General features: G+C 67.9%; 52 protein-coding genes (1 of these 52 running past the window's edge). 26 read left to right on the top strand and 26 right to left on the bottom strand.

The window, feature by feature from the left end; all coding sequences use genetic code 11:
• A protein-coding gene (locus GRC12_RS04540; RefSeq protein ID WP_208777503.1) for a GntR family transcriptional regulator crosses the window boundary here: on the top strand, positions 1-142 show its 3' portion. The gene continues 536 nt to the left of window position 1, outside the view; the window shows 142 of its 678 coding nt (coding positions 537-678); the start codon falls outside the window, past its left edge; its stop codon occupies positions 140-142.
• A gap of 47 nt (positions 143-189) precedes the next feature.
• Positions 190-1566, top strand: coding sequence for an NADP-dependent succinic semialdehyde dehydrogenase (locus GRC12_RS04535; RefSeq protein WP_208777500.1), 1377 nt, complete (start codon positions 190-192; stop codon positions 1564-1566).
• Positions 1567-1729: 163 nt separating this feature from the next.
• On the opposite strand, the gene GRC12_RS04530 is transcribed toward GRC12_RS04535, so the two are convergent.
• The 3 genes from GRC12_RS04530 to GRC12_RS04520 form a co-directional block, all read right to left on the bottom strand.
• Complete coding sequence (locus tag GRC12_RS04530; RefSeq protein WP_208777498.1) at positions 1730-2989, bottom strand: 2-oxo acid dehydrogenase subunit E2; 1260 nt, start codon at positions 2987-2989, stop codon at positions 1730-1732.
• A complete protein-coding gene (locus tag GRC12_RS04525; protein ID WP_208777496.1) occupies positions 2989-5178 on the bottom strand; it encodes an alpha-ketoacid dehydrogenase subunit alpha/beta in 2190 nt (729 codons plus the stop codon). The genes GRC12_RS04530 and GRC12_RS04525 overlap by 1 nt, the downstream gene beginning before the upstream one ends.
• An 80-nt stretch (positions 5179-5258) precedes the next feature.
• A complete protein-coding gene (locus GRC12_RS04520; protein ID WP_208777494.1) occupies positions 5259-5846 on the bottom strand; it encodes a flavin reductase family protein in 588 nt (195 codons plus the stop codon).
• A 446-nt stretch (positions 5847-6292) separates the two neighbouring features.
• On the opposite strand from GRC12_RS04520, the gene GRC12_RS04515 reads away from it, so the two are divergent.
• A complete protein-coding gene (locus GRC12_RS04515; protein ID WP_208777492.1) occupies positions 6293-6772 on the top strand; it encodes a VOC family protein in 480 nt (159 codons plus the stop codon).
• Positions 6773-6869: 97 nt separating this feature from the next.
• Here GRC12_RS04515 and GRC12_RS04510 read toward each other — a convergent pair whose 3' ends face one another.
• Together GRC12_RS04510 and GRC12_RS04505 are read right to left on the bottom strand one after the other, a co-directional pair.
• Positions 6870-8246: an aminomethyltransferase family protein gene (locus tag GRC12_RS04510; RefSeq protein WP_208777491.1), complete on the bottom strand. Its 1377-nt coding sequence runs from the start codon at positions 8244-8246 to the stop codon at positions 6870-6872.
• Positions 8247-8392: 146 nt separating this feature from the next.
• Positions 8393-9631, bottom strand: coding sequence for an acyl-CoA dehydrogenase family protein (locus GRC12_RS04505; RefSeq protein WP_208777490.1), 1239 nt, complete (start codon positions 9629-9631; stop codon positions 8393-8395).
• Between the two features lie 225 nt (positions 9632-9856).
• Here GRC12_RS04505 and GRC12_RS04500 point away from each other — a divergent pair, with 225 nt between their 5' ends.
• The 10 genes from GRC12_RS04500 (at position 9857) to GRC12_RS04455 (ending at position 21736) form a co-directional block, all read left to right on the top strand.
• Positions 9857-11152 carry a PucR family transcriptional regulator gene (locus tag GRC12_RS04500; protein WP_208777489.1) on the top strand — a complete coding sequence of 432 codons (1296 nt, stop codon included), beginning with the start codon at positions 9857-9859 and terminating at the stop codon, positions 11150-11152.
• Positions 11153-11614: 462 nt separating this feature from the next.
• Positions 11615-12550 (top strand): NAD(P)-dependent oxidoreductase, encoded by a 936-nt coding sequence (locus tag GRC12_RS04495; protein WP_208777488.1) that lies wholly within the window; start codon positions 11615-11617, stop codon positions 12548-12550.
• On the top strand, positions 12547-13839 hold the full coding sequence (locus tag GRC12_RS46650) for a M24 family metallopeptidase (RefSeq protein ID WP_208777487.1): 1293 nt from the start codon (positions 12547-12549) through the stop codon (positions 13837-13839). Before GRC12_RS04495 ends, GRC12_RS46650 begins: the two co-directional genes overlap by 4 nt.
• 37 nt (positions 13840-13876) lie before the next feature.
• A complete protein-coding gene (locus GRC12_RS04485) occupies positions 13877-15100 on the top strand; it encodes an acyl-CoA dehydrogenase family protein (protein WP_208777486.1) in 1224 nt (407 codons plus the stop codon).
• Between the two features lie 317 nt (positions 15101-15417).
• Positions 15418-16605, top strand: coding sequence for an aminomethyl transferase family protein (locus GRC12_RS04480; protein WP_244372012.1), 1188 nt, complete (start codon positions 15418-15420; stop codon positions 16603-16605).
• A 33-nt stretch (positions 16606-16638) separates the two neighbouring features.
• Positions 16639-17544, top strand: a complete 906-nt coding sequence (gene purU / locus GRC12_RS04475; protein ID WP_208777484.1) for a formyltetrahydrofolate deformylase — start codon at positions 16639-16641, stop codon at positions 17542-17544.
• Entirely contained in the window at positions 17541-18404 is an 864-nt protein-coding gene (gene folD, locus GRC12_RS04470) for a bifunctional methylenetetrahydrofolate dehydrogenase/methenyltetrahydrofolate cyclohydrolase FolD (RefSeq protein ID WP_208777483.1), read from the top strand. Before purU ends, folD begins: the two co-directional genes overlap by 4 nt.
• Before the next feature lie 215 nt (positions 18405-18619).
• The gene (gene pabB, locus GRC12_RS04465; RefSeq protein ID WP_208777482.1) at positions 18620-19966 is read left to right on the top strand and encodes an aminodeoxychorismate synthase component I; all 1347 of its coding nucleotides are present in this window, start codon (positions 18620-18622) and stop codon (positions 19964-19966) included.
• A gap of 40 nt (positions 19967-20006) precedes the next feature.
• Positions 20007-20891 (top strand): dihydropteroate synthase, encoded by an 885-nt coding sequence (gene folP, locus GRC12_RS04460; RefSeq protein WP_308286470.1) that lies wholly within the window; start codon positions 20007-20009, stop codon positions 20889-20891.
• Complete coding sequence (locus GRC12_RS04455) at positions 20888-21736, top strand: alpha/beta fold hydrolase (RefSeq protein WP_208777480.1); 849 nt, start codon at positions 20888-20890, stop codon at positions 21734-21736. Before folP ends, GRC12_RS04455 begins: the two co-directional genes overlap by 4 nt.
• 135 nt (positions 21737-21871) lie before the next feature.
• Here the strand turns inward: GRC12_RS04455 and GRC12_RS04450 are convergent, their stop codons facing one another.
• Entirely contained in the window at positions 21872-22753 is an 882-nt protein-coding gene (locus GRC12_RS04450; RefSeq protein WP_208777479.1) for a dioxygenase family protein, read from the bottom strand.
• Positions 22754-22771: 18 nt separating this feature from the next.
• Complete coding sequence (locus GRC12_RS04445; RefSeq protein WP_208777478.1) at positions 22772-23257, bottom strand: MarR family winged helix-turn-helix transcriptional regulator; 486 nt, start codon at positions 23255-23257, stop codon at positions 22772-22774.
• A gap of 281 nt (positions 23258-23538) precedes the next feature.
• On the opposite strand from GRC12_RS04445, the gene GRC12_RS04440 reads away from it, so the two are divergent.
• The 5 genes from GRC12_RS04440 to GRC12_RS04420 all read left to right on the top strand — a co-directional run bounded on the left by GRC12_RS04440 (position 23539) and on the right by GRC12_RS04420 (position 28810).
• On the top strand, positions 23539-24330 hold the full coding sequence (locus tag GRC12_RS04440) for a nuclear transport factor 2 family protein (protein ID WP_244372010.1): 792 nt from the start codon (positions 23539-23541) through the stop codon (positions 24328-24330).
• A gap of 345 nt (positions 24331-24675) precedes the next feature.
• The gene (locus GRC12_RS04435; protein WP_208777477.1) at positions 24676-25527 is read left to right on the top strand and encodes an MBL fold metallo-hydrolase; all 852 of its coding nucleotides are present in this window, start codon (positions 24676-24678) and stop codon (positions 25525-25527) included.
• Positions 25528-26460: a hypothetical protein gene (locus GRC12_RS04430; protein WP_208777476.1), complete on the top strand. Its 933-nt coding sequence runs from the start codon at positions 25528-25530 to the stop codon at positions 26458-26460. It abuts the gene before it with no gap.
• The gene (locus GRC12_RS04425; protein ID WP_244372009.1) at positions 26453-27835 is read left to right on the top strand and encodes a pyridoxal phosphate-dependent decarboxylase family protein; all 1383 of its coding nucleotides are present in this window, start codon (positions 26453-26455) and stop codon (positions 27833-27835) included. Before GRC12_RS04430 ends, GRC12_RS04425 begins: the two co-directional genes overlap by 8 nt.
• A gap of 96 nt (positions 27836-27931) precedes the next feature.
• Entirely contained in the window at positions 27932-28810 is an 879-nt protein-coding gene (locus GRC12_RS04420; RefSeq protein WP_208777475.1) for an MBL fold metallo-hydrolase, read from the top strand.
• An 89-nt stretch (positions 28811-28899) separates the two neighbouring features.
• Here the strand turns inward: GRC12_RS04420 and araD are convergent, their stop codons facing one another.
• From araD to GRC12_RS04380, 8 genes are all read right to left on the bottom strand, one after another.
• A complete protein-coding gene (gene araD / locus GRC12_RS04415; protein ID WP_208777474.1) occupies positions 28900-29673 on the bottom strand; it encodes an L-ribulose-5-phosphate 4-epimerase AraD in 774 nt (257 codons plus the stop codon).
• A 28-nt stretch (positions 29674-29701) separates the two neighbouring features.
• On the bottom strand, positions 29702-31219 hold the full coding sequence (gene araA / locus GRC12_RS04410) for an L-arabinose isomerase (RefSeq protein WP_208777473.1): 1518 nt from the start codon (positions 31217-31219) through the stop codon (positions 29702-29704).
• A gap of 25 nt (positions 31220-31244) precedes the next feature.
• The gene (araB, locus tag GRC12_RS04405) at positions 31245-32933 is read right to left on the bottom strand and encodes a ribulokinase (RefSeq protein WP_208777472.1); all 1689 of its coding nucleotides are present in this window, start codon (positions 32931-32933) and stop codon (positions 31245-31247) included.
• Positions 32934-33045: 112 nt separating this feature from the next.
• Positions 33046-35586 carry a CBM35 domain-containing protein gene (locus GRC12_RS04400; protein WP_208777471.1) on the bottom strand — a complete coding sequence of 847 codons (2541 nt, stop codon included), beginning with the start codon at positions 35584-35586 and terminating at the stop codon, positions 33046-33048.
• Between the two features lie 116 nt (positions 35587-35702).
• A complete protein-coding gene (locus GRC12_RS04395; RefSeq protein WP_208777470.1) occupies positions 35703-36557 on the bottom strand; it encodes a carbohydrate ABC transporter permease in 855 nt (284 codons plus the stop codon).
• A complete protein-coding gene (locus GRC12_RS04390) occupies positions 36554-37510 on the bottom strand; it encodes a carbohydrate ABC transporter permease (RefSeq protein WP_208777469.1) in 957 nt (318 codons plus the stop codon). The genes GRC12_RS04395 and GRC12_RS04390 overlap by 4 nt, the downstream gene beginning before the upstream one ends.
• 77 nt (positions 37511-37587) lie before the next feature.
• Positions 37588-38898 (bottom strand): ABC transporter substrate-binding protein, encoded by a 1311-nt coding sequence (locus GRC12_RS04385; RefSeq protein WP_208777468.1) that lies wholly within the window; start codon positions 38896-38898, stop codon positions 37588-37590.
• A gap of 90 nt (positions 38899-38988) precedes the next feature.
• Positions 38989-40059 carry a LacI family DNA-binding transcriptional regulator gene (locus GRC12_RS04380; RefSeq protein WP_208777467.1) on the bottom strand — a complete coding sequence of 357 codons (1071 nt, stop codon included), beginning with the start codon at positions 40057-40059 and terminating at the stop codon, positions 38989-38991.
• A gap of 193 nt (positions 40060-40252) precedes the next feature.
• On the opposite strand from GRC12_RS04380, the gene GRC12_RS04375 reads away from it, so the two are divergent.
• The gene (locus GRC12_RS04375) at positions 40253-42385 is read left to right on the top strand and encodes a glycoside hydrolase family 36 protein (protein ID WP_244372008.1); all 2133 of its coding nucleotides are present in this window, start codon (positions 40253-40255) and stop codon (positions 42383-42385) included.
• Between the two features lie 820 nt (positions 42386-43205).
• Here the strand turns inward: GRC12_RS04375 and GRC12_RS04370 are convergent.
• From GRC12_RS04370 to GRC12_RS04345, 6 genes are all read right to left on the bottom strand, one after another.
• Positions 43206-44243, bottom strand: a complete 1038-nt coding sequence (locus GRC12_RS04370; RefSeq protein ID WP_208777466.1) for an alpha/beta hydrolase — start codon at positions 44241-44243, stop codon at positions 43206-43208.
• On the bottom strand, positions 44243-44674 hold the full coding sequence (locus GRC12_RS04365; protein ID WP_208777465.1) for a metal-sulfur cluster assembly factor: 432 nt from the start codon (positions 44672-44674) through the stop codon (positions 44243-44245). Before GRC12_RS04365 ends, GRC12_RS04370 begins: the two co-directional genes overlap by 1 nt.
• Positions 44674-45750: an amidohydrolase family protein gene (locus GRC12_RS04360; protein ID WP_208777464.1), complete on the bottom strand. Its 1077-nt coding sequence runs from the start codon at positions 45748-45750 to the stop codon at positions 44674-44676. The genes GRC12_RS04365 and GRC12_RS04360 overlap by 1 nt, the downstream gene beginning before the upstream one ends.
• A gap of 72 nt (positions 45751-45822) precedes the next feature.
• A complete protein-coding gene (locus GRC12_RS04355) occupies positions 45823-46224 on the bottom strand; it encodes a GlcG/HbpS family heme-binding protein (protein ID WP_208777463.1) in 402 nt (133 codons plus the stop codon).
• 121 nt (positions 46225-46345) lie between these two features.
• Complete coding sequence (locus GRC12_RS04350; protein WP_244372007.1) at positions 46346-47131, bottom strand: nuclear transport factor 2 family protein; 786 nt, start codon at positions 47129-47131, stop codon at positions 46346-46348.
• Positions 47132-47171: 40 nt separating this feature from the next.
• The gene (locus tag GRC12_RS04345) at positions 47172-47939 is read right to left on the bottom strand and encodes a nuclear transport factor 2 family protein (protein ID WP_280117414.1); all 768 of its coding nucleotides are present in this window, start codon (positions 47937-47939) and stop codon (positions 47172-47174) included.
• Between the two features lie 422 nt (positions 47940-48361).
• Between GRC12_RS04345 and GRC12_RS04340 the strand changes: the two genes are divergently transcribed.
• The 3 genes from GRC12_RS04340 (at position 48362) to GRC12_RS04330 (ending at position 50080) form a co-directional block, all read left to right on the top strand.
• Positions 48362-48760, top strand: a complete 399-nt coding sequence (locus tag GRC12_RS04340) for a winged helix-turn-helix transcriptional regulator (protein ID WP_208777461.1) — start codon at positions 48362-48364, stop codon at positions 48758-48760.
• 304 nt (positions 48761-49064) lie between these two features.
• Positions 49065-49772 carry an alpha/beta hydrolase gene (locus GRC12_RS04335; RefSeq protein ID WP_208777460.1) on the top strand — a complete coding sequence of 236 codons (708 nt, stop codon included), beginning with the start codon at positions 49065-49067 and terminating at the stop codon, positions 49770-49772.
• Between the two features lie 32 nt (positions 49773-49804).
• Positions 49805-50080 carry a muconolactone Delta-isomerase family protein gene (locus tag GRC12_RS04330; protein WP_208777459.1) on the top strand — a complete coding sequence of 92 codons (276 nt, stop codon included), beginning with the start codon at positions 49805-49807 and terminating at the stop codon, positions 50078-50080.
• Between the two features lie 159 nt (positions 50081-50239).
• On the opposite strand, the gene GRC12_RS04325 is transcribed toward GRC12_RS04330, so the two are convergent.
• From GRC12_RS04325 to GRC12_RS04310, 4 genes are all read right to left on the bottom strand, one after another.
• On the bottom strand, positions 50240-51097 hold the full coding sequence (locus tag GRC12_RS04325) for a class III extradiol dioxygenase subunit beta (RefSeq protein WP_208777458.1): 858 nt from the start codon (positions 51095-51097) through the stop codon (positions 50240-50242).
• The gene (locus GRC12_RS04320; protein ID WP_244372005.1) at positions 51090-51374 is read right to left on the bottom strand and encodes a protocatechuate 3,4-dioxygenase; all 285 of its coding nucleotides are present in this window, start codon (positions 51372-51374) and stop codon (positions 51090-51092) included. Before GRC12_RS04320 ends, GRC12_RS04325 begins: the two co-directional genes overlap by 8 nt.
• Positions 51375-51733: 359 nt before the next feature.
• Positions 51734-52381 (bottom strand): response regulator transcription factor, encoded by a 648-nt coding sequence (locus tag GRC12_RS04315; RefSeq protein ID WP_308286472.1) that lies wholly within the window; start codon positions 52379-52381, stop codon positions 51734-51736.
• Positions 52382-52425: 44 nt separating this feature from the next.
• A complete protein-coding gene (locus GRC12_RS04310; RefSeq protein WP_208777455.1) occupies positions 52426-54087 on the bottom strand; it encodes an ATP-binding protein in 1662 nt (553 codons plus the stop codon).
• Positions 54088-54775: 688 nt separating this feature from the next.
• On the opposite strand from GRC12_RS04310, the gene GRC12_RS04305 reads away from it, so the two are divergent.
• The 4 genes from GRC12_RS04305 to GRC12_RS04290 all read left to right on the top strand — a co-directional run bounded on the left by GRC12_RS04305 (position 54776) and on the right by GRC12_RS04290 (position 57254).
• Positions 54776-55525 (top strand): PIG-L deacetylase family protein, encoded by a 750-nt coding sequence (locus GRC12_RS04305; RefSeq protein ID WP_208777454.1) that lies wholly within the window; start codon positions 54776-54778, stop codon positions 55523-55525.
• Positions 55526-55717: 192 nt separating this feature from the next.
• Complete coding sequence (locus tag GRC12_RS04300; protein WP_208777453.1) at positions 55718-56407, top strand: 4-carboxy-4-hydroxy-2-oxoadipate aldolase/oxaloacetate decarboxylase; 690 nt, start codon at positions 55718-55720, stop codon at positions 56405-56407.
• Between the two features lie 20 nt (positions 56408-56427).
• Positions 56428-56709, top strand: coding sequence for a hypothetical protein (locus GRC12_RS04295; RefSeq protein WP_208777452.1), 282 nt, complete (start codon positions 56428-56430; stop codon positions 56707-56709).
• Positions 56706-57254: a hypothetical protein gene (locus tag GRC12_RS04290; RefSeq protein ID WP_208777451.1), complete on the top strand. Its 549-nt coding sequence runs from the start codon at positions 56706-56708 to the stop codon at positions 57252-57254. Before GRC12_RS04295 ends, GRC12_RS04290 begins: the two co-directional genes overlap by 4 nt.
• Positions 57255-57440: 186 nt before the next feature.
• On the opposite strand, the gene GRC12_RS04285 is transcribed toward GRC12_RS04290, so the two are convergent.
• Positions 57441-57671: hypothetical protein (locus GRC12_RS04285; RefSeq protein WP_208777450.1), on the bottom strand; the 231-nt coding region annotated here is incomplete at its 5' end.

Raw genomic sequence — 57671 nt, 5'->3', positions numbered from 1 at the left:
CAGCGTCCATTACGAGCACCATCTCATCGTCGCGGCCCTGCACCGGCGAGACGCCGAAGGCGCCGAGCGCGTGCTGGCCGGACACATCCGGCGCACGCGTCTGGAGCTTGCCAGGCACCCCGAGGTCTTCGACCTGGTGTGACCCCCGGATTTCGATGTGCCTTCCTGATCCTGAAAGAGAGCTGCCCCATGGCGATAGCCACCGTCAACCCCGCGACAGGCGAGACAGTCAAGGAGTTCGTGCCCGAGGAACCGGCCGATGTGGAGCGCAAGCTCGCCGCCGCCCAGGCCGCGTTCGAGGTGCTCGGAAAGACCACGTACGAGCAGCGCGCGAGCTGGATGCGCGCATCGGCGGACCTGCTGGAGAGCGAAGTCGAGGAACTCGCGAAGATCCTCGTCACGGAGATGGGCAAGCCGATCGCGCAGGCCCGCGCCGAGGTCCTGAAATCAGCGAAGGGCATGCGGTTCTACGCTGACAACGCCGAGAGGTTCCTTGCCGACGAGCCGCTGGAGGACCCGTCCCAGGTCGGCGCGTCCCGGGCCTACGCCCGCTACGAACCGCTCGGTGTCGTACTCGCGGTGATGCCGTGGAACTACCCGCTGTGGCAGGTCATCCGCTTCGCCGCGCCCGCGCTCATGGCCGGCAACACAGGAATCCTCAAGCACGCCTCGAACGTGCCCCAGTCGGCGCTGTATCTCGACACTCTCTTCGAACGCGGGGGCTTCCCGCAGGGTGCCTTCCACACGCTGCTGGTCGGCACGTCGGTGGTCGGTGAAGTCATCAAGGATCCTCGCATTAAGGCCGTCACCCTGACCGGGTCCGAGCCGGCCGGCCGGGCGGTGGCGTCCGCCGCTGCGGCCGAGGTGAAGAAGTCCGTGCTCGAACTCGGCGGCTCCGACCCGTTCATCGTCCTGCCCAGTGCCGATCTCGAAGCAGCCGCCGCCACGGCCGTGAAGGCCCGCATCAGCAACAACGGGCAGTCCTGCATCGCCGGGAAGCGCTTCATCGCCCACCGCGATGTCTATGACGAGTTCGCGCGGCTCTTCGCCGAGAAGATGGCCGCCCTGAAGGTCGGCGACCCGTTCGACGAATCCGTCGACGTGGGTCCGGTGGCGACCGCGGGCGGCCGGGACGAGCTGACGGAGCTGGTCGACGACGCCGTGTCCAACGGCGCGTCCGTGCTGGCCGGTGGGCACGCGCTCAACGGCCCTGGCTACTTCTTCGCACCGACGGTCCTCGCCGACCTCACCGATGACATGCGGATCGTGTATGAGGAGGCCTTCGGACCCGTCGCCTCGCTCTACCGGGCTGAGGACGCCGACGACGCCATCCGGATCGCCAACCAGACGACGTTCGGACTGAGTTCGTCCGTGTGGACGAACGATCCCGAAGAGGAGTCGTACTTCGTTCAGCACCTCGACGCCGGCGCCGTCTTCGTCAACGGCATGACCGTCTCCTACCCCGAGCTGCCTTTCGGAGGCATCAAGGCATCGGGCTTCGGACGCGAACTCGCGGCCGTGGGCATCAGGGAGTTCACCAACCTCAAGACGGTCTGGAAGGCCTGACCGCGTCGTCGGGGGAAAGCACTCGGGCACGTCCGCGACGGCGGACGTGCCCTTCCTCATACATCCGACGGGGTTTCCCGGTGAACGACGTCGGCGGGGCAGCCGGTGCATCCGGCTGCCCCGCCATGCGGAGTGCACTGCGTCCCCTGAGGCCTCAGTCCGTTCAGAGCAGGATCGAGAGCGGGTTCTCCAGCCGCCGTACGAGCGCTGCCATCCACTCGGCTGCCACGGCGCCGTCGATGACGCGGTGGTCGGCCGACAGCGTCACGGTCATCACCGAGCCGACGCCCAGCTCGCCGTCCTCCCCCACCACCGGCTGCCGCTTCGCCGCGGCGACAGCGAGGATACCGGCCTGCGGCGGGTTGAGGATCGCGGAGAACTCGTCCACTCCGTACATCCCGAGATTCGACACCGAGAAACTCCCGCCCTCCAACTCGTGCTGCTGCAGCCGACCTGCCCGGGCACGTTCCGCCAGATCGGCCAGACGCGCGCTCAGTTCCGTGACCGTGAGCGTGTGAACGCCGCGCACTACGGGCGTGAGCAGGCCGTCCGGCACCGCGACCGCGACCGCCACGTCGACGCCGTCGAAGCGCCGGATGGCGTCACCGTTCCAGACCGCGTTGGCGGCCGGCACCTCGACGAGCGCCGCGCCCACTGCCTTCACGACGATGTCGTTGACCGAGATCTTCCGCGAGGCGAGCACGTTGGCCTCCTGACGCAGCGCCAGCAGTTGGTCGACGCGGGCGTGGGCCGTGACGTAGAAGTGCGGGACCGTCGTCTTGCTCTCGGTAAGCCTCCGTGCGATCGCCCTGCGCATGCCGCTCAGCGGGACATCGGTGTGCCCTGTGGCGGCAGGCGCGACCTGGCCGGAGGCGGGCGGTGGTGGAGCGGATTCGACGGTCGGGGTGTAGGCGTCGAGGTCGCGACGGACGATGCGTCCGTGAGGTCCGGTGCCCCGCACGAGTGTGAGATCGATGCCGCGTTCCGTGGCGAGCCTGCGCACGAGGGGTGTCGTGAACAGCCGGCCACCGGGCTGCGTGCCGTTGGCGCCAGGTGGCGTCACGGGGGCGGCGAGTTCAGTCGTGGTCAGTGTGGCGCTGGCAGCGGTCTGCGGGGCGGGAGCAGGCTCGGGGCGCGACGGGGTGGGATCCGGTTCGTCGAATGTGACGGACGCGGCGTCCTCGCCTTCTTCCAGTACGACGGCGATCGGTGTGCCGACCGCCACGGTCGCGCCGGGCTCGGCGAGCAGCCGGCCGACGGTTCCCTCCACCTCGGCCGCGTACTCGACCAGTGCCTTCTCGGTCTCGATCTCCGCGATCGGATCGCCGAGCGAGACATGTGCGCCGACCGAGACGAGCCACTGCGCGACGATCGCCTCGGTCGCGTTGGCCACCACCGACGGCATCCGTACGACGTGAGCCATCACTGGCCTCCCAACGCGGCGCGGACCGCGAGCAGCCCGGAGACGACCTCCTCGGTACCGGCGATGGCGGCCCGCTCCAGCACCTTCGAGATGCTCGGACTCGCCTCGCCCCCGGTCACCCGGGCGACCGGGTGGTCCAGCCAGTCGAAGTAGCGCCGCTGGATCTCGTCCGCGAGCCAGCCGCCGTAGGAGGTGCCACGAGCACCCTGTTCGACGATCAGCACGGCGTTGGTCTTGCGGATGCTCGCGCCGATGGTGTCCCAGTCGATCGAGGCCTGGTCGAGCCAGCGCAGATCGACGAGTTCGGCATCGACGCCGGACTGCTCGATCGCCTCCATACAGCGCTGCACCATCGACAGGTACGCCAGCACCGTCACGTCGCTGCCCTGGCGCCGCACCACGGCGGTGCCGGGCGGGATGACGTAGTCGAGGTCGCCTTCGGGTACGCGGTCGGCCAGGCCGTACAGGTCGATGTGCTCAATGACGAGCACCGGGTCCTCCAGGGCGAGCGCCGCGTTCATGAGCCCGACGTAGTCCGCCGCGTTGGACGGGGCGACGATCCGCCAGCCGGGCGCCGTGGCGAAGACGCCGGCGGGGTCCATCAGGTGCTGCGAGCCGTAGCCCGAGCCCATCGCCACCTTCGTCCGCAGCACGAACGGCATCGGGTTGGTTCCGCCGAACATGTGGCGGGCCTTGCCGATCTGGTTGAACACCTGGTCGGCGGCGACCCACAGGAAGTCGGGATACATGAACTCGACGACCGGCCGGAAGCGGCCGTCGAGAGCGATGCCGCCGCCCAGACCCGTGAAGGCGTTCTCACTGATGGGGGTGCCGATCACGCGGTGCGGACCGTACTTCTTCACCAGGCCCTTCGTGGCGCCGTTGGTGCCGCCGCCCAGGCGGTGGACATCCTCGCCGAGCACGATGACGCGTGGATCCTGCTCCATGCGACGGTCCATCACGGCGGCCACCGCGTCGACGAAGCGCGAATCGCGCCACTCGCCGCCGTAGGAGGCAGGTTCCAGCACCTCCAGGGCGTCCAGCTCGCTCGCGTCACCACGGATGCCCACGTCCACGAATCCGGGGTCGGGCCACAGGTCCGGCTTGATCCGCCGGGTGCCAGGAGCCTGTGGATCCTCCTCGACGAGAGCGTGTGCCGCTTCCCGCATCGCCGCCTGGGCGGCCTCGCGCAGCGCGCGCTCGCCCTCGTCGTCGAGCAGCCGCAGGCTCTTCAGCTCGGTTGCGACACGTACGAGCGGGTCACGCTCACGCCACTCGCTCTCCTCCTGCTTGGTCCGGTAGCCGAAGGCGCTGCCAGGATAGGAGCCGTTCTGGTGAAAGAAGCGGTAGACATCGGCCTCGATCACCGCGGGCCCGTCACCGGCCCGCATCCGGGCGACCGCCTCCTGCGTCGCGAGATGGACCGCCAGCGGGTCCATGCCGTCGACCTTCCACGAAGGGATGCCGAATCCCTGGCCCCGCACGGAGAGCCGGGGGTCGGCCGCGATCTCCTCGACGTTCGTGGAGACGGCGTACAGGTTGTTCTCGATGAAGAAGGCGACGGGCAGTTGCCACGCCGCGGCGAGGTTGAGGCTCTCCAGCACCGAGCCGATCTGAGCGGAGCCGTCACCGAAGTAGGCGATCGTCGCGTCATCGGTTCCCGCATGCCGCTGTGCCCAGGCGTTGCCGGCGGCGAACGGGACGCCACCGCCGACGATCGCGTTCGTGCCCAGGGCACCGGCCTCCAGCCACTGCAGGTGCATCGAGCCGCCGCGGCCGCCGGAATAGCCCTGCGCGAGTCCCAGGATCTCCGCCAGCGTGCGCCGGAGCACTTGCCCCACCGCGGCCGATACGGGCTCGTCGAGGCTCAGCCCCTCGGGGGCGACATGCCCGAGTGCCTTCGCGAGGAACTGGTGATGGCCGCGGTGGGATCCGGTGACGCCGTCGCTCGAGCGCAGCCCGATGATGGATCCGACCGCGCCGCCCTCCTGGCCGATGCTTGAGTGGGCGGGACCGTGCACGAGGTTCTCACCCGCGAGTTCCAGCACCGTCTCCTCGAACGCACGGATGAGGTGCAGTTGCACCAGCATTCCGGTCAGGAGCTTCGGGTCGGCATTCCTCCAGTCGTCCCGCGTCGTCGTCAGCTGTATCCAGGGCACCCCGGTTTTGAGTGCTCGTCGTTGAGGCATTCTGTCATTCCTTGGCCGTTTCCGGCTTTTCCGGCAGGTCCTGTTGCGGACCGGCGAGGCGGCGTGGTGGCAGGGCGATATCAGATCTTCGAATGGTCGCCCAGGTGGTGCCAGGTACGTGCGTGATAGACGAGGGGATTCGCACCTGCCCCGCCGATCTCCTGCCCGGTGGACGAGCTGGAAGTCTCTACGACGTGCACGACACAAAGGACGGAGTTTCCCGCCTCTATGCGTTGAACGATCTTCCCCCGCAACCAAGCGTAGGCGGCGGGGAAAACAGGCTCGCCGGTCGGCAGGCGCGTCCAGGAGGACGTGTCGGCGAAGCGGTCGATGCCGCTCGTGGCACCGAGCCGGGCCAGCCACAGCTGTTCGGTGCCCACCATGTGCACCACCACGCTCTCGGCACGTTCGAACGCCGGGCTGCTGGATGAGATCGCCGACACGGAGAACACGAGCAGAGGTGGTTCCGTGCTGACCGACGAGAGCGAACTCACGGTCATGGCGACGGGGCCGTCACCCGGGTCCGCGGTGACGACGGCCACTCCCGAAGGATGCAGCCGGAACGCCGATTTGAAGGACTCGGCCGAGACCGAGTCGGCGGCCTCCTCATCCGTGATCGGTACGATGGTGCGCCGTATGGAATTCATGTCTGTCATGAGGGCGGCCATTCCTTTTCCTTTCGCGTCGACGAGTCGGATCGGCTTCCGTGGCCGGAGAGGCTTCAACACGTCATCGCAGAAGAAAGCCCCATCGACCTCGACTGGGCTCGGATCAACTATGAGTACCTGAACAACGAGCCGCTATCCGCTCTCGACCACAGAACATCCGCCGCGCGAAACCGGCTTTGACGCCGTGGCGAAGCGGTCGGCGGTGCGAGCCTCTCCGCGACGGTCCGGCAGCGAGGCTGCCACCGGATTTGCACCGACGAGCCAAGAACATCGCGATCCATTGGGTCGACGAGGCAAGCGGACCGGGCCGAGACCACGGGAAACTCGGCGAGCAACGTCCACGACAACGCAGCGAAGGGTTTCGTCATGACGTCGATCGATTGCCATTCACCTTCAGCAGGTCGCGCTCGGCGACTCGGTCACCGCTCTGTCGGACGGGGGGCGCGATGACCAGCCGGGCTCAGCATCTGACCATCCGTGTCTCGGACGCCGAGCGCTCGGTCGCCTTTTACCAGGCGCTGGGCGCCAAGAAGGCGCTGCGTCCTTACGTGACCGATAAGCAGTTCACGGAATATCTCTTCAACCTGACCGATACCGAGTACATCATGCAGTACCTCGAGTTGCCGGACGGCTTTGGCCTTGAGCTGATCCAGTTCATCCCGTCGCCGAACGACACCTTCAGCCGTCCGCAGGCGGAGAGCGGGTTCATGCACTTCGCCATCCAGGTGGACGACTACGCCGAGACGGTCGCCCGTCTCGAGGCGGCTGGGTTCGAGCCCCCGGCCAACGCCGGCCATTTCGGCAGCCTGTCTGCGACCTTCACCTATGTCCGGGATCCCGACGGCCACGCGATCGAACTCAACGACGCCACCTGGGAGGAGATCGTCGAAGCCACTGCCGAACTCCATCCCGAGGCCGCGCTGTAGAAGCCTGCGGTGAGAACGGCGAGGGAGCCAGAGCGCGATGCTCCGGCTCCCTCGCCGTTTTCGGTACCCGGTAATCCTTGCCCCAGGTCTGTCGGGGTCAGTGGGTGGCGCTCACGACGCCGGAGGCGACGGTGCTCAGGTCGTAGTCGCGGTTGCTGGGCAGGTCGAGGTAGGGGAAGCGCTCCACCGTCGCGCGAATCCGCTTGATGCGTTCACCGTGGTTGCCCCAGTGCACCTCGACTTCGGTGCCGATCTCGCCGTGCGCGATGTCGATCGTGCACTGCGAGATCATGCGGCGGTAGTAGTACGAGTACACGGCGACGGAAGATATGCCCACGGCCTCACCGTCGACGGTGACCAGGTCGGCGTGACCGCCCGCCGGCGAGGCGGGCGTCGTCGGGAACTCGAAGTTCCGGTATTCGCTGCCGGGTTGGAACTGTGAGGCGAACACGTCGACCACGTCCTCCGGGTTCCACACGAGCGTCACGGTCTTGCGCGTCGGGTTCTGCGAGGTGGCGAGGACGGCGTCTCGGCCGATGAAGTCATGGTCGAAGTGCGCCATCCATCCCCAGTTGACCTCTTGCGGAGTCCGGAGGCGCGCGATGACATCGGTCGGTGCGATGCTCCCTGTGAACAGGCCGGCGGCGACCGAGGGGTCCATGGGTTCGTCGCCCGCGGCGCCGTACTCGGCGTCTGCTGCGAAGCCGGGATCGCCGTTCGACGACGGGAAGAAGGTGCACCCCATCTGCGGGAAGCCGCCCTCGGTGTGGTTGACGACGTAAGTGCGCCATCCCAGGCGCTTGATGCCGAACTCCTTGCCGGCACGGTAGACGACGTCGTAGACCGCTGGTCCGTGCTCAAGCGGCCCACGGAGCTCGTACGCGAGTGTCTGTGCCATGCCGATGCGGGAGAGTTCGATCTCCACTGATGCATCGATGCCCGGGATATGTACGTTCGTGATCCCGAGGAAGGCGAGATCACGCAGGTCCCGCCCGATGACACGCTCCAGGATCTGGAGCGACGCGGGGCCCGCGACCTGGTAGATGAAGACCTCGCGGAACGAGATGTCCACATCGAGCCCCAGCGCCTTGGACTGGTAGGCCGGCCATGAGCCGGACGCCATCTGACGGAAGGAGTCCTCCGCGTCGCGGACCACGAGTCCGTGGTTCGCGATGAAACCGTGCTGGTCCGGCATGACGAGATGCTTCGACTTGCCGATCGGCCACTTGTGGACGTTGTTGATGCTGACCCGGGAGAGCAGCTCCTGGGCGTCGGGTCCCGAGAAGGTGATCTCGGGCATGGCACTGAGGTTCGATGCGATGTACGCGCCGGTCTTCCACGACATCGACTCGGCTTTCCAGCCGTCGCCCTCCCAGATGTGCAGTTCCCCGAGGACTTCGGCGTACGTGTGGATGTCCGGATACACCGGCACGTCGCGTACGGCAGGGTTGCTGCGGCCATCGCGTGCACTCATCGCCGTTCCGCCAATCTGTCGTCGTTGTCAGATGGCGCTGAGGTTACGATCGGCCCAACGGGTGTCTCTATCCGGCTTGGGTCGGACAATCTCCGATTCGCGCAACGAAGGCACAGCGCGACCAGCGAGACGCAGCAGGGCCCTGACTACGCTTCGAGGCCGAAGCGGGCCTTGGCGAGCGATGTGTAGAAGAAGGGTTTGTTCTCCTCGGCCTGCGTCTTCTGCATCTGGGTGGCGAGGAAGTAGTCCTGCAGGGGCACACCCTTGCGGGTCACGGAGGAACCGACGGAGCGGAACAGGAGTTCCGTCGCCTCGTGGGACAGCCGGATCGCGGTGTACAGCATGGTGCCGAGCGCGAGCCATTCCTCCAGAGCAGGGATGTCACCGCTCATCCAGCGTGCGCCGAGGGCCTCATAGGCCTTCGCGGCCGAGTAGACGACGGCTTCCGCCGCGTCGATCGTCGACCGGGCCTCTCCGTAGACAAGTTGCGAGTCGGGGTGCTTGTACCGTTCGATCTGCGGAGGGAAGATCCGCTTCTTGGTGAGGATCGTCTGCTCGAACTCATCGAGAGCGGCGCGCGCCGCGCCCACCTGGATGCAGGCGAGGGTGCCCGCGTAGAGCGGTGCGATGTGACCCAGGTACAGCGGATTGCCGGTGGACCGGAGGCCGATCGTGCCGTCGGGAAAGTTCGTCGACTGCCAGTCGAACGGCACGGCGCGCTCGTAGGGGACGAACGTGTCGTCGACCACGACCGTCTGCGATCCGCTCGCGCCGAGCGCCATCGTGACACCGGAGTTCCAGTCGTCCTGGATCGCGTAGTCCTGCCGGGGCAGCAGCGCCACGATGGGCACGGGCTCTCCTTTCTCGGACGGGGCGATGGCGGTCACCATCGCGTGTGTCGAGTGCGCGACGCCCGACGAGTACGTCCACCGGCCGGAGACGATGTAGCCGCCGTCGGCCGGCTTGGCCGTACCTCGGGGGCTGGCGGAGTGGGAAGAGATGAAGAGACCGTTCGCGCCGAAGGCCTCGCGCACGACGTGCTCCGGGAAGTGCGCGACGAGCGGGATGGTGTGAGCCGTGCCGAGCGTCAGGCACCAGCCGATGCCGGGGTCACCGCGCGAGATCTCGACCATGACGCGGTACTGCGTCTCGAGGCCGAATTCGTAGCCGCCGTATTTCCGCGGCTGCACCAGGCGGTAGAAGCCCGCTTTGTCGAAGGCCTCGTGGATCTCCGCGGAGTAGGAGCCCTCCTCCGCGGCCTTCAGCCGGTTCTGCCGCAGCATCGTGCGCATGGCGATCGCCCGCGTGATGACCTCCTCCGAAGTCAGGTCCGGTTCCGGGGCCTGCAGGTCGCCCATCAGAGCAGTGGTCTCGTGTGACGGCATCGTCGTTTCCCTTCGTCCCTGGTTCCCGTGCCATGCCTGTGCGGCGCGGGAGCGACAGACCGAGTCAACTTCCGCAGGGCCGAACGGCGCTTGCCCCCGGTGGCAAAATCCGCCTCGGCGTATTGGCTCCATGGACAAAGGGGGACGTCCCCGGGGAGGGCGTAACGGGTACCGTGCTGGCAATGCGTCCGGACCGCTCGGGCGCTCGTGTCGAAGGGGACGCGGATGTCCGGTGCCGGCTCTTGGGTACGACGGCTACGCCCCACGGCGCCGCTCGAGGATCTGGAGCCGACCTGTCTGCCGGAGACCTGGCATCGGACGGTCGCCGCGATCGGGCTCGAGCCCGCTCTGTGGGCGGTGGAACTCTCTCAGGAGCATGCGCTGCTGGGCGTGGAACCCGACCTGCGTGGAGCCCTGCGGAAGGAGGCCGCGCGCCGACTTCAGCCGGCCACCGAGTCGGTGAACATGCGCGCCCTGGTCGTGCTCGCCCATGCACTTCCCACGCCCACCACGGCCACGCCGGAGATGGTGCAACAGATCGAAAACGCCGTGCGGCGGCGTGTACCGCTGGATCTCGTCCTCGCGCGTGGCCACGCCTCTCACGCCGCTTTCGGCGATGCGCTGATCGAGCAGTTCCGCCGTCTCGTACCCGCCGACGAGCAGATGCAGGGCCTGTCTGAGCTCTCGCGTTACCTCGTCGAGCACGTCAGCGCGTTCGCGCTCGCCTGCAACGCCGCGTACACCACCGAGGAACAGGCGTGGCTGGGAAGTATCGAGGGCGTGCGGGGTGAAGTCGTGCGAACCTTGCTGGCAGGCGAGGTGCCGGACGTCGACCCCACCCACACGCTGCGTTACGAGCTCGCGAACCGGACCCACATCGGCCTCGTTCTGCGCCGGCCGGAACGGGGCGCCGGTGCTTCGGAACGCCTCGATCGGAGGGCGACGGAGCTGCTGGCGCAGATCGGCGCCGTCGGACACCTCGCGGTTCCCACCGACGAGCACGAGGTCTGGGCGTGGGGTGCGTTCGTCGAACCCAGCTTGGCGAGACCCCGCTCGATGCCGGCGGTTCCGGACCTGCTCGTCGCCGTTGGTCGTCCGGCGCCGGGCCTGGAGGGCTTTCGCACGACGCACGACGAGGCGGTGACCGCGGCCCGGCTCGCGCGCCTCACGCCTGCGGGACCCGCGCCAGGCAGGACCGTCTTCTTCGAGGACGTGAGGCTCGCGGCGCTGCTCACGTCGGACCCCGAACGGGCGGCGAGCTTCGTGCGGGACGAACTCGGGCCACTCGGTGGCGCCCGCGAGGCTGTCCTGCGCGAAACCGTGCGCGTCTACCTCGAGTGCAACTGCAGCCCCAGGAATGCTGCGGCGCAGTTGAACGTGGTGAAGAACACCGTCGTGTACCGCGTCCAGCGTGCCGAGGAACTGCTCGGGCGTAGCGTGAAGGAACAGCAGGGCATTCTGTGGGCGGCCCTGCACCTGGCTCATGTCATCGATCTGGCTGAGATGACGTCTTCGGCATGATCGTCGCCGCCCGTCCGACACGTTGTGGGCCCGACTCGGCCGGTTCCGCGGTTGACGGCCTTGGCCAGGGCACCGTGATCCCCGCCGACAGCTGACCTCCCAGGAGACTCCTCCCCCGTCCTACGTCCCTGGCCCGTGCTGGACAGACCATCCACGGCCCGGTGGCCGGCCCGGCAGGTGGTGGGCGGTGGCCCGTCCACAGCGCGGCGTACCCCGGGCGACCGGTGGTCAGTGGCGGGATGAACCTGCCTGCTCGGCGTGCTCGGCAGTCCGTGTCCAGCGCGGCCACAGAAGGATTCCGCCGCGGGTTTTCCGGAGTTTTCGCAACTCGGATTGCCCCGGTCGGCATATGGATCGCGCAGCTCGGTCCGGATCCCAAGACTGGACGGGCGAGCGTCGGGACGCCTGCCTCGACTTTCAGGTTCGGCGCCCCGAGTAGCACACCCACATTTAGGAGCGAGCATGTCGGAGAAGCCCACTGTCGGCTGGATCGGGACGGGCAGGATGGGCGCGCAGCTCGTGCTGCGGCTGCTGAAGGCGGGCTATGACGTCACGGTCTACAACCGTACGGCGGCGAAGGCGCAGCCCCTCGTGGACCAGGGCGCCAAGTTCGTGCCTCGCCCGGTGGACCTGTCCGACCGCGACGTGGTGTGCGTCATGGTGTCGACCTCCAGCGACCTCGCCCAGGTGACCACCGGCGAGAACGGGCTGCTGACCGACCCCGCTGCGGCTCCGGGCATCATCGTGGACTCGTCGACCGTGTCCACCCAGGCCAGTGAGGTGCTGCGTGCCGCGGCGGACGAACGCGGGACCTCGCTGCTCGCCGCGCCGGTGAGCGGGAACCCGAAGGTCATCGCCGCGAACAAGCTGACCGCCGCGGTCTCCGGTCCCCGGGAGGCCTTCGAGGCCGTCAAGGACCTGCTGGCGCAGTACGGCCGCGGAGTCACCTACGTCGGCGAGGGCGAGGTCGCCAGGCTGGTGAAGATCGCGCACAACCTGTTCCTCGGCGTGGTGACCCAGTCCCTGGCGGAGATCACGGTGCTCGCCGAGAAGGGTGGGGTCAGGCGCGCCGACTTCCTGGCCTTCCTCAACGACTCGGTGATGGGCTCGACGTTCACGCGCTACAAGTCGCCGGCCCTGGTCAACCTGGACTTCACGACCACCTTTACCAACGTCCTGCTGCAGAAGGACTTCGACCTCGGCCTGGACGCCGGGCACGAACTGGGCGTCCCGATGCCCCTCGCGTCCGCCACCCGCCAGATCGTCGCCCAGGAGGTCGGGGCCGGCAATACGGAACTGGACTTCGCCACCCTCATCCTCACCGTCGCGAAGGGGGCGGGGATTTCCCTGGAGGCGGAAAACGTCCCGGTCGACGACGGACTGGAGACGCAGCGGTGAGCGGGCGTGACGAGCGCGCCTTCCAACGCCCGTCCCAGCGGCCGCCGGACGTGCGCCCGCTGAGCGCACCTGGGCAGAACGGCGTGGACTACGAGCACCGGGTCGACTTCGACCGGCTGCGCCGTTACCGCCTCTCCCGGGCCAAGGCCGCGCTGGAGGCCAGCGACTGCGGCGCGTTCCTGCTCTTCGACTTCTACAACATCCGCTACACGACCCAGACCTGGATCGGCGGCGCCCTGGGCGACAAGATGATCCGCTACGCCCTTCTCATGCGCGGACACGATCCCATCCTGTGGGACTTCGGTTCCGCCGTGCGCCACCACAAGCTGTACTCGGACTGGGTGCCTGAGGACCACTACCGCGCCGGTTTCCTCGGGTTTCGTGGAGCGGTGGCCCCGGACGGGGCAGGGCTGATGGTCGACGCCGTGGCGGAGATCAAGTCGCTGCTCGCCGGCGCGGGCCTGGCCGACAGCCCGCTCGGCGTGGACATCGTGGAGCCGCCCTTCCTGTTCGAGCTGCAGCGGCAGGGCATCGCGGTCGCCGACGCCCAGCAGCACATGCTGGACGCACGCGTGATCAAATCGCCCGACGAGATCATGTTGCTCAACCAGGCCGCCGCCATGGTCGACGGGGTGTACCAGGACATCGTCGGCGCTCTGAAGCCCGGAGCGCGGGAGAACGAGATCGTCGCTCTGGCCAACAAGCGGCTCTACGAGTACGGGTCCGACCAGGTCGAGGCGATCAACGCCATCTCCGGGGAGCGTTGCAATCCGCACCCGCACAACTTCACCGATCGCATCATCCGCCCCGGCGACCAGGCCTTCTTCGACATCATCCACTCGTTCAACGGCTACCGGACCTGCTACTACCGCACCTTCGGGGTCGGCTGGGCGACCAACAGCCAGCGCGACGCCTACCAGCAGGCCCGCGAGTGGATGGACAGCGCGCTGGACGCCATCAAACCGGGCGTCGGCAGCGACGAGGTCGCAGCGGTCCTGCCGAGAGCACAGGACTTCGGCTTCGACGACGAACTGTCCGCCTTCGGCCTGCAATTCGCCCACGGCCTGGGTCTGGGCCTGCACGAGCGACCCATCATTTCGCGGCTGAACTCCATGAAGGACCCGGTCGAACTCAAGGCGGGCATGGTCTTCGCGATGGAGACCTACTGCCCCGCATCCGACGGCACCTCCGCGGCCCGGATCGAGGAGGAAGTCGTCGTGACCGACTACGGCACCGAAATCCTGACCCGATTCCCGGCACAGGAACTGTTCGTCGCCAGTGCCTACTAAAGCCGCTGACAACGACGTCACGCGAGGAAGGACTTCCATGACCACCATCGACACCACCGTCCAGTCCGCTCTTGCCGAGCAGGCACAAACGCGTGCTCAGCTGGTTGCGACCGCGCACGAGCTCATTCCGTTGTTGCGCAAGAACGGCGAGCAGTCCGAGCGCGACCGGCGGCTCGTGGACGAGCCGGCCCTGGCCATGCGTTCCGCAGGACTGCTCCAGGCGTGCGGTCCTCGCCGGGCCGGCGGCTCCGGAGGCAACGCGCAGACCCTGATCGAGGTCGTTTCGGAGCTTTCCCGGGGTGACGGATCGGCCGGATGGGTCGCGATGATCGCCAACATGACCGCCTGGACGATGGGTCTGCTTCCCGACGATGCGCGGGAAGCGGTCTACGGCGACGACCCGCACACCGTCTCCATCAGCCAGTTCGGCGCCGGGGGGACCGGTGTGCCCACGAAGGACGGGTACCGGATCAGCGGCAAGTGGCCGTTCGCGTCCGGCTGTTACCAGGCACAATGGACGATCAGCGGCTTCCTGGTAGTGGACGACGCCGGGAATCCGCAGGGGATCCGATGGGCGCTCATGCCCATCGCGGAGATGGAGATCAAGGACAGCTGGTACGTGGCCGGTATGGCCGGCACAGGCAGCAACACGCTCGTCGCTCACGATCTGGTCGTACCGAAACACTGGACCATCGACGCCGACACGTTCCTGGGCCGCACCTTCCCCCGCTGGCACAGCGATGAGACGGCATATCGGTCCTCGGTGAGCGCCATAGCGTGCCTCGGCCTCGGCGCTCCGCTCTTGGGAATGGCCGAAGCCGTCTGGGACATCACCGTCGAGGTCATGAACGGTGGCCGGGCGATCTCGAACTGGAACTACGACGACGCCCGTGAGTCGCCGGGGTGGCGCTCGGCGCTCGCCGAAGCACGGACCGCCATCGACACCGGTCGGCTTCATCTGCTGCGCGGCGCCCAGGACATGGATCGCGCGGCCCAGGAGGACCGTGTGCTCAGCCTCGACGAAAGGGCACGGCTCAAGAGCGACCAGGCGATCGCGACGACCAATCTGCGAACGGCCGTCGATCTCCTCCTGGACATCAACGGCACGAGAAGCTTCGCGCTGTCGAACCCGCTGCAGAGGTTCTGGCGCGATTTCGGCACCGCCAGCCGGCACGGACTCAACAACGGGCCCCTGAACCGCGAGGCGTACGCACTCAGTCTGACCGGGCTCGACATGTCGCGTTACGCGATGTTCCTGTGAGTGGCACTGGCTCCCTATAAGTCACACCTGGACGCGGCCTGTTTCGTGAAGCGGATGTGCGGGCTTCTGGACCGGATAGCTGGTCGCCCGCACCGAACATACCCTCCTGAAAAGCCCATCAATGGCGAGGAAATGAGCGACGAATGAGCGATGAAGGCGGACCCGGGCTGTTGACGGTCAAAGACGTTCCGGCCTATCCGGATGTGCCGACGTACTTCAACATCGGAGGGACGCTCGCTGTCTGGGAGGGAGACGACTGGAAGTCGACCTCGCTCTCATGGAAAACGGGCTGTTATATCGCCTCGAATCTCAGTTTCATGCCCGAGGTGACCTTCAGCGGCCCGGACGCGCAGGAACTTCTTTCCCGGGTGAGCATCAACAACGTCCACACCTGGTCGATCGGCAAGTCCAAGCATCTGGTGATGCCCGACGAGAACGGACTCATCGCCAACCATGCGCTGACCGTCCGCGACAGCGAGGACTCGTTCCGGCAGCTTGCCTCGCCGGTGCCGTGGGCCGCCCACAAGGCGCAGTCCCTCGGTCTCGACGTGCGGATCAGCACACGCGACATCTTCGTCTTCCAGGTGGCCGGTCCCACGTCACTGCAGGTCCTGGAGCGGCTGATCGGCGAGCAATTGCGCGATGTCGCCTTTCTCGCGACCAAGAAGGTCGCCATCGCCGGTGTCGACACGGAGGTGGACATCGAGCTGTCCCGCATCGGCATGGCCGGCACGCTCGCCTACGAACTGCGCGGACCCATCGAAAACGGGCCCGCCGTGTTCGACGCCGTTTACCAGGCGGGCCAGGGTCTTGGGATCAAGCGGCTGGGCTGGCGCACCTACGTCGTGAACCACACCGAGGGCGGTTTCCCCCAACAGGGCTGCACGTTCCTGCCCTCGGCCTACTTCGACGCCGGTTTCCTCTCCGACCCCGCGTTCGGTGCGACGGTTCCCCCACTGCGCGAGGGAGCGGGCCTGACAGGCAGCGCCGATCCCACCGACCACCGTGCCCGCCTGCGGACACCGCACGAGGTGAACTGGGGCTGGATGGCGAAGTTCGACCACGACTTCTTCGGCCGTGAGGCGATCGAGGCCGAAGCCGCCGTCCGGCGCCGCAACACCGTGACTCTCCGCTGGAACAAGGAGGACATCCTGGATGTCTTCGCTTCGCAGTTCGAGCCGGGCGAGGAGTTCAAGCACTTCGAGTTCCCGACCACACCACAGTCTCCGGCGGGCGGCCACGCCGACCTCGTCACCAAGGGCGGCCAGGTCGTGGGCGTCTCCTCCCTCGCCGTGTACTCGTACTACTACCGCCGGATGCTCTCCCACTGCGCCATCGACGTGGACCAGGCGGAGATCGGCAACGAGGTAGTCGTCCAGTGGGGCGACCACGGCGGGCGCCTGAAGCCGGTCCGCGCCGTCGTCGAGCGGTTCCCGTACCTCGATCTGCCCCGCAACGAGGCCGTGGACCTCAGCTCCATTCCCTCTGGTGTGGCGGCCGCCTGACATCCGGCGCTTCATGGTGAAAGGAAAGCGACAGTGACTAGTACCCAGACCGCTCCCCCGAAGACCGGCACCGGACGGGAGACACAGGAAGGACGGCTGATCGTGCAGGGCGAGGACCGGCCCGGCGTCGTCGCGGCCGTCTCCTCCGTACTCGCCCAGGCCGGAGCGAACATCGTCTCCCTGGACCAGCACTCCACGGACCCGGTCGGCGGACGGTTCTACCAGCGCACCGTCTTCCGCCTCGCTGGACTGGGCGCCGCGCGGCCCCAGTTGGAGAAGGCCCTGGACCGCGAAATACGTGACAAGCTCGGTCTGGAATGGCGGCTTTCGGAGGCGGGCAGGCGCAAGCGGGTGGCGATCTTCGCCTCGAAGACCGATCACTGTCTGCTGGACCTGCTGTGGCGTCAGCAGCGCGGGGAACTGAACGTCAAGGTCGAGATGGTCGTGTCGAACCACCCCGACCTGGCCGATCAGGTGCGGCGGTTCGACATCCCCTACTTCTACGTGCCGGTGATCGACGGGGACAAGAAGACGGCCGAGCAGGAACATCTCAGACTGCTTCAGGGCAACGTCGACTTCGTCGTCCTGGCGCGCTACATGCAGATCATCTCCGGTGACTTCATCCGGGACGTGGCCGTGCCGATCATCAACATCCACCACTCCTTCCTGCCCGCGTTCATCGGCGCCGGCCCGTATCAGAAGGCGAAGGACCGCGGGGTGAAGCTGATCGGCGCGACCGCGCACTACGTGACCGAGGACCTCGACGAGGGACCCATCATCGAGCAGGACGTCGTGCGGGTCTCCCACGCGGACACGACCCGTGACCTGGTGCGACGCGGCGCGGACGTCGAACGCCTGGTCCTCGCCCGCGCGGTCGCCTGGCACGCCGAGGACCGGGTCCTTCGCGAGGGCAACTCGACCATTGTGTTCGCGTCATGACCGCCACGATCATCGACGGCACCGCACTCGCCGCGGAAAGCCGCAAGGAGACCGCCGAACGCGTCACCGCATTCACGCGCGCATACGGCTGGGCGCCAGGGCTGGCCACGGTCCTGATCGGCGACGACCCCGCCAGCGAGGTGTACGTCCGCCGCAAGCGGAAGGCGGCAGCGGAAGCAGGGCTGGAGGACTTCCACCACCACCTGCCCGCCGACGCGAGCCACCCGCAGGTGGCCGCGCTGATCGGCGAGCTCGCCGAAGACCCGCGGGTCAGCGGCATCCTCCTCCAACTCCCCCTGCCGGCTGGCCTGGACCGCTACGCCCTCGTGGACCTCATCCCGGTGGAGAAGGACGTCGACGGACTCACCACAGCAAGCCAAGGCCTGCTGGCCCGAGGCCTGCCGGGACTTCGGCCCTGCACCCCGAGCGGGGTCATTCGGATGCTCGACTCCGCAGGAGTCCGGCTGGACGGCGCCGAGGCAGTGGTCATCGGCCGCTCCGAACTGGTCGGACATCCGGCCGCCGAACTCCTTCTGCGCCGCGGTGCGACCGTGACCATCGCCCACTCGCGTACACGTGCGCTGGCGGAGGTGACGCGGCGGGCCGAGGTACTCATCGCCGCCGCCGGCATTCCCGGCCTCGTCACCGCCGAACACGTACGTCCCGGCGCGGCCGTCATCGACGTCGGCATCCACCGCACCGACAGCGGCCTGACCGGCGACGTGCGCTTCGCCGAGGTCTCCCGCACAGCGGGGTGGATCACGCCGGTCCCCGGCGGGGTCGGCCCGATGACCATCGCCATGCTGCTGGCCAACACGATCACCGCCGCCGAGAACGCGGCCTACGCGGCCATACGCTGATGCGAGCAAGGTCAACTCAGCAGAAAGAGATCACGGGGGGTGGGGCAGTCACCCCGGATACATGAGCGGGGCCGAGCACACCGTCGGAGGACGACATGCCAGCACAGGCGCGCACTCCTGCGCCAAGCGGCAGCAGAGCAAGGCGGGAAGCCGTCGCCCCGGCGCTGCGCCGACTGTTCGCCGCGGAGTCCGTCGTGGCCAGTGTTCGAGGGTGGGTGGACCCGGAGACGGCGTTCCTGACCCTTGCCGCCCCTGGAGACGACGTCGTCTGGTTCGACAACGGGCCAGGAGCGGAGCAGGGCACGAGCCTGATCGGCTGGGCGGCCCCGACGGCGCCCCGCCTGCTGGCACTCGACGCGGACAGCACCCGGCTGCACCCGGCCCCCGACCTGTCCGCCACATCGGTCACGGTGGATGTCTCCATCCTCAAGCTTCTACGGGAGTCGCTTCCTCCTGCGCTTAGTGGCCTGCTTCCTGCCTGGGTCGGCTGGTTCGGGCACGAACTCGGCGTGTCGTTGCTGGGTGCCCCCACCAGCACCGCAGGGATCCAGGCCGCGGCGGTGCTGGTGGATCGTGCGATCGTGTTCGATCACCACACCCGGCAGGTGCGGGTCGTCGGTCCGGCTGACGAACGTCAATGGGTCCAGGACCGTCTCCTCGCGACGGAGGCGCTTGTGTACGCCCATCCGCCGCTGCCTCCCCCGCCCGCGCAGGCCTCCGGTCCGGTGCGGCGTGCCCACACTGATGACCGATATCTCACGCTCATCCGCCGGTGCCAGGACCTGATCCGGGCCGGTCAGACGTATCAGCTCTGCCTGACCAACCAGTGGCGGACCGCATACCCGGCCAGCCCCGCGTCCGTTTACCGGCGCCTGCGCCGCATCGCGCCCAGCCATCATGGGGGCCTGCTTCGGATCGGCACCACGCAGCTGCTCAGCGCCTCACCCGAGCGCTTCCTCGAGGTCAACCGTGACCGCACGGTGGTCACCCGGCCCATGAAGGGCACCCGCCCCAGAGGAGCGACCGCGGCGCAGGACCGGGCCATGATGGAGGAACTGATCTCCAGTCCGAAAGAGCGCGCCGAGAATCTGATGATCGTGGATCTCGTGCGCAACGACCTGTCCCGGGTCTGCGAGCTCGGCACCGTCGCGGTGGAAGAGCTCTTCGCGGTGGAGACCTACCGCACCGTGCATCAGCTGGTCAGCACGGTCAGTGGCCGCCTGCGCGAGGGACTCAACGCGTTCGACGCCTTCGCCGCACTGTTTCCGGCCGGCTCGATGACCGGGGCACCGAAAAGGCGCGCCGTCGAGCTGCTGCACAATATGGAGTCCGTCGCACGGAGTTCCTACGCCGGAGCCTTCGGTTACTTCGCCGCCGACGGCAGCGCTGATCTGGCGACCACGATCCGAACCATCCAACTCGACGAGCAAGGGGCATCCTTCGGTACGGGTGGCGGAATCACGATCGACTCCGACCCGGCAGCCGAGTTGCGGGAGATGCACCTGAAAGCGCAGCCGCTGCTGCAGTCCCTCGGGCTGCCCCGGACCGACGAGCGGGCGTGAAGCCATGCCCGGCCCCATCCCCTCACACGGCACTGTGATCGTGGGGGTGCTCAACGTCACCCCGGATTCCTTCAGCGACGGGGCGCGCTACCTACGCGCCAGTGCCGCCGTGCGACATGCCCACGAGCTGACGCGGGCGGGGGCCGACATCATCGACATCGGCGGCGAGTCCACCAGGCCGGGGGCAGACCCAGTCGATCCACGTCTGGAGACGGCCAGGATTCTGCCGGTCGTCACGGCTGTCGCCGCAGCGGGCATCACAGTGTCCGTGGACACCATGCACGCCACGACGGCGCGTGCCGCGCTCCAAGCAGGTGCCCGCATCGTCAACGACGTCTCCGGCGGCCTGGCCGACCCGGACATGCACGCTGTCGTGGCGGAGTCCGGCGCCCAGTACGTTCTGGGCCACCTGCGCGGCACGCCCAGAACCATGAACGAGCACGCGCACTACGATGATGTAACCGCCGAACTCGCGGCCGAACTCTCCCAGCGCATCCGGGCAGCACGCGCGGCGGGGATCGAGGCGAACCGGATCGTCGTCGATCCCGGGCTCGGCTTCGCCAAAGCAGCCGAGCACAACTGGACACTGTTGCGGAACCTTACCGCGCTGACCGCACTTGGCCACCCTTTGATGGTGGGCGCCTCGCGAAAGCGATTCCTCTCCTCGCTCCTGCCCTCCGAAGCATCGACGGCCGACCGTGACCTGCCGACAGCGCTGCTCAGCGCGCTCCTGGCCGAACGAGGCGTGAACGCCCTGCGCGTACACGACGTGACCGCGACGCGAATCGCGCTCGACATGGTGCGCTTCCTGCTTCCGCCTGGCGGAATCGGACTGGAGCGCGCCAGTTCCGATCGGGTCGAATCCTCCCACATTCCTGACGACGCACATGACCGTCGTCGGGGCGAACAGAGGAGTCATCGATGACCACAGGTTCCACGCCGCTGCTCTTCCTGCACGGCTACTGGCACGGCTCCTGGTGCTGGGCCGACGTCATCGCCCGCGTCGCGGCCCTGGGCCGTCCGGCGGTCGCGGTCGACATGGCGGGGCACGGGCTGCGGGCCGAGCGCCCGCGGTGCCTCACCAGACGCCCGTACGCCCCGGAGGCCGTGGCGACCGAGGTCTCGCCGGTCGCGGGAGTGGACCTCGACCAGGCGGGCGATCTCCTCGTCTCACAGATCAAGGAACTCGGGCGCGGTGGCCGCGTGACGGTGGTGGCCCACAGCATGGGGGGCGCCGTACTGACCCGGGCGGCCCAGCAGGTACCCGACCTCGTGGCGCACGCGGTCTACCTCACTGCCTTCATGCCCGCCTCGGACATTCCGGCCATCGCCTACGTGCAGATGCCCGAGAACGCCGGCGAACTCGTCGCGCCCTCCGTACGGGCCGATCCCGCCGCGATCGGCGCCCTGCGCCTCGACCTCTCCTCCGACGACCCCGCCTACCGCGAGCAGTTGCGGGACGCGTTCTTCGGTGACATCCCTACGCCCCTCGCGGAGGCGGCCCTGGGGCTGCTCACCCCGGACGCGCCGGCCGGGATCGCGCTCCAGTCCACCACCCTGACCCGCGACGGCTGGGGCGCGGTCCCCCGCATTTACGTCACCTGCGCGCGCGACATGGCCGTGCGCCCGGTCCTTCAGCGGAGGTTCATCGACGACGCGGACGCGGCCTTCCCGGACAACCCGACCTCCGTCGTGGCACTGGACTCCTCGCATTCGCCGTTCCTGTCGATGCCCGGACAGGTGGCCGACATCGTCACGAAGCTGGGCTGATCGACCCCGTCGGTGGCACGGCCGTCCTCAACACTCCCTGTCGTGTGAACGAGTGTCGAGGCCACATGCCGTCGGCTGACCGCCGGCCGGGAGGCCTGCTGCGAGCCGAACACGCCGGCCGCGGTTCCCGTGGGATCAGCGCAGCGTGAAGGAGCGTTTGGCGCAGCCCATCGCGAAGCCGTCGATGGCGGTCTGGGCCGACGCCTCCGGGTCGGTGGCGCTGCCGAGAGTTATGAAGATGGGCAGGAAGTGGTCCGGGGTGGGGTGAGCGAACGGCATCCCCGGCGCCCTGGTGGCGTAGGCGGCGAGTTCGTCGACGTCGCCACGGTCGAGCGCCTCGGCCGCCCAGGCGTCGAAGTCGGAGGACCATGAGGGGACGACACCATGGGTGAACATCTCCCGGGTGAGGTAGGGCAGTCCGTGTGTCATGAAGCCGGAGCCGATGACAAGGACGCCTTCCTCGCGCAGGGGGGCGAGACGGCGGCCGAGGGCCATCAGACGGGTGGGGTCGTGGCTGGGCATGGACATCTGCAGGACCGGGATGTCGGCCGTCGGGTACATGGCCATCAGCGGGACCCAGGCGCCGTGGTCGAGGCCGCGGTTGGTGTGCTGGTAGAGCGGTTCGCTGTCGGGCATTGCCGCGGCGATGCGGTGGGCGAGTCCGTTGGCGTCGGGGGTGTCGTAGCGCATCCGGTAATAGCGAGGATGGAAGCCGCTGAAGTCGTACACGAGCGGGGTGTGCGCGGCGGAGGCGGAGATCGCGAGCGAGGCGTCCTCCCAGTGTGCTGAGACGATCAGGATCGCCTTCGGCTTGGGCAGGGACTGCGCCCAGTCGAAGAGCTCGCGCAGCCACGGGCCGTCATCAAAGGTGGGCGGCGCGCCGTGGCTGAGGTAGAGGGCGGGCAGCGGTCCGTCGGCCGGGCTCCACTCCCTCTGGTCGCGGGCGCGGGACAAGGCCTCGGGGAGGAAGGCGTCGTAGGCGCCGCCAGGTGCCTCAGGCTTGAGAGCAGTGGACATCGAAACCTCTCGGGGTGGTCAGACGTCGCCCGGCCAGGCGGCGTCGGGGCTGATGGTGTGGTGAATACGGCGGCCCGCCTCGCGAAGTTGCCGCTGCTGGGCCTTGGTCAGCGGCTCGAAAACCAGACGGCGCACTTCGGCGACGTGGCCGGGGGCGGTGGCCACGACCTTGTCCCAGCCGGTGTCGGTGAGGATGGCCAGCGTGCAACGGCCGTCGGCCGGGTCGGACCTGCGCCGGACCCAGCCCTGTTTCTCCAGCCGCTTGACCGTGTGGGACAGCCGGGAGAGCGAGGCGACGGCGAAGTCGGCGAGCTCACTCATGCGTAGCGTGCGCCCCGGGGTCATGGACAACCCAGCGAGCACCTGGTACTCGAAGTGGCTGATCCCGGCGTCGCGCTGGAGCTGAGCATCGAGCGCGGCCGGCAACCGCACGAGCACGCCTGTCAGAGCCATCCAGGTCGCTTGCTCCTCGGCGTCCAGCCAGCGGGGCTCCACATCACTCATGACCTCACCCAACGACCATTCACTTGAACCGTCAAGTTAAATTAACTCCTCTTTACTTGAACCGTCAAGTCATTCGCGAGGCGTGAGGACACCTCGTCGAGGTCTGCACTCCGCCGTGGCACCCACCCCACCACCAGGGGCACATGGGTGTGCGTGGCTGACACGAAAGTGCCTTCTTACGCCGTTGCAGACGGCGACTGATCATGTTGTTGCTTACAAGAAGTAACCGGAGCTCGCCCGCCACCGACCGAACCACCTGAGGCAGAAAGAGAGGCGCAACCATGACCGCCCAGAACAGGGGCATCGTTGTCCATTTCTACGAAGAGTTGTTCCGCCACGGCAATCTCGCCGTCATAGACAAGTTCGTCGGGCCCGTGTACATCGACCACAACCCGGAGTCTCCCGACGGCTCCGAGGCCATAGGCAACGTCGTGACCGGCCTCCGGGCCGCCTACCCGGACATGAACGTCTCCATCGAACGGGTCATCGCCGAAGACGACCTGGTCTTGCTGCACATCAACGCCGTGCTCGAACCCGGCGGCGAGGGCATGGCAATCGGCGCCATCTTCCGCGTTGAGACCGGCAAGATCGTCGAACACTGGGAGGTGATGCAGCAGGTACCGGACCGCACGGTCAGCGGCAACGACCTGTTCTCGACGCTGAGCACCCCGAGAGGGCAGTCACCGGACCCACGCGTGTCCACCGCCCAGAGCAAGCGGGTCGCGTCGGACCTGGTCAACGAGCTGTTCACAGGCCGAGACGTCACCGCCTTCGACCGGTACGCCTCCGACCCGTACTTCCAGCACAACCCGCAGTCCCCCAACGGCATCGCGGCAGCCAAGGAGTTCTTCGCGTCCTCCTTCTCCACAAATCCGGATCTCAGCGTCAGCGTCAAACGGGTCATCGCCGAGGGCGACTACGTCGCCTTCCACTCCCACTCCAAGTACGCCCCCGAAGACCTCGGCTTCGCCGTCCTCGACATCTACCGGGTCCGCGACGGCAAGGTGGTCGAGCACTGGGATGTCATACAGCAGGTCCCGGCGACCTCCGCCAACGACAACACCATGTTCTAGCCCAGGTCCGGCAGTCATCCCGTTCGCCGGAACAGAATCTCCCCAGTTCCAGGGCAGGTTGACGCCTTCTTGGGCCTTGCCCTGTCGCGAGCCGCGCACATGACCGCCTCGCCCAGCCCACACATGTGCCCCGGCACCAGGGATCGCTCTCGATCGCGGCAGAGTCGCGCAGTTGCCGGACCGGTCCGGGCGGCACGGACGAGCGCCTGTAGCCTGCCGAGTTCAGATGCGCTATTGAACCCTGGCACGGTTCCATGCTAGACATGCCACGCGGGCTATCGGAGAAGCAGTCCGCACAAGCTTTGACTCGTTGAAGTGTCCTCCGTTTCGGAACAGGAAACGTAGATGGACACACAACATCCAACTCCCAATCAGCTCGACGGCTTGGTGCCATCATCCGATCCGGAGGTCGCGGTGGTGGCGGGGGCCAGTGTCTCCGATTCGCGTGTGGAGTGGTTCCGGGCAGGCGACGAAGTCGACAGCTTCGTCATTCGCACGAACCGCTTCGATCTGGTCGTGGACACCATGAGCACGCCCGAGATGTTCGCGCGGGTCGTCGCCCTGGCCCCCCTCCGCCCGTATCTGCAGACCGTGGTGGTCACCACGCACGCGGACTACGACCATTACTGGGGAAATTCCTACCTCGCCCCGTCAAATCATCTCTGGATTGCATCCGAGCATGCCCGTGCCCGCATCGTCGAGCAACAAGCAGAACTGGACCAGATGAATCTCGCCACTGGCGGACGGTTTCACAGCGTCGTTCTGGGCACACCTCATGTCGGTATCTCCACCGCGACGGTCCTTGACGGCGGCGACCTGCAGATTCATCTACTGCCGACACCGGGGCACACTCCGGACCATCTGGCCGTGCACATCCCGGAGCTGGGGGTGGTTCTGGCCGGCGATGCCGCGGAGCGCCCCCTGCCAGAGCTCTGGGACGCCCGCAGCCTGCCCGCCTTGCGGGCAAGCCTGCAACTTCTTCGGGACCTCGACGCAACCATCGTCATCCCGTCCCACGGAGGCACCACCGACCCGGAAATTCTGACGGACAACTTGGAGATCTTGAACGAGATCGAGAGAAGGGTGGAAAGCGGGCAGTCGCTCGAGGATCTCGCCGGCCATCCCCTGCCTCAGAAACAACCCTTCTTTTTGCACTGCCTTCACCGAGCAGTGGCCGCCATCCAGGAGGAAAACTAATTGCCATCACCCACCAGTGAGCTCGCTTCGCATCTTCGCACGATCTATACAGAAACTGTCGGTGACCAGTTCGCCACCAACCTCGCGGCGCTCTTCGGCGATGAATCGTGGGCGACCGCTTTCAACGGTGGCGACAACCGGTGGTACGGACCCGACGAGATCCTTGAGCAGTGGCTGCTTCCCGAGACGAGGAAGCACCCCGACTACCGACGTGATCTCGGACCCGTTTGGGTCACCGGGACTGACATCCTCATATTCAGTAAGGTCTCGTGCTCCCTCGAAAAAGGATCCCGCGTCGAGTGGCTGGCAGTGGACGTGTACCAGACGTCCGGAGGAAAGATCGTCGGTGCCCGGTTCGGGAATGACACCATTGCCCGCCAGAACCTGGACCGACAGATTGATGCCACAGGGATGTGGGCGGCGATCGAGGCGAGCTGGTCACCTGTCACGACTGCGGCCAATCGCATCGGGATGAAGTTCGTCACCGATCAGAAGAGCGCGCCGGGCACAGCGGAAGAACGCTACCGGCCGATCATGGAGCGGGAGACCGACGACTGCGAGATGTGGTCGTGGGAGGTGGAGGGACTGAAGCATTTCCCGGACCGCGAGGCTGTCGACCGCGGTTTCTGGGATCCCCTGTTCCCTCTTATTCCAGATTTCGTCGAAGCGATCGAGCAGCCACTGATCTTCGGGAACGCGCTTCTGCTGGTACAGAATCCGGGCGGAACGTTCACGAACGCCCGAGGTGAGCGCACCTTCAGCGCTTGGTACAACCTCGACATCTATGTCTTCGAGGGCGATCGCGTCAACCGCTTCTTCTTTGCTCGAGACACACTCAAAGACGAGACACAGATGCTCGCGGCATTCGACGGTGCTCCGCCGAACCTGCCGGACTCCATCCACCTCGCACCGTTCAACCTGGCTGATGACTGAGCGGACGAACGCCGCGCGGATGCATCTTTTCGATGAATCCGCACGGCACTACGCGGCCCGTTTCCAGGACTACTTGTTGCACCGGCTCGAGCAGACCCATCCGCCGCTGCGAGGCCCCAAAACCGCGCATGAGCTGGACGATGCGACAGGTCCCCTCATCACCGACGAGGGGCTCGGCTATGAAGCGGCGTACACGGCCTTCACCGAGGTCATTGCAACGGCCACCATCGCAATGGACCATCCGCGCATGCTTGCCTACGTCCCGGCAGCTCCCACCGTGGCATCAGAACTCATGGACAGCGTCATTGCCGCCTCCTCGATCTACGCCGGGTCGTGGATGGAGGCCTCTGGCGTTGTGCATGCCGAGAACGCCGCGCTCGAATGGCTGAGCAACCTCGCAGGACTTCCCGCATCTGCCGGCGGCACCTTCGTTGCCGGCGCAACCATCGGTACGCTGTCCGCACTGGCGGCAGCTCGCGACCGATACCTGAACCGGCACGGCGACCGTCCACGACGTTGGCGGATCGCAGCCACCCGAGAGGCACACTCTTCGGTGGCCGAAGCTGCGCGGGTACTTGACGCAGAACTCCTCACTCTCCCGGTGAACGAAGACCTCAGAGTCAGCGTGGACGGCCTCGCACAGCTGGGCGCCGAAGACCTCGACGGCGTCTTCGCCGTGGTGGGCACCGCCGGGACGACCAACCTTGGAATCGTGGACGACCTGGCTGCGCTGGCGGAATTCGCCGAACGGCACCAACTGTGGTTCCACGTCGATGGCGCCTACGGCGGGGCTGCCCTCGCCGCGCCGTCCGTCCGCGCGAATTTCGCCGGCATCGAACGTTGCGATTCGCTCGTGGTGGATCCCCACAAATGGCTGTTCGGACCCTTCGATTGCTGCGCCTTGCTCTATCGGGATCCGACCCAAGCCGTTCGGGCGCACCAGCATGACGCGGGCTATCTCGAAAGCTTGAACAACCGACGGGAATTCAATCCGGCTGACTTGGCGATTCACTTGACGCGCCGAGCCCGGGGGCTGCCGTTCTGGTTTTCGTTGGCCGTCCATGGCACTCGAGCGTATGCGGATGCCGTGGAGGCGGCGCTGAGTCTCACGCGCGAGGTCACGCAGGTGATCGACGATGACCCACTCCTGGAAGTAGCGCACAGGCCCGAGCTGTCCGTGATTGTCTTCCGCAGGATCGGCTGGGAGGCACAGGATTACCTCGCCTGGGAGAAACGACTTTTGCAAGAGGGCGTCGCCTTCGTCGCATCCACCCGATATGGGCAGGAAACACTGGCGCGCCTGTGCTTTGTGAACCCACTTACGTCGATGGGTGATGTCCGTCTGATACTGGATGATCTGCGCGTTGATCGCTGAGCCGCAGATTCTTCAGGAAAGGCTGGTTCTCCCGCGCGCCAAGCTCTGCCGATTGATCATCGCCACCCGATTTGGACGACGTACAGAGGAGAGGTCATGCCCACGGGCGCTTCCTTTATCGATTTTGGCAGCCCGGTCCTCCGGCCGCGCGAGTTGGACGTCCGCTGGATCCACGGCTCACCGTCGTCCAAGCACAACACCGACCCGGACATCCAGGTCTACGCGTACGACGAGCACACGGTCATCCTGCGGCAGAACATGGCGATCAACTACGAAGCGCCGTTCCTGTTCCTGCTGTTCGGCAACACGCGGGCGGTGCTGATCGACACCGGAGCCACCGCGTCGCCCGAGTTCTTCCCCCTGCGCCGTGTGGTCGACGAGATCGTCGAGGGCTGGCTCGCCCGGCACCCCCGAGAGCACTACCACCTGCTCGTGCTGCACACGCACGCTCACGACGACCACATCGCGGGCGACAGCCAGTTCGCCGACCGCCCCGACACCACCGTGGTCGACGCAGCCCTCCCCACGGCCTGGCAGTACTTCGGCTTCGACGAGGACCCCACCGCCCTGGCACGAGTTGACCTGGGAGGCCGCACGCTCGAGTGCCTGGCCACTCCCGGGCACCACGAGGCAGCGGTCACGTTCTACGACCCGTGGACCGGGATCCTCCTCACCGGCGACACCGTCTACCCCGGCCGGCTCTACGTCCAGGACTGGTCCACCTTCGCCCGGACCATCGACCGCCTGATCGAGTTCTGCGAGCACAGACCGGTCACCCATGTCCTGGGCTGCCACATCGAGATGACCACCGAACCGGGCGTGGACTACCCGGTCCGCACCACCTACCAGCCCCACGAACCCCCGCTGCAGATGACCACCGGCCACCTGCACGAAATCCGCGCCGCACTCAACGAGATCGCCGACCAGCCCGGCCGACACGCCTACCCGCACTTCGTCATCTGCCCAGACGACTGAGCTACGCACTCGGCGCCGGCAGGCGGGCAGTGCAGACCAGTGAGGGCCCCGGCGAGACCGCGCCGACCGTACACCGACGTCGGCGTCCCCTACGTGGACGCCGACCTCCTCGTGCTGGGCAACTCCCCAATGGACGACATCGCGGAGGTCGCCATCTCCGGGTTCCCGTAGTAGGCGTCGGGGCCATGTTTGCGGGTGTAATGCCGGTCCAGAAGGTGACGGGGAGGCGGGCCTGAGGGAATCAGGGCCAGAGTCCGCAGGGCGATATCGGCAACGGCCTCACAGATGATGGCGTGTTCCAGGGACTTGCGGGCGGTGGGTCCCCAGGTGAAGGGCCCGTGGTTGGCGACGAGAGCGGCGGGGACCTCTGCAGCCTTCCCATCGTCCTCCCTGAGCATGTCCACGATGACGCGGCCGGTGTTGTACTCGTAGTCCGTCGCACACTGCTCCGGCGTGAGGTCAGGGGTACAGGGAATCGGGCCGTTGAAGGTGTCGGCGTGGGTGGTGCCCAGGACCGGTATGTCGCGCCGGGCCTGGGCGAAGGCGACGGCGTGGGTGGAGTGGGTGTGGGTGACGCCGCCGATGGAGGGGAAAGCCAGGTACAGGCAGCGGTGGGTCTCGGTGTCGGTGGAGGGACGCAGGTCGCCGCCGACAACGGCGCCATCCGACAGCCGCACGGTCACCAGGTGATCGAGGGTGAGGTCCTCATAGGGCACGCCGGAGGGCTTGATGACGAACAGCCCTGCTTCCCGGTCGATCCCGCTCACATTGCCCCAGGTCAGGGTCGCGAGACCGACCTGAGGTATGGCCAGGTTCGCCTCCAGCACTTCCTGCCGCAAGCCGTCCCGGACGGTGGTAGTCATGGGTAGTGCTCCTTCGTGCCGTGGGGCGTCACAGGGCCTGGGCCAGTCGGTGGTAGGCGGCGTTCCAGCGGATCTCCTTGGCGAACTGTTCGGTGCTGGTGTTCTCGTCGATGGTCAGCAGTTCGACGCCGGTCATGGCGGCGAAGTCGCTCAGCGTCTCCAGGTCGACGGCGGAGCTGAGCACCGTGTGGTGCGGCGCGCCGGCCAGCAGCCAGCTCTCGGCCGACTCCGCCAGTGACGGACGCGGCTTCCACACTGCCCGGGCGACCGGGAGCCGGGGCAGCGGCCGGCTGGGGGCGACCACGTCCACGGCGTTGGCGGTCAGCCGGAAGCGGTCGCCCACGTCCGACAGGCCGACGACCACGGCGGGTCCGGACGCGGCGTCGAAGACCAGGCGGACGGGATCCTCACGGCCGCCGATGGACAAAGGGTGGATCTCCAGGCTGGGCCGGCCAGCCGCGATAGAGGGGCAGACCTCCAGCATGTGAGCGCCCAGGATGCGCGGCTCGCCGGGGCCGAGGTGGTAGGTGTAGTCCTCCATGAAGGACGTGCCGCCGGGCTGTCCGTGACCCATGACCTTCAGGGTGCGCAGCAGGGCGGAGGTCTTCCAGTCGCCCTCGCCGCCGAAGCCGTAGCCGTCGGCCATCAGCCGCTGCACCGCAAGGCCGGGCAGCTGGCGCAGGCCGCCGAGGTCTTCGAAGTTGGTGGTGAAGGCGGTGAAACCGCCGTCGGTGAGGAAGGCGCGCAGGCCGAGCTCCTGGCGGGCTGCATAGAGCAGGGCGTCGTGGCGGATGCCGCCGGGGCGCAGGGCGGGGACCACGTCGTAGGACTGCACGTACTCCTCGGCCAGTTCGGCCGCCGCCTTGGCCTCGACGGCGTCGACGACGGCCACCAGGTCGTTGACGGCGTAGGTGTTGACGGAGTAGCCGAAGCGCAGCTGGGCCTCGACCTTGTCGCCCTCGGTGACCGCGACCTCGCGCATGTTGTCCCCGAAGCGGGCCAGGCGCAGGGAGCGGGCTGCGTGACGGCCGGCGGCCGCCCGCGCCCAGGCCGCGACCCGTCTGACGACCCGGGGGTCCGTCGCATGCCCGGCGACGACCTTGCGGTTCACGCCGAGGCGGGCCTCGATGTGGGCGAACTCGCGGTCGCCATGGGCGGCCTGGTTGAGGTTCATGAAGTCCATGTCGATGCTCGACCAGGGCAGCGACAGGTTGTACTGGGTGTGCAGGTGCAGCACCGGCCGGTCCAGCGCGCTCAAGCCGGCGATCCACATCTTGGCCGGGGAGAAGGTGTGCATCCACACGATCACCCCGACGCAGGTGTCGGAGACCGTGGCCTCCTGGCACATCCGCCGGATCGACTCCGCGTCACTCAGGACGGGCCGGGACACGATCCGCAGCGGGATCTCCGCGGCCGCGTCGAGGCGTTCGGCGATCTGCCGGGACTGGTGGGCGACCTGCGCCAGGGTCTCCTCGCCGTACAGGTGCTGGCTGCCGGTCAGGAACCAGATCTCCTGGCCGTCGTAGGGCTGAGCATGGGTCGTCATGGCGATGTCCTTTCACAAGGGTGGTTCAGGCGGAGGCCTCGGCGCGCAGACGGCGCAGGCGGTGCAGGCGGTGCATGACGTCGTTGGTGCCGCGCCCGAAGTAGTCGTGCAGCAGCCGGTATTCGGCATAGAGGCGGTCGTAGGCCAGGGCGCGGTCCGGGTCGGGCTGGTACACGCCCCGCTCGGCCTTGCCCATCGAGGCTGCGGCGGCCTGGATGTCCGGATACGCCCCGGCCGCGACCGCGGCGTGCATGGCCGCGCCCAGCGCGGGGCCCTGGGCGGAGCCGATGATGCTCAGCGGGCGGCGGGTGACGTCGGCGTAGATCTGCATCAGCAGCGCGTTCTTCGTCAGACCCCCCGCGATGATCAGCTCATCGACCGGCACCCCAGACTGCTCGAACGCCTCGATGATGGTGCGCGTGCCGAACGCGGTGGACTCCAACAGGGCCCGGTAGACATCCTCCGGACGCGTCGAGAGGGTCTGGCCGACGATCACACCGCTGAGGTCGTGGTCGACCAGGACGGAGCGGTTGCCGCTGTGCCAGTCCAGGGCCACCAGGCCGTGTTCGCCGACCTTCTGCCCGGCCGCGAGATCGGTCAGGTACTCGTGCGGACTCTGGCTGGCCGCAGCGGCCCGCTCCGCGTACTCCGCGGGGAAGCCGGTGCGCACGAACCAGGCGAAGATGTCCCCCACTCCGCTCTGCCCCGCCTCGTAGCCCCACAAGCCCGGCAGGATCCCGCCGTCCACCACCCCGCACATACCGGGGACGGTGCCGTACTGGTCGGAGCTCATGATGTGGCAGGTGGAGGTGCCCATGATGGCGACCATCTGTCCGCGTTCCACAGCCGCTGCGGCGGGTGCGGTGACATGGGCGTCGACGTTGCCGACACAGACCGTGATGCCCTCCGGCAGCCCGGTCCAGGCCGCCGCTTCGGCGGTCAACGTGCCTGCCGTATCGCCGAGTTGCCCGATAGGCTGGTCCAGCTTGTCCGTGACGAAGCCGGCGAAGTCCGGGTGCAGGGCCGCCAAGTAGTCAGACGAGGGGTAACTCCCCTGCTGGTACTGGCCCTTGTACCCGGCGGTACACGCGTTGCGCACGTAAGCCCCGCACAGCCGCCACACGATCCAGTCCGCCGCCTCCACCCAGCGCTCCATGCGCCGGTAGACCTCCGGATCCTCCTCCAGCACCTGCAGCGCCTTGGCGAACTCCCACTCCGAGGAGACCTTCCCGCCGTACCGCTCCAGCCACGGCTCCTTGCGCTCCACGGCCAGCGCGTTGATCCGGTCGGCCTGCCCCTGCGCGGCATGATGCCGCCACAGCTTCACATAGGCGTGCGGACGAGCGGCGTACTCCGGCAGCTCACACAGCGGCGTCCCGTCCGCCAGCACCGGCAACACCGTGCACGCCGTGAAATCCGTGCCGATGCCGATCACCTGCTCCGGCCGCACACCGGCAGCCGCCAGCGCCTCCGGCACCGCATGGCGCAGCACATCCAGGTAGTCCGAGGGCACCTGCAGCGCCCAGTCCGGGGGCAGCCGCGTGCCGTCGGGCAGCTCACGGTCCAGGACCGCGTGCCGGTACGGGTGCTCCGCCGACGCCAGCTCCGCGCCGTCGCGGACCCGGACGACCACAGCGCGGCCGGAGAGGGTTCCGAAGTCGACCCCGACGACGTAGGCGTCTGGGTGGGGTGCTTGCTGGTGGGCGGGGTTCATTACGGGGAGCCCTTCTGTTCCAATACGTCGAACGACATTCGAAGTTCCGAACGAGGGAATGCACTTTCAAGGTCCGGCCGGGGCCCTCCAGAACCCCGGCCGTCCATTACGATCAGCTACTCAGCGGTGCGACCGTGATGCGGTCGAGGTCGGGCGCGTACGCCGACGAGTTGCCGAAGGAGATCGTGTTGGTGCCGGCGTTGAGGGTGACGGGGACGGGGAGGTCCCAGAAGTTCGACCAGCTGTAGGAGTTGCGGAACATGACTGTCTGGGTGGTGCCGTTGACGGTGATGTTCGCCGCCCTGGAGATGATGTTGGTGTTGTAGTTGCCAGAGCCGGCGACTTCGTCGTTGGCGTAGCGCACGTTCATCACGTAGCGCCCGGCCGCGGGGGCGTTCACCTGGAAGGTGAGGGTGTTGCCGGAGCCGTTGCCGATGTAGCCAACCTCCTTGCTGCCGGAGGCCCAGGTGTTGCTGGAGACCGCCGCGGTCCCGGCGCGGGTGGCGTTCTCCGCCTCATAGGCTGAGACGCCTGTGGTGTCCACCGTTCCGGTGACGCGCAGGTCTCGCAGGGTCAGGCTGCCGGCGCCCGGACCGGTCGCGGTGATGCGGTTGTTGCCCGCCGACAGGTACAGCTTCATGGACTTGTCGGTGAGGCTGCCGGAGGTCGACGCCAGGGTGGCGGCGGTGGCGCCGTCCAGGGTGAGGGTGCCGGCGCCGGTGGAGGCGTAGTCGGCGTGCACGGTGTAGTAGCCGTCGGTCGGGGCGTTGACGTCGAAAGCGGCCTTGTCACCGGAGCCCAGTACCAGGGCGCCGGCGCCGCTGATGCCCGAGGCGGAGTAGTCGTACGACGGGGATCCGGTGATGTCGGCGTACGTGGCCGGGTAGACGGGGTCCGGGGTGGGCGAGGCGGTGACGTCGATCTTGTCGAGGGTGACCTCGTTCGTGCCCTTGGCCAGGGTCAGGGTGTGGGTGCCGGCCGAGAGGGACACGGGCACGCTCGCCGTGGCGCGGTAGGTCCAGCTCAGGGTTGAGCCGTAGGTGACGGTCTTCGCCGAGCCGCCGTCGACCGTGAGGGTCTGGGTGGCGGGTGCTCCGGACTGGTTGCCGTAGAAGACGTTCACGTCGTACGTTCCGGTGGACGGGACGTTGACGGTGAAGTCGACCTTGCTGGTGGACTGGTTCAGGCTGCCGACGTCCTTGCCGCCCGAGGTGGCGAGGTCGCTCTGGGTGTAGACCGAGCCGTTGGTGATAGTGGCGTTCTCCGCCTCGTACGACGCAGACCAGGGCAGGCTCGCCGCGGTGGGCGTCCCGGTGCCGTCGGGGTTGACGGTGACGCGGTAGGCCGACATGGCGTCCAGCCCGGTCAGCGGCACGGTGACACTGCCGTCGGCGGCGACAGTGGCGGTGGTGCGGGACACCACGCCCGGCGCGGCGGCCGACCCTTCGTAGCCGCTCCAGGCGGTGCGCTCCACCGTGACGTTTACACTGCTGCCGAACGACGACGGTACGTGCTGGATGACGGTGTCCACGGATCCGGAGGCGCCGCCGAGGAGCACCTGGGCCTGCTTGCGGCTGGTGTCCAGCGACGCGATGCCCTGGAGGGTGTCGGCGGTGTTGGGCTGTGGCGGCGTCACCTTGACCGTCTGGCCGCTCAGACCCGCGTACCAGCGCAGCAGCCACCAGTTGCCGTTGGGGATGTTGGTCTGGGCGTTGTTGTCGTTGAGGTTTCCGGCGATGCCCCAGTACGCCTGGTCGGCGTAGACCTTGTTCCGCTCGAACATCGAGACCCACTGGACCATCTGACCGGGCACGGATTGGTCACGATGGCCGGCGTACTCGTCGATGTCGACCGGCAGCTTGGTGATGCCTGCGTTCGTTTCGATGGTCCGGTAGGCGGCGAGGTGGGACTCGAAGTTGGACAGGGAGCTGGTGCCCAGTTCGTGCCAGGTCGTCACGTCCGGCAGCACGTTGCTGGCCTTGGCCCACGGGTAGAAGTCGCCCATGAGGCGGGCGTCCCACTTGCTCTCGTTGGGACCGGCGATCCGGGCGTTCGGGATGATCGACCGGATCTTGTTGTAGACGGTGGTCCAGTCGCTCTCGAAGCTGTTGCGTGCGTTGGTATAGGTGGTCGTGTTGGAACTGCCCAGCCCCGAGTACCAATTGCCGTCGGGCTCGTTGAACGGCACCCACACGAAGTCGGCCGCGTCGGAGCGCGCGGCGACCTTGCGGACCATGGTGTCGACCTTGGACAGGTAGTCGCTCAGGCCGAGGTTCTCATACGGCCACTGGGCGTAGATGTCCTGCATGTAGATGTAGACATCGCCGCCGCCGTTGCGGTCGTAGGAGGACTTGACGGCGAGGGCGTCACCGTTGGGGTGCTGCGCGCCGTCGGGTGCCTTCTGGACGATCGAGGTCATGTGCAGGGGAGCAAGCAGGCTGTCACCGGGGACGCCGTCGTCGCTGAGGCCGTACAGGGTGCCGTTGGCGCCGTGCATGACGGCGCCGGTGGTCTGGCCGAGGTCGACGGTGAGCTGGGGGTTGGCCGCGTGGGCGGCCGGGCCGGTCAGGGCCGTACCGATCAGGACGGCGGTGAAGGCGGCAACGCCCGTCAGGCGCCGGACTGTTCCTGATCTGTGCTTGGTTCGAGGCATGCGTGTCCTCCGCCTACCGCATCGTTGCGGGAGGATCGTGGGCGGTACCGGGGGTACCGAGGGGTGAGAGGCCGGGGCGTGCGGGGAGTCACGCCCCGGGGATCAGGGGCGCGGGGCTACTTGACGGCTCCGCTGGTGATGCCGGCGACGACCCGGCGCTGGGCGACGACGAAGACCGCCACCATGGGAAGGCTCATCATCACGACGTAGGCGAAGATCAGGTGCCAGTTGTTCAGGTACAGCTGGGCGTTGGCGACCTGGTAGAGGTTGAGCGGCAGGGTGGCCTTGGAGCCGCCGCCGAGGACGAAGAACGCGTAGAAGATGTCGCTCCAGGCGAAGAGCATCACCATGATCGTCGCGGTGGCGATGACCGGCCGCAGCAGGGGCAGGATGATCTGGAAGAAGACCCTCGGCGGGCCCGCGCCGTCCATGCGTGCCGCCTCCTCCAGTTCCTCGGGGAGGTTGCGGATGAAGCCGGTCATGAAGAAGATCGACGTGGACAAGTACATCCCGGTGTAGACCGCGATCATTCCCAACTGGGTTCCGGCGAGGCCGAGTTGCCGCAGCTCCATGACGATGGTGATCACCGCGGGCGGCAGCAGCAGTCCGCTGATGCTCAGTGCGTACAGGGTGCCCACCAGGCGGCCGGTACGGCGGGCGAAGACCCATGCGGCACCGGCGCCCAGCAGCAGGACGAGGATGACCGAGGGGACCACGACCAGCAGGCTGTTGACGAAGCCCTGGATGACCTTGCCCTGGTCGAAGGTCTGCCGGTAGTTGGCGGCGGCCTGCACGTGGTGCGGCAGCGACAGGTTCGGCTTGATCGCCTCGGCCTGGGGCTTGACGGAGGTCACCGCGACGAGCCAGAGCGGGATGCCGATGGTGACGGCGGCGATGACCACGACGACGGCCGGGCGCACCCAGCGCGGCAGGCTCGGGCGTGCCGGGGCGAACGCGGATACGGCGGTCACTGGTTGTTCTCCCTGCGACGCAGACCGACGATGACGGGTACGGCCAGGACGACGACGATGAGGAACAGCACCAGGCTCATCGCGGACGCCTGCGCGTACAGGCCCTGTCCGAAGACACGGAACATGTAGATGTTGAACACCTCGGTCTCGCTGCCCGGGCCGCCGGCGGTCGTTGCCTGGACGATGTCGAAGGTGTTCATGGAGCCGATCAGGGCGGTGGTGACGTTGAAGGTCACCGCCGGCGCCAGCAGCGGGAACCTGATGGACCAGAAGGTGCGCCAGGCGCCTGCCCCGTCGATGCGGGCGGCCTCCAGGACGTCACCCGGCATGCTCTTCAGACCGGCCAGGTAGATCAGCATGGCCAGCCCCATCCACTTCCAGCCGTGGATGAGGGTCACCACGACCAGTGTCCAGGTCGTCGACCCCAGCCAGGGGGTGTCGACGTGGTGTCCCATGAGGGTGGACAGGACGCTGTTGAGCGCGCCGTCCTGGGCGAGCAGGGCGCGGAAGATGTAGCCGACGGCGAGGGCCGAGATCAGCACCGGGAGGAAAAACACGGCGCGGAAGAAGCGGTTGAAGCGGGTGTCGCGCTCCAGCAGCAAGGCCAGGGCGAGTCCGAAACCGTTCTGGAAGAGGGCCACCAGCACCGCGTACTCGACGGTGATGCGGATGTCCCTCAGCATCGAGCCGTCCTGCAGGACGCTGCGGAAGTTGGACAGTCCGGCGAAGTGGATGTCCGGGTGGAACGCCGACCAGTCGGTGAACGGGTAGACGAAGTTCAGCAGGTTCGGCAGCAGGAAGAAGGTGCCGAACACGGCGAGCGCGGGCAGGGCGAACCACCACGGCTGGTTGGGCTTGCCGCGCGGCCGGCGACGGCGCGCGCGCCCGGACGGACGGCCCGCTTCCTTGCTGGGGTGGACGTCGGTGACGCCGAGGGTGGCTGTGTCCGCCACTTCTACCTCCGGTGGGTGGCCCCGGGCTGTACGGCGGTGAGGGAGCCCGGGGCGGGGCTGGCGAAGGGGACGGAGGGTCAGAAGCCGGACACGCCGCGCGCCTTGAGGACCTGCGTGAACTGGTCCTCGGCGGCCTGCGCCACCTGCTCCGGCGTCTTCTTGCCGTAGATCATGTCGGCCAGGGCGAGGTGCATGTCGGGCGCGGTCAGGGCCTTGACCTGGAACACGCCGGTCGCGGTGGAGAGGGAGTCGGCCTGGGCGATGGCGGTCTGGGGAAGGCCGGCGGGGTTGGGTACGGACGGCTCCACCGAGACGACCTTGTTGGCCTTGATGTAGGCCGGGTAGTCCTTGCCGAGCCAGAAGGACAGGAACTGCCGGGCGGCGTTCTGCCGCTTGGCGTCACCGGTGTTGAAGGCGACGACACCGTTGGTCTGGTCGGGCGAGTACAGGCCCTTGGCGGAGCTGTTGGAGACGGGGAACCAGCCCAGCTTCTGGTCCATCTCGGCGGTGCTGGCGGTGGCCTGGATCTCGCTCTGCAGCGAGGTGACGTTGACGGCCATGGCGGCGCTGCCGTCCAGGATGGCCTTGCCCTGGTCGACGAAGGTGGCCGTCTTGTAGTTCTTCTGCGCCAGGCCGCCGTCGAGGACCTTCGCCTTGTACTTCTTGATCGCGTTGACGATGACCGGGTCGGTCCACTTGGCCTGGTTCTTGTTGAGCTTGTCCCAGAAGCTCTGCGGCAGGTCGGTCATCTGCAGCTGGACCTGCCACTGCAGCGGCCACTTGTCGCCGCCGACCTCGAAGAACGGGGCGACGCCCGTCTTGGACTTGATCGTCGCGGCGGTGGCGAGGAGGTCGTCGTAGCTGGTGGGCATCTTGGTGATGCCCGCCTTCTTGAAGACGTCCTTGTTGTAGTAGACGCCCAGCGAGGCCGGGCTGGTGACGATGGCGGCGTAGCGGTGGCCGTCGACCTGGCCGAGGCTCTGCTCGGTCGTGCCGAGCTTGGAGACCCAGTCCTCGTTGTCCAGTTGGAGCAGGTTCTTGGCCGGCTGGATGAACGGCAGGGTGCTGCCCGTGGGCTGCCAGAACATCAGGTCCGGCTTGTCGCCGGAGGCGAGCTTGGTGGGGACGTTCGACTCGTAGGGGTCGGGTATCACCTGGGTGGTGACGGTGGCTCCGGTCGCCTTCTCGAAGGCGTCGATGACCTGCTTGGGCTCGGTGACGCTGTTCTGCGCCACCCACATGGTCAGCTTGACGCCCTTCAGGCTCGCCGTCGCGTCGACCGATCCGGTCGGGGCGGCGCCGGTGCTGCCGGCGGTGGCGTCACTGCAGGCGGTGGCGGCCAGTCCGAGGGCACACACGACGGCGAGGGAGGAGACGGCTCTTTTCATGGATCTTCCTTAGGCAAGCGAGGGTTGGCGGAGCGGTGTCGTGAAGGGGGGTGACGGTGGAGGCGGAGCAGAGGCGTACACGGGCCCGGATCATGCGTCCCGGCTCCCCGTGCTTTCGCGCCGGACCAGTTCGGGGCCGGCGAGCGTGGGCTCGGGCGGCTGGAAGTCGGATTCCAGCTGACCGCGCAGGAGCCCGAAGGCGGACCGGCCCAGCCCCTGGAAGTCCAGGCGCACCGTGGTGAGCGCGGGTGTGATGAACTGCGAGTGGGGGGCGTCGTCGAAGCCGATGACGCTGACATCCCCGGGGACGGACCGGCCGGCGTGGTGCAGGGCGCGCAGGACGCCCAGGGCCAGGTCGTCGTTTCCGCACAGGATCGCGGTGACGCCAGGATCACGGGCGAGCTTGCGGCCGGCGTCGTAACCGGCCTGGGCGTCCCAGCCCTTGCCGGTGGGAGGCGGAGGGGTGACACCTGCGGCCACCAGGGCCTGCCGCCAGCCCTCGGCGCGGGGTGCCGCCGAGCGCCGCGAGCCGGTGGACGCGGGAATCGCGACATAGTGGACGGTTTCGTGACCGAGGTCAAGCAGGTACTCGGTGGCGGCGCGGGACGCCGTACGGTCGTCCACCCACACCGCCGGACGCGGAGGTGTACGGCCCGGCGGCGGGGCTTCGACAGCCGCGGCGCAGGGCACGTTGGACGGGACCCGGTCCAGGGCCGCCGCGCCGAGCCGATCGAATCCGATCACCACCAGCCCGCCACCGGCCGCGGCCGCGGTGGCGATCGTACGGTCCAGGTCGTCCTCCGGGGTCAGGACCCGGACGCCGACCGAGTAGCCCGCGGCGCGGGCGGCCTCCTCCAGGCCCTGCAGGGTGGCTGCGTAACCGTAGAGGACGGTGTTGGACGTCAGGACCGTGACCGTCTTCGTGACGCCGCTGGCCAGCGCGAACGCGGTGGCGTTGCGCCGGAAGCCGAGGGCCTCGATGGCCTCCTCGACCCGGCGGCGGGTCTCCTCCTTCACGTTCGGGTGGTCGTTGATGACCCTCGAAACGGTCTGGTAGGAGACGCCGGCCGCCTGGGCGACATCACGGATACTGGCGGGCTTCTGCTGGCTCCCCTGCGGATCAGCAGGGCCGCCGGAGCTTGTGTGACCGGTCACAACCATGCGAGGATTGTGAGCGGTCACAACACGGCCGTCAAGAGGTCGCAACCACGGCGTTACCCATCCGGCACAGACGCGGGGCTTGCCCCGGCAACCCGCAGAGCCACCGGAAACTACACGCCACCTGCACAACTGCCCCTAAAACGACCTGTGTCGGGCCACTGAAACGAGCACTTGTCCCAGAAGGGAAAACGCGTTGACAGCTGCCGCCGAGATCGCCCAGGAGTCCCTGCTGTGGAGCGCTGAAGCCCTCGGGCTGCGCGCCGTGGCGGACCCTTCGGGATCGGTCAGACTCACCACCGACGGCCGCCCATGGGACTGCCTCGTCCCCCTCGTCGAGGTCATACTCACCGGGCACGGCCGGACCTGGTCGGGAGAACGCTTCATCGACACGACCGTCGGTGGCCGCCTGGCCCTCCGCGGCCACCAGACGGTCGAAGACGGAATGTGGCGGCGCACCACGATACGGCTGGCCGACCCGGAAAGCGGACTCGCCGCCGACGTCACCCTCAGCACCGTTCCCGGAGCGGGCTTCGTGCGCTCGCAGGTCCGGCTGGTCAACGAGGGCGACGCCCCCCTGCACCTGGAGGGCGTGTCCACCCTCACGCTCGGTGGCATCACCGACGGGGAGAAGGGCCTCGACGGCCTGACCCTGCACTGGGCGGACAACGACTGGCTCGCCGAATGCCGCTGGCGCCAGGCCGCGTTCCGGGACCAGGTCGTCCCGCTGAACAGGTCCGCCCACGGCCACGAAGGCCGCGGCTGCTTCGAGCGCTACTCCCAGGGCACCTGGTCGACCGGCCGACACCTTCCCCTCGCCGCCCTCACCGACCGCGCCGGAGGCGCCTGGCTCTGGCAGATCGAGTCCAGCGCCGGCTGGCGCTTCGAGACCGGGGAACGGGAGGGCGCCGCCTACCTCGCCCTGTTCGGACCGGATGATGCGCATCATCAGTGGCGGCAGACGCTGGCCCCGGGAGAGGAGTTCACCACCGTGCCCGCCGTCCTGGTCCGCACCCACAGCGGCGGCCTGGACGCGGCGTTCGGTGAGCTCACCGCCTACCGCCGCCACATCCGCCGCGTCCACCCGGATCACACGGCGCTTCCCGTGATCTACAACGACTACATGAACACCCTCATGGGCGACCCCACCACCGACAAGCTCCTGCCGCTCATCGAGGCAGCCGGGGTGGCCGGAGCCGAGGTGTTCGTCATCGACGCCGGCTGGTACGACGACGACGCGCAGGGCTGGTGGGATGCCGTGGGCGCCTGGGAACCCGCCGGGCGGCGCTTCCCCGGCGGTATCCAGGAAGTCCTCGACGCGATCCGCCGCCACGGCATGACACCCGGCCTGTGGCTGGAGCCCGAAGTCGTCGGCGTACGCAGCCCACTGGCCCGGACCCTGCCCGACCAGGCGTTCTTCCGGCGGGGAGGGGTCCGGCTGACTGAGCACGGCCGCCACCACCTCGACCTGCGCCACCCCGCCGCCCGGGCCCACCTCGACCGAGTCGTGGACCGCATCGTCGGCGAATGGGGCGTGGGCTACCTCAAACTCGACTACAACATCAACGCCGGCCCCGGCACCGAGAACGGCACGGAAAGCGCTGGCGCCGGCCTGCTCGGGCACCATCGCGCCCACCTCGACTGGCTCGCCTCACTCCTCGACCGGCATCCCGGCCTGGTGCTGGAGAACTGCGGTTCGGGCGGGCTGCGCATGGACTACGCACAGCTTGCTGTGACCCAGTTGCAGTCCACCAGCGACCAGCAGGACCCGTTGCGTTACCCGCCCATAGCGGCGGCGGCCGCCACTGCGGTGGCACCCGAGCAGGCCGCTGTGTGGGCCTACCCGCAACCTCACTTCGACCTCGACACGATCGCCTTCACGATGACCACCGCCCTGCTGGGCCGCGTGCACCTCTCCGGCTTCCTGGACCGCATGGACCAGGAGCAGCTCACCCTCGTGCGCTCGGCCATCGAGTTGTACAAGCGCATCAGGCCGGAGATCGCTACCGCCCGCCCGTTCTGGCCGCTGGGCCTGCCCGGGTGGGAGGACTCCTGGCTCGCCCACGGACTGCGGGGTGACTCCGCGACGTACCTCGCGCTGTGGCGACGCGACGCGGTCTCGGACGAGGAGGCTGCGCAGAACGCCGACACCGGCGTCCGCGGTATACACATTCCCCACCTGCGGGGTAGCCGCCTGCACCCGGAAGTGCTCTATCCGAGGGACGCGGGCGCCACGGCGACCTGGGACGCGGCCGACGGAACCCTCACCGTGTCCCTGCCCCGCACCAACTCCGCAGTCCTGCTGCGTCTCAGTCGCCCGGAACAGTGAGCACTGGCGGGAAAGATGGCAACGGTGTGTTCCCACTTTTACCACTTAGCGAGCTATCTGACCTGCGCGGGCGCGCGGGTACGGCTCGAACACGCCAGCGCCCGAGGGTGTGGTGGACACCGGCAGCGAAGCGGGAGCGGTCACGGACGCCGATCCCGCGCTGAGCGTGGACAGCGCCTCCGCCGCTGTAGGCCCCTCCGAGCGGGCGTCGCCCGGACGCCTCCCGGCTCGCTGTGGGCCGATCTCAACAAGGATTTTGCGGGAATGCAACGGCATCTTGGCGTGATCGCCAGGGATGCTGGCGTCGACTTCGTCGATATGTCCTTGATGGTACCGGTGCCAGGGAGTCGCTTGCGGACGCCGAAGCTCGCCCCCCGGATCGGGAGCCGGACGCTACGCCGAGGCACTCCGTCCGCTCAGCGCGTAAGGGAGATCCTCGCCGGGCCCGCTGGGCTGGCCCGCCGATCGCAAACTGGCGGCAGCGTGTTCACAGGGGCCTGGCGACAGCCGTGAGCAAGGCTCTCGCCGCAGCCAGAGCCGCCGGTGGGAAGTCCGGCTTCGTGAGAACATCGCCCACCGGCTGAACCCTCGCGGACGACGCAGGCCTTGACCGGCTGGTCGAAGGAAGCCGCCGACATGCCGTGCGCCGGACCGTCGGAACACAGGCTGTCGCCGACATGCTCTCCGGCCTTCATGGGCGCCCGCTGATCTCTGCAACGACCAGGGATGTCCTGCGTCGGCTGTCCCAGCTCTGACCGCCCCCTCGGGATCGAGCGAGGGAACTCAGGCGCTGGTCGGAAGACTTGGGGTTCGGCTGTTTTCAGTCGCCCCAGGGCTCCCGGCGCAGGTGTCTGTCGAAGAACCGCTCGATCAGGCCAGGGGTGAGGATGGCGGCCCGTTCCCTGGTGCCGGCCGCGTCTCGCGATGACCGCAGGGTGGCGCGGTACGGCGACTCTTGGTTCTCCCAGACCCCCGTGTTCAGGAAGCCGTGGTCGGCTCCGTGGACCATGAGGAGATGGGCCTCGGCGTCGCCGGCGACGAGCGCGTCGAACAGCCTGTGGGCCTGTGCCGGACCCATGACCAGGTCGGCGTCACCGTGGAGCAGCAGGACAGGCGGGACGCCAGGGCCGACGTGGTGAACCGGACTGGCATCGCGGGCGAGGTCCGGTAGGTCGGCGGGCCGTCCGCCCAGCAGGCCCCAGGACGGGTCGTCTGGGTCCTGGTCGGCGAGGATGCCGCCGGGGAGGGCGTCCTCGGTCACGGAGAGCAGGTCGGTACACGGGTATCCCGCGACCACCGCCCGGACCGCGGGCTGGTCCTCGCGGTCCGGGCGTGCCCCGGCGAAGCCCGCGTGCAGCGCCAGGTGGCCTCCGGATGAGCTACCCCACAGGCCGACCGCGTCCACGTCCAGGCCGTACTCCGGCGCGATACGGCGCAGGTGGCGCAGTGCGGCGGTGACGTCGTCGAGTTGGGCGGGCCAGATGGCAACCGCGCTGGAACGGTATTCGACGTCGGCCATCGCGTAGCCGCGCTGCGCGAAAAGGCGGGTCAGGTTCGGTCCATTCCCTCTACGCTGCATCCGCCAGCCGCCGCCGGGCAGCCACACGATCACCGGCGCGGGCAGAGGGGAGCCTGTCGGCAGGTAGAGATCCATGCGGAGCTCGGTCCCGTCCTCGGCGCCGTCCGCGCGGCCGAATGCCAGGTCGCGGATCACCCGTACGTCCGGCGGGGGGAGCGTGAGGGCCGGCTTGGGCGCCTGGCTGAGACCCTCGAGGTAGCGCTGGGCGATCTTGGCGTTGTGGGCCCGTACCGCGGCCTCGTCCTGGGGTGCGGCCAAGGCCGCGGTCGGGTCGCTCATCAGGGCTCCTTTCTGTTCCGCGCGGAGCCCACCGGAGTCAGCGGCAGGAGCCTCCTGCGCTTTTTCGCCCGGTGCTCCTCGAGCCTCTGGCGGTAGTGCGGGGCGAGTCGGTCCTCGGTCCACTCCGTTTCGTGGTCCAGGGAGACCTCTACGCCGGTGACACCGGGCAGTGCGGCCAGCCGGATACGCGTCTCGTTGACGAAGGTGGCCAGCAGCATGCAGGTGGGGTCGGTGAGGGTGATCTTCACACCGATCCGCCGGCCGTCCGCGCCGTCGTCGGTGAACCGGACTTCGTTGATCATGCCCATGTCGTCCATGCCAGCCGGGACACCGGCGACGCTGCTGCACGGGTCGACGATCTCGTTGAGGACCTCCCGGACCCGTGCCTCGGTCAGGACCTCCCAGGCCCGGCTCCCGGTGACCTCGCTCATCACGCCGCCTCCGCCCGCGCCGGCTCCACGTTGCCTCCCCAGGCAGTCGCCAGCTCGTCGGTGTCGAACTCGTCGCCGGCGATCCGGGCTCGCAGCTCCTTCTCGTCGATGCCGTGCATACGTAGGAAGTTGGCGCCGAGGATGTCCTTCTTCGCCTGGAGGGTCAGCGGCGCCAGGCCTTCCTCCTCGACCAGGTCCCGCGGCGTCTCGAAGTTCCAGAACGCCTCGATCAGCGGGCGCGGGTGGGCCGCGAGGCAGCCGGTGCCCCAGATGATGCGCTGGGAGCCGTTGTGCGCGCCGAGGAAGGCCCCCATCGCCTTGGCGAACCGGCGCGGGGCCGTGCGCACCAGGGAGGCGGTCACTTCCAGGTTGACCACGACGTTGAGGGTGGTGTCCATTAGCAGCGCCGTCTCCTCGACGAACGCCAGCCCGCCGTGCACGATCTCGAAGGTCAGGTCGGGGAACTCCGCCGCGGCTGCCTCGATGTCGTCGACGCGCAGGGAGCCCGCCGGCCCGGGGCCGACTGGGAGTGCCTTGTGGACCGCGACGACCTTGATGCCGCGCTCCAGGGCACGCTCGTACACCGGGAAGCTCGTCTTCGGATCACCCATGTCCAGGCCAGTGATCCGCCCGTCGACCATGTCGTACGGGTAGAACTTGAGCGCGTTCACCCGGTGTTCGTCGACGAGCTCGTCGACCCGTTCCACCGCGCCGGGCCGCAGCGGGGACACCGCGCCGTAGACGAACACCCGGTTCGGCCAGCGTTCGCGCATCGCCAGGCCGGTGGCCAGCGGGGAACCGCCGTCGTGGAAGAAGTGGTAGATCGGCGTGTCGTGGTAGACCACGATGTCGGACTGGCTCTCCGCCAGGATCGCCCGGCCGAGCACCTCGGGGCCGGCACCGTGGTTCATCCACGTCGACTTCTCGATGGTGTATTCCGGGCCGCTCCATTGCCCGTGCAGGTGGTGCATGTGCTCGCCGACCATGCGGCCTATCTGATCCTCGTCGACGCAGTTCTCGGGCAGGAAGTTGTAGTCATGCGCCACACCTTCGACCACGAGGGTGTCATCGATCACTGTCGGCTCCTTTGGCGATTGCTTTCGATGTGCGGGGGTCGTTCGAGTTGCTTGTGCGGTGCTCCGCCACGCTTACGCCAGCAGCTCCGCGATGCGCTTCAGCGCCTGCGCCGCCAGGCGGTCGTCGGTGGCACCGTCCGCGCCGCCCACCCCGATGCCCCCGATGGTCTCGCCGTCGTCCGTGACGATCGGGTGTCCACCGGGGATCGCCAGCAGCTGGGCGTCGATCAAGTGGGGGTCCCTGGCGAACTCCGCGAACACCGCGGTCGGCATGTGCATCACCGCGGCTGTGTAGGCCTTGCGGCGTGAGGTCTCCACGCCCATCGGTCCGGCGCCGTCGTCCTGCAGCACCACCTTGACGACGCCGCTGCCGTTGACCACGGTGACGCACACCTTCAGGCCGTCCGCGCGTGCGGCCTCCAGCACGGCCTTGGCGGCACGGTGCGCGGTCTCGTAGCTCAGAGGTTCCCTCATGTCGTCCTTCTCGTGCGTGTCCTTCTCGGACCTTCTCGGTCTTTTTCGCGCTTTTCGGCTGCTAATGCGAGGGGTGACGGGTCGGGCGGGCCGGCATCGGCCCGCCCGACCCGGGCCACGGCTAGAACATGGTGTTGTCGTTGGCCGACTTCTCCGGGACCGGCTGGAAGACGTCCCAGTGTTCGACGATCTTGCCGTTCTGAACCCGGAAGATGTCGACGACGGCCGCCCCGCGGTCGTCCGCGTTCATCTGGAAGGTGTGGTGGACCGCGACGTACTCCCCGTCGGCGATGATCCGCTTGATGTCCATGCGGAGATCCGGGAACGCTGCGAAGGCCGACGTGAAGGCTTCCTTGGCGGCCGCCACACCGTTGAGGTTCTTCGGGTTGTGCGCGTAGTACGGATCGGCGGCATACCGGTCCCAGGCGCTGACGTCCCGGTCGGTGAGCAACGCGTCCAGCAGAGCCGACACGACCTCCTTGCTCGCGGCGCTGGACGCGTCTGGGGACTGGCTGGCCGGGGCACTCAGCGTGGAATGCAGGTCGTTGCCGCTGGCCGTGCTGTCCGGGACGTCCTGGATCACGTCCCAGTGCTCGACGATCTTGCCGTCCCGAACCCGGAAGATGTCGACCACCACCTGGCCCTTGGTGCCCGGCTCACCCACGGCATGGGAGTGCAGCAGGACCAGGTCGTCCTCGGCGATGACCCGCGCGACCTCGTACTGCAGGTCCGGGTAGCGCTTGCGGAAGCCGGTCACGAAGCCGCGCAGCGCCTCGGTGCCGTTGGGGGCCCAGGGGTTGTGCTGGATGTATTCCTCCCCGACGTACTTGTCGATGACGTCGAGATTGCCGTTGGCGAACAGCTCGTTGTAGAAGTGGACGACCAGCTCTTTGTTCTCAGTGGACATGGTGGTGCCTGTCTTTCTGACTCGTAGTAGGTAAACGGGACTAGAACATGGTGTTGTCGTTGGCCGACGCCGCCGGGACCGGCTGGATGACGTCCCAGTGCTCGACGACCTTCCCATCGCGGACGCGGTACAGGTCGAGGACCGCGTTACCCGGGTCGTTGGGGGCGAACTTGTAAAGGGCGTGGAAGGCGACGTAGTCGCCCTCGGCGATGACTCGCTTGACGCTGACGCTGAAGCCGGGGTTCTCCAGGACGGACGAGAAGAACGCCTTGGCTGCCGCCGTGCCGTTCGGGGACTGCGGGTTGTGCTGGTAGAAGGGGTCCACGGCGTACCGGTCGAGGGCGGTGGCGTCCCGGTCCTGGGTCACCTCGTTGAACATGGCCGTAGCAACCCGCTTGCTCGCGGCGGTGGACACGCTCGGGTCCGGCCACTGTCTCTGTGGGGCGCTCAGTGTGGAGAACATGTCGTTGCCGCTGACGGTGGTGTCCGGGACCGGCTGGATCACGTCCCAGTGTTCGGCGATCCTGCCGTCCTGGATCCGGAAGATGTCAACGATCGCATCCCCCTTGTCGCCGGGCTCCGACACGGAGTGGGAGTGCAGCAGGACCAGGTCTCCCTCGGCGATAGCCCGCTGGACGGTGACATGCAACTGCGGGTGTTCGGCCCGCAGTCCGGTCACCAAGCGACGCAGCGCATCAGGGCCATCAGGAGAGTTCGGGTTGTGCTGGATGTAGTCGGGCCGGACAAACCTGTCGATCACGGCGAGATTGCCGTGGTTGAACAGCTGGTCCATGAAGTGGACCACCATTGCCTTGTTCGCCGCGGTCCTAGCGCTGCCGACCTGCGCCGAGGTGGCGGAGGGCTGCTGGGGAGACGCCACCGCAGCCGTGACGCCCCCGACCGACACAACGCCAGCCGTGGCCGCGGCCACGAGTATCCGGGTTAACGTCCTCGTACGGCTCTCGAGGATGGGCATGGAAGGACTCTCTTTCCTTGCTGCGGGCCGTCTGTGCCAGGCACTGATCCAGGCCGTTGGGCGTCGGGAGTTCGGGGGGCGGCTGCGGCACGACGAGATGAAGCCGAGTACGCGAGCGAATCCGAGTCGGCGAGATTCACCGGAGATGTCACGAACACCTCGCGGAGGCGGTCTCGCACCTCGGGACCCCAGTTACCCCTTGTGCGTAACCTCATCATGAGTCACCATCGGCGAAGACGTAAGGAGGCACTTTCATGTCAGCCACGTACAGCGGTGTGCCTGTGGACGACCTTCTCGAAAAGGACTGTCCGATCCGTGAGGTGCTCGACCGGGTCGGCGACAAGTGGAGCGCCCTGGTCGTCGTGCTGCTCGGTGAGCGCACCCACCGTTTCAACGAACTCCACCGCGAGATCGACGGGATCAGCCAGCGGATGCTGACCCTGACTCTGCGCGCACTGGTCCGCGACGGCCTCGTCAGCCGTACCGCCTATGCCACCGTGCCGCCACGGGTCGATTACGAACTGACCGAACTGGGCCGGACCCTGCTCGTCCCCATCACCGCGCTCCACGAATGGGCCGTGGCGCATCGCGGCGACATCCGCGAAGCCCGCGCCCGCCACGACCAGGGCGCCGACGCCGACGCACGTTCATGACGACCCTGATGACGTGCCCGTGCCCAGCGCTCTGAACTGGTCGTTCCCACTGGTGACGGATGCCGGCCAACACCGTGCCGCGCCACAGTCCAAACAGCGGCGGCGACGCTCCGCCGGTACACGCGACGGATGACGTAGACACAGCAGGACAAGCCGCCGCCCGGAAAGCGGTCATTCGCGTGTTCCCGAAGCGGCCTGCTGCTCCTTAGCGTCGGTTCAGTCACCCGCTCCCCGGTCTGAAGCGCGCCATGCCATACGGCTCTGCTCCCGCGCGCTGGCGGCCTCACGAGAAAGCTGCCTGCGCATGAGCACGTTCGTTCTCCTCCACGGTGCCTGGCACGGCGGCTGGGCCTGGCAGCGCGTGGCGCCCGCACTGCGTGCTGCCGGGCACGAGGTGCACGCCCCCACGCTCACCGGCCTCAGCGACCGCGCTCATCTGCTGAGCCCGCAGGTGGGGCTGTCCACGCATGTCCAGGATGTTGTCGCGCTGCTGGAGGCGCACGATGCCCGCGATGTCGTCCTCGTGGGACACAGCTATGCCGGCCAGGTCGTGACGGGGGTCGCCGACCGGGTGCCGGAGCGGCTGTCGATGCGGATACACCTGGACGCGTTCGTGGGAGGTGATGGCGACGCCGCCATCGACCTCCTTCCCGCGACGGTCGCACAGCACTATCGCGAATCCGTTTCCGGGCCCGGGTTCGGCTGGCTGATCCCGGTGCGGCCGCTGGAGCGGCTCGGCGTGAGTGAGAAGGCCGATCTCGACTGGCTGTCACCTCGGCTGACACCGCATCCCTGGCTGACGTACACCGAACCGCTGTGGCTGACCGGTGGGGCCGAGCTCGTTCCGGCGGCGTTCATCGAGTGCGTGGACTGGATGCGGGTCTTCAGCGGGCAGGCCAAGCGTGCCGCGGCTCGCGGTTGGCCGGTGCACGAGATCGACACCGGCCACGAGGCCATGGTCACGGCCCCGGACGCATTGGCCGCCCTGCTGCTGGACATCGCTGCCCGCTGATCATCCCCCTGCGCCACCGAGAGGAGACCTCGATGGAGTTCCTGGTCCGCGCCGAGAACCGGCTACCGGTCGACACCCCGGACAACGTCCGTGAGCAGCTGAGGAGGGACGAGCGGGAGCGCGCCATGAAGCTGCGCGAGGCAGGCGTCCTCAAGCGGCTCTGGCGGGTCCCCGGCCGCAACGCCACCATCGGCCTGTACGAGGCCGAGGACCCCGCGGCCCTGCACGACGCCCTGATCTCACTGCCCATGTGGCGGTGGATGGACGTCACAGTGGAAGCGCTGGCCACCCACCCACAGGAGAGGTAGCCGCCGCGGCACCGCGGGCGCGAGAACGGATTCCTGACGGACGGCCAAAGCCGTGCGGCACTTCTCGACGCAGCGCACACCGGCGAACGGCGCCCGCCGCCTGACCACCTGGAAGAGGCCGGCCGGCGCCCGCCACGTGCGAACGTCGTGAGGGCCTGGTCAGTTCGTCTTTTCGGTGCGGTTGTCGAACAGGGCAAGGCCGGCGGCGGTGTTGGATGCGGGCACATGGTAGGCCGTATGCACCGTGCGGACCCGCTCGTTCAACGCGCCGCGCATGATGAGCCACATGATCAGCTCGATCCCTTCGGAGCCGGCCTCACGGATGTAGTCCTCGCGGCTGAGGGAGGCGAGCTTCTCCGGGTCGTTCGCGATGGCGTCGAGGAACATGTGATCGAAGTCCGGGTTGACGAACCCGGCCCGGGCACCGGCCAGTTGGTGGGACATGCCACCGGTGCCGAGAATGCCGACCGTACGGGCCCCCTGGTGGGACGCGATTGCCCGGCCCAGAGCCTTTCCCAGCGCGTAGCACCGTGCAGCAGTCGGCTGCGGGTAGCGGATGACGTTGACCAGGATGGGGATGACCGGACAGGGCCAGGCGTCGCCCGGGTCGGGGGTCCACACCGACAGCGGCACGGTGAAGCCGTGGTCGACGTCCAGTTCCTGGAAGACGGTGAGGTCGAATCCCTCGTCCATCAACTGCTGCAGGAGGTGGAAGGAGAATTCGGGAGCTCCGACGACATCGGGCACCGGACGTCGGCCGAAGCCCTCGTCCGCCACCCGGTACCGCTCCGCGGTGCCGATGGCGAAGGTGGGCACGATGTCCAGGTCGACGCCGTTGGCGTGGTCGTTGTAGATCAGGATCGCCACGTCCGGTGTGTGGCGCTCCAGCCAGGCACGAGCCGGCCGATAGCCCTCGAACAGTGGTGCCCACGCGGGATCCGCCGTCCTGCCGCGGTCCATCGCGGCCCCGATGGAGGGCACATGTGACGTGGCCAGTCCCCAGATCACCTCAGACATCGGTGCGCCCTCCTGCCAGCATCACGGCTTTGAACTCGGCCTCGGACATGCCGGTGAAGACACCGCCGAGATACTGCATGGACAGCCCGTCCATCATCGCTAGTTTGTAGATGTAGAAGATGCTGCCTCCCAGGTCGAGCATCGCCTGCCAGTCACGCGCCAGGACCGCTTGCGCCTGTTGTTCCGACAGGCCGAACCGTCGGCAGTAGGTGGCCTCGTCGCGCAGGAAGTCCTCGCGGGCAGCCGCATCGCGCAGAGACATGAAGAGCTTGTTCATTTGGTGTCCACGAAGACTGGTGGGGCCGTCGAAGACGTAGGTCCACGGCGGATCCAGCCTGCTCCGGCTTGTCATGTGGTGCTCCCTGACTCGGGCTGCGCGCTGGTGCGCGGCCGGGGCGATCGGTTACGACCGTAGATCGCGGTCGCCCGCGGGTCATCGCCCTCATGTCCCGATTGGGCGGGCTTCCTGTCGAGGGTGCAGTGAGACAAATGACGGACTCAGTCCGCCGCCCCATCGGGCGACGTACGCGGGTGTGGACGGCCGGACCAGGATGGGAAGCACCACCCTGCCCGGTCAGCGGTGCTACCGGCGCACAGCCGTATCTGTCTGCCTCGGTTCGCCGGCGTCCCAGGCTCTCAGGCCGGCTGCTGTCCCGGCACGAGCCCCTGGCGAACCGCGACCAGGGCCGCCTGGGTGCGCGAGGTCAGCTGCAGCTTGCGCAGCACGTTGCTGACATGCGTACGGGCCGTCCGCTCGCTGATCACGAGCTCGTCGGCGATCTCCTGGTTGGAGCAGCCCTGCGCGACCAGGATGAGCACGTCCCGCTCCCGGCTGGTCAGGGCGCTGAGCCCGGTGGACGGCGACACGATCTCCTGGGTCAGGCCGCGGGCCACCGAAGGGTGCAGGAAGACATCGCCACGCGTCGCCGCGCGCAACGCGGCGACGACCTCCTCCGGCTCCGCGTCCTTGAGCAGATAGCCCGACGCCCCGCCCGCGAGTGCGGCGTGCACGCGCTCCATCTCCCCGAAACTTGTGAGCACCACGACCTTGACGCCCGGGTGGTCACCGGTGATGTGCGCGGTCGCCGCCACGCCGTCCATCCTCGGCATCAGCAGGTCGATGAGCACGACGTCGGGCAACTGCCCGTGGGTGGACATCTCCCGCAACCGGTCGAGGGCCTGCTGCCCGTCCGCCGCCTCCGCGGCGACCTGGAAGTCATCCAGAACCTCCAGATAGGCGCGTATGCCACGGCGGACCACCGCATGGTCATCGACGATCATCACTCGCACGTGAGCCCTCGTCCCTGTGTCACTTCGCCGAGTGCCTCTCACAACGTCAGGCCCTTCGCCGGGTCCGCCGAGCCGAACTTGCCGCCGTCCGCACCGCCGTCCGAAGTCGGCGGAAGCGCGAGGGGCAGCGGGACCACCACACGTACCGACGTCCCGCCGCCCCTGCGACGGCCGATCCGCACTGTGCCGCCCCACCGCTCCGCACGCTGCCGCATGCTGCTCAGCCCGTAGCCTCCGCCTGCGCCGGTGTCAGCAGTGTGCGTGGCGTGTCCGGGGGGCATGCCGCTCCCGTCGTCCGTGACGGTCACGGTCAGCGTGTGACCCCGTACGCCCATCCGCAGCGTCACGGAGTCGGCCTCCGCATGTTTGACCACATTGTGGACGGCCTCGGCCACGATCCGGTAAACGTCCTCGGAGGTCTCCGCCGCCATCTGCTCCAGGCCTGGGCCGAAGGCGAGGTCGAAGCGCAGCCCCGTACGGTTCGACGTGCTCTCCACGAACGCGCGCACCGCCTCCTCCAGGCCGAGCTCGGTGGACAGCGGGGGACGCAACTCGTGCACCATCGCGCGCAGGTCGGTCAGCGCCGTCCGCGACAGCGTTCCGACCTCGTCGGCGATCCGCCGCACGCTCTCGCCCGGAACAGCGTCCGCCTGAGCGCCGAGCACCGCCATGGACTTGGCCTGCATCGCGATGGAGAACACCTGCTGCACGATCGAGTCGTGCAGGTCCCGGGCCAGCCTGCGGCGCTCCTCCCGCCGGGCCAGTTCCCGTTCGTTGCGCAGCAGAGCCGCATAGTCGACAGCGACGGCGGCCTGGTCGGCCATCGCCTCCAGGAACTCGAGCGTGCGCCGTCCGACGATCTGCCCGGGGGCGAAGAAGGCATTCAGGACTCCGGTCACCCGGCCGCGGATCATCAACGGAACACTCGCGAACCAGTCCCATTCCCGTGTGCCGAGATGATCGTGCAGAGGTTCCCAGGCAGGGTCGGCCAGGACGGCCCTTCCGCGGTCCGGCACCACGACAGGCTTCCCGCGCTCGATGGCCTCGGTCATGTGCAGCGTGGCACCGCGGTCACGGCATTCCATGATCAGGGCGAAGAAGTCGCTCCGGGGCGGGAACCCCGCCGTACCCATGATCTGCAGGCTTTCCCCCGACTCGTCGAGCGTCATGATCTGAACCGCGGCCAGCATGTCCGCACCCAGCACCTCGCAGGCGAGCGCGTCAAGAATGTCGGTGATCGAGCCTTCCGACGCCAGCTTCGCCGCCGTCCGGGCCATGGCGACGATCCGGCGCCGACGGCGATACTCGGCACTCACGTCACGGAAAGCCACCACGGTCCGGTCCGGACAGCCCGGCACGGAACGAGTCCGGTAGGCGAACTCGCGGCGGTCTCCGCTCTCCGTGACCAAGGTGCACACCTGTTCGTCCGGACCATCGTCGAACAGGCCGAGCCGGTCGACCGACGAGTCGTGGGCGAGCACGAACGGCGCACGTCCGCCGATCAGTTCCTCGGTCGGGCAGGCGCAAAGAGCAGCTCCGACCTCGTTGACCTGAACGAAGCGGCCCCACTCGTCGATGACGGCGAGCCCGTCGGGCGCGTGTTCCACAAGGCAGGACCACGCCACGGCCTTCCCGGCCGCCCGCTCCCCCTCATCCGCCGCCTCCAGGGTTTTGGCGCCTCCCCGTCGTCGGCCGGCCATACGAGCCCCTTCCGCCCGTGGATCCGGCAGGTCCGCCGACCCGCGTCACGACCATGAGCCCAAGCACGTGCACCAGCGAACGGCACAACCCAGTGCCTGCCCCCGCCTCACCGGTTGCAAAGCCCCCGGCGCATCCCGGCTGTGGTCCTGCAGCGAATCCATGCTCGAGCGTTGCCGACTCCGAGCAGCACCAGGCGCGGGTCACGCCGACATCCGGGTTCACCATGGTTCGACCCTGGACTCCTCCAGCGGAACCTCCGGTTACCTGTTGTGTGTACCACATCATGGGTCACCACCGGCAATGGTGTAAGTAGGCACATTCATGTCAGCCACGCACAGCGGCGTGCCCATGGACGACCCGCTCGCGAAGGACTGTCCGATCCCCGGGACGCACGACCGGGCCGGCGTCCTGCTCTGACCCGACATCACGCAGCCATCGGCAGAGTCGGGACTCTGGCCCGCCCTACGTCATTTGACCTGTTCCTCCGCCGGTCGAAGCGCCCGGTCTGACCAGTCATTGCTCGCGTTCCGCCGCAGGGAGCTCCCGTCTAGCGTGGGCATCGAACCCCCGAGCCCGGGCCGATGACTCCCCCTCGGCTCGGGTCCGTGGGACCGTTCGGCGGCTGCACTGCCGGATCGTCGACCACGGCCTTTGCCGGCCTCTCCCCCGCGAACCCCTGGAGCCCTGATGAGCACAACCGCTTCTCCCCCGGCCGACGGCCCGCTGCTGGTGATCAGCGCACACGCCGGGGACTTCGTCTGGCGGGCCGGCGGCGCCCTCGCTCTGGCGGCGGAGCGGGGACAGCGGGCCAAGGTGCTGTGCCTCAGCTTCGGCGAGCGCGGCGAGTCCGCCCGAGCCTGGCGTGAAGGCCTCGGACTCGACGACATCAAGGCGCTTCGCCGCGCCGAGGCGACCAGTGCCGCGGCGGCGCTGGGTGCGGAGATCGACTTCCTCGACGCCGGAGACTACCCGCTGTCGGAGACGCCGGAGCTCGTGGACCGCATCGTGCATGCGTACCGAGAGGTCAACCCGGCGGTGGTCCTCACCCACACCCTCGTCGACCCGTACAACGGCGACCATCCCGCCGCCGCCCGGATGGCGCTGCAGGCCCGCATCCTCGCTCAGGCGATCGGGTATGACGCCCCCGGCGAGCCGCTCGGCGCCCCGCCGGTGTTCTTCTTCGAGCCGCACCAGCCGGAGCAGTGCGACTTCAAGCCCGACGTGCTCCTCGACATCACCCTTGTCTTCGACCGCAAGCGCAAGGCCATGGAGTGCCTCGCCGCACAGCAGCACATGTGGGACTACTACACCGACCTGGCGAAGCGACGTGGCGTCCAGCTGAAGCGCAACGCCGGCCCCAACCTCGGTCTCGCCCACACGACCATGGCCGAAGCGTACGTCCGGCTGTATCCCCAGACCGTGGACGTTCTGGCCTGACGACGACGGCCGGCGGCGATGCGTCGCAGGCACCGGCATCTGGGTGCACCTCGGTGACCCGGCCCCGATGACGCGGCCACAGGACGACGCGGGTCTGCACGCCGCACCGTGTGACTCCGCCTCCTGCCGCACAGTCGTCGGCTTCCCTGGAACCGACTGATACCTGTCCGAACCGTCCATCTGGAGGGGCCGATGTCCGGCCGTCACGTCGTCGTAAGAAACATCGCGAGAACCGATCCGGGTCTCGTCGCCCGGCTCGCCAAGGCCGGTGTGGCGACAGTCCACGAGGCCATGGGCCGCCGCGGCCTCGCCGGGACCGAGCTGCGGCCTAACCAAATCAACGTACGGATCGCGGGGCCCGCCGTCACAGTCAGTTCGCACCCGGGGGACAACCTGATGATCCACGCGGCCGTGGAGACGTGCCGGCCTGGAGACGTCCTAGTGGTGACCACCACCTCGCCGTCCACGGACGGCATGTTCGGCGAGCTGCTGGCGACGTCCCTTGCCACGCGAGGCGTCATCGGGCTGGTATCCGCCGCCGGGGTCCGGGACACGGCCGAGTTGCGCGACATGGGGTTCCACGTCTGGGCACGCGCCGTCTCCGCCCAGGGCACGGTCAAGGCTTCCCCGGGCTCGGTCAACGTGCCGGTGATACTGGGCGGCGTACTGGTCTCCCCCGGTGATGTCGTCGTCGCCGACGACGACGGTGTCGTGGTGGTGCCCCGCGAGGAGGCCGAGCGGACAGCTCTGCGGGCGGAGGAGCGGATCGCCAAGGAAGCCGCTACGCGGGCCGTCTTGAGGTCGGGTGAACTCGGCGTCGACTACTACGGATTGCGCGACCGGCTGGCCGACCTCGGCATCAGCTACGTGGACCAGGCATAGTCGAAGTCCTCCACCGGAGCGTGCATCAGCAGGTCGAAGACCAGCCAGTGCTGATACGGACGGGCGGGTTGCGCCAGCGCGCTCACACCACCAGAAGGCGCGATCGTGAACGAGGCGGTGCGGCCCACGACCGCGGCCACGCCTTCGAGGTCGAAGGGCTGACCAGCGACGACATCGGGACGGTGGCGCGGAAGGCGAATGTCATCCTGTACGAACTGGCCCCCCAGACGGGGTCGTTGGAGGAGGCTTACATGGCGCTGACCGAGGACTCCGTGGAGCACCGCGCAAAGGAGGCAACATGAGCGTGCGGACCCCGGCCACCGAGATGGTTGCCGGCCAGGCGGCGGGGCCCGTGCGCTCCGAGGTGGCCAGCGAACCCGTGTCCGTACCGCGTGCGGTGGCCTCGGAGTGGATCAAGTTCCGTACGTTCAGGTCGAGTTGGGCCATTCTGGCGGCGGCCGTGGTCGCTGTGATAAGCATCGGCCTCATCGTCGCCTGCGACACCAGGCATGTGACGCCGAGCATCGATCCGGAAGACCTCGCCCAGTCGTCGACGATGCAGGGTTTTCTCCTGGCCCAGCTGCTGATCGGCTCGCTGGGCGTCCTGGTGGTCTCCAGTGAGGACAGCACGGGGATGATCCGCTCGACGTTCGCCGCGGTACCCCGGCGGCTGCCCACCGTATGGGCCAAGGCGCTGGTGTTCGTCACGGTGGTCGGGGTGACCATGACAGTGGCGGTCGTCGTGGCCTTCCTGTCCTCACAAGGGTTGCTCTCGCACTACCGCACCGGTTACTCCCTGACTGATTCCGGCGTACCTGGGTGGTCTTCGGCACTGCCCTGTATTTGACCCTGATCGGAGTGCTCTGCGGCGCGGTGGGCTGGCTCGTACGCAACACACCGGGCGCCCTGGTCACCTTCCTGGCTCTGATCCTGGTCGTGCCGATCATCTTCGGCCAGCTGCTGGGAAACTGTGGCAAAGACGAGGCGCAGTACCTCCCCAGCGAAGCTGGGCAGAGCTTCACCACCAGCCTCATCAGACGACACCCTCAGCCCCGGCACCGGACTGCGCGTCCTCCTCGCCTGGACGGTGGCGGCGGTCGCGAGTGCCGCGGTCCTGCTGCGTCGACGTGACGTGTAAGAAGGTGTTGTCTTTCCGGACGTGATCGACGCGTTTCCGCTGGTCAGGGGTAGGAGTGTTGGTTCCGTGGGAGTGGTGGCCTGTCGGGTCGTCGTTCCCCGGGAGGTCGCGGATGCCGTCGGTTGT

Source organism: Streptomyces griseorubiginosus (assembly GCF_017614965.1).
GTDB classification, from domain to species: domain Bacteria; phylum Actinomycetota; class Actinomycetes; order Streptomycetales; family Streptomycetaceae; genus Streptomyces; species Streptomyces griseorubiginosus_B.
The sequence above is the reverse complement of the archived record's forward strand: the minus strand, read 5'-3'. Positions and strand labels throughout refer to the sequence as shown.

Excerpts from the sequence above, each read along its gene's own strand:
- GRC12_RS04510 (WP_208777491.1), bottom strand. The coding sequence starts at position 8,246 with ATGAGTGCACGCGATGGCCGCAGCAACCCTGCCGTACGCGACGTGCCG.
- GRC12_RS04535 (WP_208777500.1), top strand. The coding sequence starts at position 190 with ATGGCGATAGCCACCGTCAACCCCGCGACAGGCGAGACAGTCAAGGAG.
- araB (WP_208777472.1), bottom strand. The coding sequence starts at position 32,933 with ATGAACCCCGCCCACCAGCAAGCACCCCACCCAGACGCCTACGTCGTC.
- GRC12_RS04325 (WP_208777458.1), bottom strand. The coding sequence starts at position 51,097 with ATGTCTGAGGTGATCTGGGGACTGGCCACGTCACATGTGCCCTCCATC.
- GRC12_RS04525 (WP_208777496.1), bottom strand. The coding sequence starts at position 5,178 with ATGCCTCAACGACGAGCACTCAAAACCGGGGTGCCCTGGATACAGCTG.
- GRC12_RS04435 (WP_208777477.1), top strand. The coding sequence starts at position 24,676 with ATGGACACACAACATCCAACTCCCAATCAGCTCGACGGCTTGGTGCCA.
- GRC12_RS04345 (WP_280117414.1), bottom strand. The coding sequence starts at position 47,939 with ATGGTGGTCCACTTCATGGACCAGCTGTTCAACCACGGCAATCTCGCC.
- GRC12_RS04445 (WP_208777478.1), bottom strand. The coding sequence starts at position 23,257 with ATGAGTGATGTGGAGCCCCGCTGGCTGGACGCCGAGGAGCAAGCGACC.
- GRC12_RS04335 (WP_208777460.1), top strand. The coding sequence starts at position 49,065 with ATGAGCACGTTCGTTCTCCTCCACGGTGCCTGGCACGGCGGCTGGGCC.
- GRC12_RS04340 (WP_208777461.1), top strand. The coding sequence starts at position 48,362 with ATGTCAGCCACGTACAGCGGTGTGCCTGTGGACGACCTTCTCGAAAAG.
- GRC12_RS04380 (WP_208777467.1), bottom strand. The coding sequence starts at position 40,059 with ATGGTTGTGACCGGTCACACAAGCTCCGGCGGCCCTGCTGATCCGCAG.
- GRC12_RS04455 (WP_208777480.1), top strand. The coding sequence starts at position 20,888 with ATGACCACAGGTTCCACGCCGCTGCTCTTCCTGCACGGCTACTGGCAC.
- GRC12_RS04480 (WP_244372012.1), top strand. The coding sequence starts at position 15,418 with ATGCCCGAGGTGACCTTCAGCGGCCCGGACGCGCAGGAACTTCTTTCC.
- folD (WP_208777483.1), top strand. The coding sequence starts at position 17,541 with ATGACCGCCACGATCATCGACGGCACCGCACTCGCCGCGGAAAGCCGC.
- GRC12_RS04385 (WP_208777468.1), bottom strand. The coding sequence starts at position 38,898 with ATGAAAAGAGCCGTCTCCTCCCTCGCCGTCGTGTGTGCCCTCGGACTG.
- GRC12_RS04450 (WP_208777479.1), bottom strand. The coding sequence starts at position 22,753 with ATGTCCACTGCTCTCAAGCCTGAGGCACCTGGCGGCGCCTACGACGCC.
- GRC12_RS04350 (WP_244372007.1), bottom strand. The coding sequence starts at position 47,131 with ATGTCCACTGAGAACAAAGAGCTGGTCGTCCACTTCTACAACGAGCTG.
- GRC12_RS04355 (WP_208777463.1), bottom strand. The coding sequence starts at position 46,224 with ATGAGGGAACCTCTGAGCTACGAGACCGCGCACCGTGCCGCCAAGGCC.
- GRC12_RS04420 (WP_208777475.1), top strand. The coding sequence starts at position 27,932 with ATGCCCACGGGCGCTTCCTTTATCGATTTTGGCAGCCCGGTCCTCCGG.
- araA (WP_208777473.1), bottom strand. The coding sequence starts at position 31,219 with ATGACGACCCATGCTCAGCCCTACGACGGCCAGGAGATCTGGTTCCTG.
- GRC12_RS04310 (WP_208777455.1), bottom strand. The coding sequence starts at position 54,087 with ATGGCCGGCCGACGACGGGGAGGCGCCAAAACCCTGGAGGCGGCGGAT.
- GRC12_RS04425 (WP_244372009.1), top strand. The coding sequence starts at position 26,453 with ATGACTGAGCGGACGAACGCCGCGCGGATGCATCTTTTCGATGAATCC.
- GRC12_RS04485 (WP_208777486.1), top strand. The coding sequence starts at position 13,877 with ATGACCACCATCGACACCACCGTCCAGTCCGCTCTTGCCGAGCAGGCA.
- GRC12_RS04500 (WP_208777489.1), top strand. The coding sequence starts at position 9,857 with ATGTCCGGTGCCGGCTCTTGGGTACGACGGCTACGCCCCACGGCGCCG.
- GRC12_RS04290 (WP_208777451.1), top strand. The coding sequence starts at position 56,706 with ATGAGCGTGCGGACCCCGGCCACCGAGATGGTTGCCGGCCAGGCGGCG.
- GRC12_RS04365 (WP_208777465.1), bottom strand. The coding sequence starts at position 44,674 with ATGAGCGAGGTCACCGGGAGCCGGGCCTGGGAGGTCCTGACCGAGGCA.
- GRC12_RS04300 (WP_208777453.1), top strand. The coding sequence starts at position 55,718 with ATGTCCGGCCGTCACGTCGTCGTAAGAAACATCGCGAGAACCGATCCG.
- GRC12_RS04505 (WP_208777490.1), bottom strand. The coding sequence starts at position 9,631 with ATGCCGTCACACGAGACCACTGCTCTGATGGGCGACCTGCAGGCCCCG.
- araD (WP_208777474.1), bottom strand. The coding sequence starts at position 29,673 with ATGACTACCACCGTCCGGGACGGCTTGCGGCAGGAAGTGCTGGAGGCG.
- GRC12_RS04515 (WP_208777492.1), top strand. The coding sequence starts at position 6,293 with ATGACCAGCCGGGCTCAGCATCTGACCATCCGTGTCTCGGACGCCGAG.
- GRC12_RS04495 (WP_208777488.1), top strand. The coding sequence starts at position 11,615 with ATGTCGGAGAAGCCCACTGTCGGCTGGATCGGGACGGGCAGGATGGGC.
- GRC12_RS04440 (WP_244372010.1), top strand. The coding sequence starts at position 23,539 with ATGACCGCCCAGAACAGGGGCATCGTTGTCCATTTCTACGAAGAGTTG.
- GRC12_RS04330 (WP_208777459.1), top strand. The coding sequence starts at position 49,805 with ATGGAGTTCCTGGTCCGCGCCGAGAACCGGCTACCGGTCGACACCCCG.
- GRC12_RS04400 (WP_208777471.1), bottom strand. The coding sequence starts at position 35,586 with ATGCCTCGAACCAAGCACAGATCAGGAACAGTCCGGCGCCTGACGGGC.
- GRC12_RS04530 (WP_208777498.1), bottom strand. The coding sequence starts at position 2,989 with ATGGCTCACGTCGTACGGATGCCGTCGGTGGTGGCCAACGCGACCGAG.
- GRC12_RS04305 (WP_208777454.1), top strand. The coding sequence starts at position 54,776 with ATGAGCACAACCGCTTCTCCCCCGGCCGACGGCCCGCTGCTGGTGATC.
- GRC12_RS04520 (WP_208777494.1), bottom strand. The coding sequence starts at position 5,846 with ATGGCCGCCCTCATGACAGACATGAATTCCATACGGCGCACCATCGTA.
- GRC12_RS04370 (WP_208777466.1), bottom strand. The coding sequence starts at position 44,243 with ATGAGCGACCCGACCGCGGCCTTGGCCGCACCCCAGGACGAGGCCGCG.
- GRC12_RS04320 (WP_244372005.1), bottom strand. The coding sequence starts at position 51,374 with ATGAACAAGCTCTTCATGTCTCTGCGCGATGCGGCTGCCCGCGAGGAC.